Origin of the sequence: Vibrio sp. 10N.261.54.A5 (genome assembly GCF_041471145.1) — a bacterium.
Lineage (GTDB): Bacteria > Pseudomonadota > Gammaproteobacteria > Enterobacterales > Vibrionaceae > Vibrio > Vibrio crassostreae_C.
In genome coordinates this window covers 1-57,671 of the sequence record NZ_JBFRNU010000042.1, presented here as the reverse complement: position 1 = coordinate 57,671, position 57,671 = coordinate 1, and the positions used below count along the sequence as shown (strand labels likewise).

At 45.5% G+C, this 57,671-nt stretch carries 42 protein-coding genes, 1 pseudogene and 1 other annotated feature (1 of these 44 running past the window's edge); of the genes and pseudogenes, 18 read left to right on the top strand and 25 right to left on the bottom strand.

Features of this window, described 5'->3' with window-relative positions; genetic code table 11:
- A protein-coding gene (locus AB4329_RS13000; RefSeq protein WP_017067617.1) for a thioredoxin fold domain-containing protein crosses the window boundary here: on the bottom strand, nt 1-591 show its 5' portion. It extends 189 nt beyond the left edge of the window; only the first 591 of its 780 coding nucleotides appear in the window; its start codon is at nt 589-591; its stop codon lies beyond the left edge, outside the window.
- Nucleotides 592-617: 26 nt separating this feature from the next.
- Nucleotides 618-1,532 (bottom strand): site-specific tyrosine recombinase XerD, encoded by a 915-nt coding sequence (gene xerD / locus AB4329_RS12995; protein WP_017059327.1) that lies wholly within the window; start codon nt 1,530-1,532, stop codon nt 618-620.
- A 150-nt stretch (nt 1,533-1,682) separates the two neighbouring features.
- Between xerD and fldB the strand changes: the two genes are divergently transcribed.
- Entirely contained in the window at nt 1,683-2,204 is a 522-nt protein-coding gene (gene fldB / locus AB4329_RS12990; RefSeq protein WP_017062875.1) for a flavodoxin FldB, read from the top strand.
- A 146-nt stretch (nt 2,205-2,350) separates the two neighbouring features.
- On the opposite strand, the gene brnQ is transcribed toward fldB, so the two are convergent.
- Complete coding sequence (gene brnQ / locus AB4329_RS12985; RefSeq protein ID WP_017059325.1) at nt 2,351-3,664, bottom strand: branched-chain amino acid transport system II carrier protein; 1,314 nt, start codon at nt 3,662-3,664, stop codon at nt 2,351-2,353.
- Between the two features lie 314 nt (nt 3,665-3,978).
- On the opposite strand from brnQ, the gene AB4329_RS12980 reads away from it, so the two are divergent.
- Entirely contained in the window at nt 3,979-4,707 is a 729-nt protein-coding gene (locus AB4329_RS12980; RefSeq protein ID WP_017059324.1) for a tRNA1(Val) (adenine(37)-N6)-methyltransferase, read from the top strand.
- A gap of 107 nt (nt 4,708-4,814) precedes the next feature.
- Nucleotides 4,815-6,080: an ATP-dependent RNA helicase SrmB gene (gene srmB, locus AB4329_RS12975; protein WP_017059323.1), complete on the top strand. Its 1,266-nt coding sequence runs from the start codon at nt 4,815-4,817 to the stop codon at nt 6,078-6,080.
- Between the two features lie 115 nt (nt 6,081-6,195).
- Here the strand turns inward: srmB and yaaA are convergent, their stop codons facing one another.
- Together yaaA and AB4329_RS12965 are read right to left on the bottom strand one after the other, a co-directional pair.
- Nucleotides 6,196-6,972: a peroxide stress protein YaaA gene (gene yaaA, locus AB4329_RS12970; protein WP_017059322.1), complete on the bottom strand. Its 777-nt coding sequence runs from the start codon at nt 6,970-6,972 to the stop codon at nt 6,196-6,198.
- A gap of 208 nt (nt 6,973-7,180) precedes the next feature.
- Nucleotides 7,181-8,608: a sodium:alanine symporter family protein gene (locus AB4329_RS12965; RefSeq protein WP_032545312.1), complete on the bottom strand. Its 1,428-nt coding sequence runs from the start codon at nt 8,606-8,608 to the stop codon at nt 7,181-7,183.
- Nucleotides 8,609-9,317: 709 nt separating this feature from the next.
- Between AB4329_RS12965 and AB4329_RS12960 the strand changes: the two genes are divergently transcribed.
- Nucleotides 9,318-9,506: a DUF3545 family protein gene (locus tag AB4329_RS12960; protein ID WP_017059319.1), complete on the top strand. Its 189-nt coding sequence runs from the start codon at nt 9,318-9,320 to the stop codon at nt 9,504-9,506.
- A gap of 152 nt (nt 9,507-9,658) precedes the next feature.
- On the opposite strand, the gene AB4329_RS12955 is transcribed toward AB4329_RS12960, so the two are convergent.
- The 3 genes from AB4329_RS12955 to nfo all read right to left on the bottom strand — a co-directional run bounded on the left by AB4329_RS12955 (nt 9,659) and on the right by nfo (nt 12,283).
- Nucleotides 9,659-10,210 (bottom strand): hemerythrin domain-containing protein, encoded by a 552-nt coding sequence (locus AB4329_RS12955; RefSeq protein ID WP_372138487.1) that lies wholly within the window; start codon nt 10,208-10,210, stop codon nt 9,659-9,661.
- A gap of 86 nt (nt 10,211-10,296) precedes the next feature.
- Nucleotides 10,297-10,977 carry a uracil-DNA glycosylase gene (gene ung / locus AB4329_RS12950; protein ID WP_017059317.1) on the bottom strand — a complete coding sequence of 227 codons (681 nt, stop codon included), beginning with the start codon at nt 10,975-10,977 and terminating at the stop codon, nt 10,297-10,299.
- A 397-nt stretch (nt 10,978-11,374) separates the two neighbouring features.
- Nucleotides 11,375-12,283: a deoxyribonuclease IV gene (gene nfo / locus AB4329_RS12945; protein ID WP_017062881.1), complete on the bottom strand. Its 909-nt coding sequence runs from the start codon at nt 12,281-12,283 to the stop codon at nt 11,375-11,377.
- 326 nt (nt 12,284-12,609) lie between these two features.
- Between nfo and grcA the strand changes: the two genes are divergently transcribed.
- Nucleotides 12,610-12,987, top strand: a complete 378-nt coding sequence (grcA, locus tag AB4329_RS12940; RefSeq protein ID WP_017059315.1) for an autonomous glycyl radical cofactor GrcA — start codon at nt 12,610-12,612, stop codon at nt 12,985-12,987.
- A 77-nt stretch (nt 12,988-13,064) separates the two neighbouring features.
- Here grcA and thrC read toward each other — a convergent pair whose 3' ends face one another.
- Genes thrC through thrA form a run of 3 tightly spaced genes read right to left on the bottom strand, consistent with a single transcriptional unit; the run spans nt 13,065 to nt 17,778 of the window.
- The gene (thrC, locus tag AB4329_RS12935; RefSeq protein WP_102394353.1) at nt 13,065-14,348 is read right to left on the bottom strand and encodes a threonine synthase; all 1,284 of its coding nucleotides are present in this window, start codon (nt 14,346-14,348) and stop codon (nt 13,065-13,067) included.
- Nucleotides 14,345-15,301, bottom strand: a complete 957-nt coding sequence (gene thrB / locus AB4329_RS12930) for a homoserine kinase (protein ID WP_372138495.1) — start codon at nt 15,299-15,301, stop codon at nt 14,345-14,347. Before thrB ends, thrC begins: the two co-directional genes overlap by 4 nt.
- 17 nt (nt 15,302-15,318) lie before the next feature.
- A complete protein-coding gene (gene thrA, locus AB4329_RS12925; RefSeq protein WP_372138485.1) occupies nt 15,319-17,778 on the bottom strand; it encodes a bifunctional aspartate kinase/homoserine dehydrogenase I in 2,460 nt (819 codons plus the stop codon).
- Between the two features lie 29 nt (nt 17,779-17,807).
- Nucleotides 17,808-17,926, bottom strand: a sequence feature (Thr leader region).
- A 317-nt stretch (nt 17,927-18,243) separates the two neighbouring features.
- Here thrA and AB4329_RS12920 point away from each other — a divergent pair.
- Nucleotides 18,244-18,702 carry a hypothetical protein gene (locus tag AB4329_RS12920; protein ID WP_017070076.1) on the top strand — a complete coding sequence of 153 codons (459 nt, stop codon included), beginning with the start codon at nt 18,244-18,246 and terminating at the stop codon, nt 18,700-18,702.
- A gap of 112 nt (nt 18,703-18,814) precedes the next feature.
- On the opposite strand, the gene AB4329_RS12915 is transcribed toward AB4329_RS12920, so the two are convergent.
- Nucleotides 18,815-19,300 carry a putative 4-hydroxy-4-methyl-2-oxoglutarate aldolase gene (locus tag AB4329_RS12915; protein WP_017059310.1) on the bottom strand — a complete coding sequence of 162 codons (486 nt, stop codon included), beginning with the start codon at nt 19,298-19,300 and terminating at the stop codon, nt 18,815-18,817.
- 47 nt (nt 19,301-19,347) lie between these two features.
- Between AB4329_RS12915 and AB4329_RS12910 the strand changes: the two are divergent.
- Together AB4329_RS12910 and arcA are read left to right on the top strand one after the other, a co-directional pair.
- Nucleotides 19,348-19,449 (top strand): annotated as a pseudogene (locus AB4329_RS12910) (ribonuclease activity regulator protein RraA); the annotation flags it as partial.
- Nucleotides 19,450-19,878: 429 nt separating this feature from the next.
- Nucleotides 19,879-20,595, top strand: a complete 717-nt coding sequence (arcA, locus tag AB4329_RS12905; protein ID WP_004741534.1) for a two-component system response regulator ArcA — start codon at nt 19,879-19,881, stop codon at nt 20,593-20,595.
- Nucleotides 20,596-20,731: 136 nt separating this feature from the next.
- Here arcA and AB4329_RS12900 read toward each other — a convergent pair whose 3' ends face one another.
- The 4 genes from AB4329_RS12900 to AB4329_RS12885 form a co-directional block, all read right to left on the bottom strand.
- Complete coding sequence (locus tag AB4329_RS12900) at nt 20,732-21,175, bottom strand: hypothetical protein (protein ID WP_050644351.1); 444 nt, start codon at nt 21,173-21,175, stop codon at nt 20,732-20,734.
- A 7-nt stretch (nt 21,176-21,182) separates the two neighbouring features.
- Complete coding sequence (gene arcB, locus AB4329_RS12895; protein ID WP_017062885.1) at nt 21,183-23,552, bottom strand: aerobic respiration two-component sensor histidine kinase ArcB; 2,370 nt, start codon at nt 23,550-23,552, stop codon at nt 21,183-21,185.
- A gap of 174 nt (nt 23,553-23,726) precedes the next feature.
- Nucleotides 23,727-25,478: a diguanylate cyclase domain-containing protein gene (locus tag AB4329_RS12890; protein ID WP_017059307.1), complete on the bottom strand. Its 1,752-nt coding sequence runs from the start codon at nt 25,476-25,478 to the stop codon at nt 23,727-23,729.
- 91 nt (nt 25,479-25,569) lie between these two features.
- The gene (locus AB4329_RS12885; RefSeq protein WP_017062887.1) at nt 25,570-26,523 is read right to left on the bottom strand and encodes a TIGR01212 family radical SAM protein; all 954 of its coding nucleotides are present in this window, start codon (nt 26,521-26,523) and stop codon (nt 25,570-25,572) included.
- Nucleotides 26,524-27,052: 529 nt separating this feature from the next.
- On the opposite strand from AB4329_RS12885, the gene gltB (AB4329_RS12880) reads away from it, so the two are divergent.
- The 10 genes from gltB (AB4329_RS12880) to AB4329_RS12835 all read left to right on the top strand — a co-directional run bounded on the left by gltB (AB4329_RS12880) (nt 27,053) and on the right by AB4329_RS12835 (nt 44,398).
- Nucleotides 27,053-31,600: a glutamate synthase large subunit gene (gene gltB / locus AB4329_RS12880; protein ID WP_017059305.1), complete on the top strand. Its 4,548-nt coding sequence runs from the start codon at nt 27,053-27,055 to the stop codon at nt 31,598-31,600.
- Nucleotides 31,600-33,069 (top strand): glutamate synthase subunit beta, encoded by a 1,470-nt coding sequence (locus tag AB4329_RS12875; RefSeq protein WP_017066517.1) that lies wholly within the window; start codon nt 31,600-31,602, stop codon nt 33,067-33,069. Before gltB (AB4329_RS12880) ends, AB4329_RS12875 begins: the two co-directional genes overlap by 1 nt.
- Before the next feature lie 428 nt (nt 33,070-33,497).
- Complete coding sequence (gene gltB / locus AB4329_RS12870) at nt 33,498-37,961, top strand: glutamate synthase large subunit (RefSeq protein WP_372138484.1); 4,464 nt, start codon at nt 33,498-33,500, stop codon at nt 37,959-37,961.
- A gap of 16 nt (nt 37,962-37,977) precedes the next feature.
- Nucleotides 37,978-39,390: an FAD-dependent oxidoreductase gene (locus AB4329_RS12865; protein ID WP_102398270.1), complete on the top strand. Its 1,413-nt coding sequence runs from the start codon at nt 37,978-37,980 to the stop codon at nt 39,388-39,390.
- A gap of 179 nt (nt 39,391-39,569) precedes the next feature.
- Complete coding sequence (locus AB4329_RS12860; protein ID WP_017070085.1) at nt 39,570-39,998, top strand: DUF1499 domain-containing protein; 429 nt, start codon at nt 39,570-39,572, stop codon at nt 39,996-39,998.
- Between the two features lie 127 nt (nt 39,999-40,125).
- The gene (gene mtnN, locus AB4329_RS12855) at nt 40,126-40,821 is read left to right on the top strand and encodes a 5'-methylthioadenosine/S-adenosylhomocysteine nucleosidase (protein ID WP_017059300.1); all 696 of its coding nucleotides are present in this window, start codon (nt 40,126-40,128) and stop codon (nt 40,819-40,821) included.
- Nucleotides 40,822-40,831: 10 nt separating this feature from the next.
- Nucleotides 40,832-41,785: a cobalamin biosynthesis family protein gene (locus AB4329_RS12850; RefSeq protein WP_102332777.1), complete on the top strand. Its 954-nt coding sequence runs from the start codon at nt 40,832-40,834 to the stop codon at nt 41,783-41,785.
- Nucleotide 41,786: 1 nt separating this feature from the next.
- Entirely contained in the window at nt 41,787-42,656 is an 870-nt protein-coding gene (gene btuF / locus AB4329_RS12845; protein ID WP_017066512.1) for a vitamin B12 ABC transporter substrate-binding protein BtuF, read from the top strand.
- A 74-nt stretch (nt 42,657-42,730) separates the two neighbouring features.
- Nucleotides 42,731-43,348, top strand: coding sequence for a TRIC cation channel family protein (locus tag AB4329_RS12840; protein ID WP_017062893.1), 618 nt, complete (start codon nt 42,731-42,733; stop codon nt 43,346-43,348).
- A 204-nt stretch (nt 43,349-43,552) separates the two neighbouring features.
- Entirely contained in the window at nt 43,553-44,398 is an 846-nt protein-coding gene (locus AB4329_RS12835; RefSeq protein ID WP_017059296.1) for a LysR family transcriptional regulator, read from the top strand.
- Here the strand turns inward: AB4329_RS12835 and AB4329_RS12830 are convergent.
- The 9 genes from AB4329_RS12830 to AB4329_RS12790 all read right to left on the bottom strand — a co-directional run.
- Entirely contained in the window at nt 44,349-45,128 is a 780-nt protein-coding gene (locus tag AB4329_RS12830; protein ID WP_017059295.1) for a TSUP family transporter, read from the bottom strand. The two genes, AB4329_RS12835 and AB4329_RS12830, sit on opposite strands and share 50 nt — an antisense overlap.
- A 195-nt stretch (nt 45,129-45,323) precedes the next feature.
- The gene (carB, locus tag AB4329_RS12825) at nt 45,324-48,554 is read right to left on the bottom strand and encodes a carbamoyl-phosphate synthase large subunit (protein WP_017059294.1); all 3,231 of its coding nucleotides are present in this window, start codon (nt 48,552-48,554) and stop codon (nt 45,324-45,326) included.
- A gap of 16 nt (nt 48,555-48,570) precedes the next feature.
- Nucleotides 48,571-49,725 carry a glutamine-hydrolyzing carbamoyl-phosphate synthase small subunit gene (carA, locus tag AB4329_RS12820; protein ID WP_010434758.1) on the bottom strand — a complete coding sequence of 385 codons (1,155 nt, stop codon included), beginning with the start codon at nt 49,723-49,725 and terminating at the stop codon, nt 48,571-48,573.
- Between the two features lie 503 nt (nt 49,726-50,228).
- Entirely contained in the window at nt 50,229-51,053 is an 825-nt protein-coding gene (gene dapB / locus AB4329_RS12815) for a 4-hydroxy-tetrahydrodipicolinate reductase (RefSeq protein WP_020628676.1), read from the bottom strand.
- 92 nt (nt 51,054-51,145) lie between these two features.
- A complete protein-coding gene (gene mutT, locus AB4329_RS12810; protein WP_372138482.1) occupies nt 51,146-51,544 on the bottom strand; it encodes an 8-oxo-dGTP diphosphatase MutT in 399 nt (132 codons plus the stop codon).
- A 348-nt stretch (nt 51,545-51,892) separates the two neighbouring features.
- On the bottom strand, nt 51,893-54,619 hold the full coding sequence (gene secA / locus AB4329_RS12805) for a preprotein translocase subunit SecA (protein ID WP_372138480.1): 2,727 nt from the start codon (nt 54,617-54,619) through the stop codon (nt 51,893-51,895).
- Between the two features lie 390 nt (nt 54,620-55,009).
- Nucleotides 55,010-55,927 (bottom strand): UDP-3-O-acyl-N-acetylglucosamine deacetylase, encoded by a 918-nt coding sequence (lpxC, locus tag AB4329_RS12800; protein WP_010434751.1) that lies wholly within the window; start codon nt 55,925-55,927, stop codon nt 55,010-55,012.
- Nucleotides 55,928-56,023: 96 nt separating this feature from the next.
- Nucleotides 56,024-57,253 (bottom strand): cell division protein FtsZ, encoded by a 1,230-nt coding sequence (gene ftsZ / locus AB4329_RS12795; RefSeq protein WP_017059291.1) that lies wholly within the window; start codon nt 57,251-57,253, stop codon nt 56,024-56,026.
- Nucleotides 57,254-57,284: 31 nt separating this feature from the next.
- The coding region (locus AB4329_RS12790; RefSeq protein WP_372138478.1) for a cell division FtsA domain-containing protein at nt 57,285-57,671 on the bottom strand (387 nt) is incomplete at its 5' end.

Here is a 57,671-nt window from a genome sequence, read left to right as displayed (position 1 = left end):
GTCATGCATCGCTGTTTTTGGATCATCTGAAGCCCAGATTGCTGCCATTTGATCGGCAACTTGCCCTGTCGCACCTTGGCGTGGGTAAGCCATGTAACGAACGGTAATACCCAGATCGTTGTAGCCCTGCATTTGGCTGTGCAGACGAACACAGTAGCCACACGTAATGTCAGTAAATACCGTCACAACATACTTTTCGTTATCGGCTTTGTATTCAATAACCGTATCCGACATCGCCGCGACTTTTTCAGCATTCAGCGGAGCTTGACGCTCAGCCAAAACATCACTGAACTTACCGTTTTCATCTAAAGAGTAAAGTGTACCGGCTAGAAAGTGATCGCCCTCTGGAGAAGAAAATATAATGCCGCTGTTGGTTTGAACTTCTAACAAACCATCGATATCCGAAGGAACAATCTTATCGACCTTAATACCGATTTTTTCAAAACGCTTAGTTAACGCAGCTGTATCAATAGCTTGAGCTGGAGCAGCTTCTACGGCTGTTGATGTTGTTTCTACTTTCGCTTCTGATGCATTACATGCAGTAATCATAAGAGGAAGCGCTAGTAGAGGAAGACGGCGTAATACGCTCATTAAGTTCACCTTAAAAATAAATGGATTTAAGCACGTGGGTGATGCTGCGCATGAATTTGCTTGAGCCTTTCAGTCGCCACGTGAGTATAAATTTGGGTAGTCGATAAGTCACTATGCCCAAGTAACATCTGTACGACCCTGAGATCTGCGCCATAGTTCAGTAAATGCGTCGCAAAAGCGTGTCTCAATACGTGTGGTGACAACAATTCTGTGTCGATACCAGCGACGACCGAGTAGTGCTTAATACGATACCAGAACGTCTGACGGGTCATTTGCTTGGCGCGTTTACTCGGAAAAACCACATCAGAACTGTTTTCGCCAAGTAGATGTGGACGACCCTGTTCAATAAAAGTCTCTATCCAATCCACCGCATTTTCGCCCATTGGTACTAAGCGCTCTTTGCCACCCTTACCAATAACACGCACCACGCCCTGTCTTAGGCTGATGTTTTCCATCGTCAAGCTAACCAGTTCTGTCACACGCAAACCGGTTGCATAGAGTAACTCAAGCATCGCCTTATCGCGAAGCTCAATCGGATCGTTCGGATCTGGCGCATCGAGCAAAGCATCAACCTGTTCTTCGCTCAAATCTTTCGGCAAGCGTTGCGGCAGCTTCGGGCTGATCAACAAGGCACTTGGATCATCGCCTCTGATTTTCTCGCGGTGCAAATATTGGAACAAGCGACGAATCGCCGACAACATACGGGCACGAGAGGTCTGCTTAAAATCGGCGTCGGCTAACCAGCCTTGATAATCCTGTAAACCTGAAAGGCTAATGAAGTCGAGGCGGTAATTGTTCTTTTCCATCCACGCTAATAACTTGGACAAATCGGTACGGTACGAGACAAGCGTATTCTCCGATAATCCTCGCTCCATCCACATAGCATCTAAAAACTGCTCAACGAGACCGTGGTCTGCGCTCTGCCCTTGAGGCGACTGCATAGTGTTACTCACAATATTGGAAACTGTTTTGAGAGTATGCCAGAGCAAATATGAATGCCATAAAAATTACGACTTGAGCGGATAATCGCTGCAATCGAAGTCGATTTATGGTTAGAATTCGCCATCTGAAATTAAAATCGAACGTTTGCTATGAAAATTGGATTATTTTACGGCTCAACCACCTGCTACACAGAAATGGCAGCAGAGAAAATTCGCGGCATTATTGGTGAAGACCTAGTTGATATCCATAACGTGAAAGAAAGCCCTCTTTCATTGATGGCGGACTACGACCTTTTATTGCTGGGCATCTCGACTTGGGACTTCGGTGAAATCCAAGAAGATTGGAATGAACTGTGGGAAGACATCGCAACCACGCCTATGAAAGGCAAGGTTGTGGCTCTGTTTGGTTTGGGTGACCAAGAAGGCTACGGCGAATGGTTCCTAGATGCGATGGGTCTATTGCATGATGAACTGAAAACCGCGGGTGCAGAGTTTGTTGGCTTCTGGCCAAACGATGACAGCTACGAGTTCGAAGCGTCTAAAGCGTTAACCGAAGACAAATCTCAATTCGTTGGTTTGGCGCTTGATGAAGATTCACAATACGAGCTAAGCGACGACCGTATCGCAAGCTGGGTTGAGCAAGTACTGGTTGAGTACAGCGAAAAGCTATAACCAAACAGAAGTACTCCCGGCTAAGTAGCTAACCAAGTAACTAGCTGGATATAAAAAGACCACAGAATACAAAAAGGCCTCATTACTGCGAAGTAATGAGGCCTTTTCTATTTCATCTCGAAGGACAATCTAATCTCAACGGAAGATTAAACAGTCTCTTCAGCCATCTCTTGTTCTGTTGACTTGCCAACAAAGAACATACAGATGATTGCAGCCGTTGTTGGAAGCAACCAACCCATACCGATCTCAAACAGTGGCAGCATCTTAAGTGCAGACACGTCTACACCCGCTACTTTAGCGCCATCAATAAGAGCAAACAGCAGTGACACTAATACCACTACGCGGTAAGCCGCTTTTGGATTAGGGAAACGGCTACGTAAGAATGTCAGAGCAACCAACGCGATAGCGACTGGGTACAGTGCAAACAGTACTGGAACAGACAGAGAAATCAGTTGAGAAAGACCAACGTTCGCAACGGTTGCACAAGCTACACCATTGATGATTACCCAAGTCTTGTAAGACAGAGGCGTTAGCGAGCTGAAGTAATCAGAACATGCTGACACAAGGCCAATCGCCGTAGTTAGACATGCTAATAGTACGATCACAGAAAGCACTAGCTGACCAGAAGGACCAAACAACGATTGAACGTATAGGCTTAAAATAGCACCGCCATTGTCTGCACCAGCTGCGACTGTTGCACTTGTTGCGCCTAGGAAAAATAGAGAGATGTAAACAAACGCCAGACCCGCTGCGGCAATACAACCCGCGCTAATTAGGTACTTAGTCGTCGCTGCACGGTCAGTAATGCCCTTGCTACGAATCGCATCAACAATCAGCATACCAAACATCAAAGAAGCAAAAGTATCCATGGTGTTGTAGCCTTCAAGGAAACCTTTGGTCAGTGGTTGAGTGATGTACTCACCGTGAGCCGCAAGAATATCGCCTTGAGGGTTAACGAATACAGCAATCGCCAGCACAACCAAACCAACGAACAGTGCAGGTGTTAGCACCTTACCAATGACGTCAATAAGCTTACCTTGCGACCATGAGAAGAACATCGCTACTGCAAAAAATGCAATCGAAAAGAGAGTTAGGTGAGCTTGAGAGGCATCGATGAAGAACGGTTTCACCGCCATCTCATAGGCAACAAGGCCAGTACGCGGTGCAGCAAATGCAGGACCGATAATGATAAAGATCAGTACAGCCATGATGGTTGCTGCTTTCTTAGGAAGATCTTTAGTTAAGTGACCCCAAGAGCCACCAGCCACTGCGACCGCGACGATAGTGATTAACGGCAGACCAACGGCAGTCAGCAGAAAACCAGACATCGCTGGAAGGAAGTGATCACCGGCTAATTGGCCAGCTAGAGGTGGGAAGATGATGTTACCCGCACCCAAGAAAAACGCAAAAAGCATAAAGCCCAATGCCATTATATCTGTTAGTTTTAGACTCTGTTTCACAGATAATCCTTAATTATATTTATGAATTTATGTTGTGCTTACATGAATGTTACAGCTCAAAGCTGCCAATCAATCTATAAAATAGTCGCGCATAATGACGAAACAACTGGCTAGCTGCAAGTCACCACACAAAAACACCATATAAATTTGCATATGAGAACAAAAAGCAGTGGATTCCACTAGCTATAGAAAAATAGCCACAATTATAAACTAACCACAATGCACAACAATATTTTTTCAAGCAGAACATTGACTCATACAAGCGGTTAACATTAGAGCTAATCACTTAAAATATCTCGATACTCAGAACATTAATGAAAGACAAAACAGTGCAAACTAAAAGCTTCAATTTTAAGCAATTCTCAATTTACGGCGGGAAAAGCGGTATGCCAGTCAGTACCGATGGCGTATTACTTGGCGCGTGGGTAAGCCTGCCACAAAGATCATGTGTACTCGATATTGGAACCGGGACAGGTCTGCTGGCTTTGATGGCTGCGCAGCGTTTTGAAGATGCTTCAATCTCTGCGATAGATATTGATCAACACGCTATTGATGCTGCCACTGTCAATATTGAGCAGTCGCCTTGGCAAAATCGTATCTCCCTTGATCACGGCAGCGTGTTAACAGCCGACTTTCCACAAAGGTTTGATGCGATCATCTGTAACCCGCCCTACTTCAACTCTGGAGAACAGGCGCAGCAAAGCCAAAGAGCCACCGCCAGGCACACCGACAGCTTGGATCATTTAGCGCTTGCCCAGCGTTGTTTCGAGATAACAACCGACGCCGCGACTGCCAGTTTCATCCTACCGACGCCTGAGGGGGAAGGTTTTATCAAGCTTGCCGAGCAATGTGGTTGGTATCTAGCAAAACGCCTTGATGTAAAAACAACAGATAAAAAGCCAGCTAGCCGAATTTTATTCGAGTTATCTAAAGATCCTGCTTGCGAGCAAGATTTGCAGCGTGAATCGCTTACAATTCACCATCAAGGTGGTTATAGCGAAGCATTTATTGCGCTCACTAAAGATTTTTATCTCAAGATGTAGCAAATACCATGTGATCCTAATCACTAATGCTTCTATAATGTCCGACTACTCTTTTTTATCGTCTGCTTTTTGAGGCAGAAACATTTATTGCTTGTGGAGAAACAACAGTGATCAGAACCTTTGCAGAACTCGATCTAAACCAAGAGCTGCTTAAAGCAATTGACGAAATGGGCTACGAACGTCCAACACAGATACAAGCTGAAGCAATCCCACAAGCGTTAGATGGAAGAGACGTTTTGGCTTCTGCGCCAACAGGTACTGGTAAAACAGCATCATTTGTATTGCCAGCACTGCAATACCTACTGGATTTCCCACGTAAAAAATCTGGCCCTGCACGTATGCTTATCCTGACGCCAACGCGTGAGCTAGCAATGCAGATCACCGAACAAGCACGTGAGCTTGCTAAATACACCAGCCTAAATATCTTCACGATCACGGGCGGTGTGATGTACCAAGAGCACGCAGATATCTTAAGTACCACTCAAGATATCGTAGTAGCAACACCTGGCCGTTTGATGGAATACATTGAAGGCGAGCGTTTTGACTGTCGTGCGATTGAATGGCTGGTTCTAGATGAAGCCGACCGCATGCTAGACATGGGCTTTGGTCCTGTTGTTGACCGTCTGTCTGCAGAGTGTCGCTGGCGTAAACAAACTTTACTGTTCTCAGCAACGCTAGAAGGTAAAGGCATTGAAGGCTTCACTGAAGATCTACTGAAAAACCCAGCGGAGATCGATGCGAAATCATCACTTCGTGAGCGTAAGAAGATCACTCAGTGGTACCACCGTGCAGACACAGCAGAGCACAAGCTGAACATCCTAAAGCACGTCATCACAGAGCAAGCTGAGCGCAGCATCGTATTCTTGAAGACGCGTGATCGTCTAGGTGATCTACGAGCTCAACTTGAAAGCGCGCAGATTCCATGTGCGTGGATCCAAGGTGAAATGCCTCAAGATCGTCGTAACAACGCGATTGCTCGTTTCCGTGACGGCTCTGTAAACGTACTACTAGCGACTGACGTTGCTGCTCGTGGTATCGACCTTCCAGACGTAAGCCACGTAATCAACTACGACATGCCACGTACTGCTGACGTATACCTACACCGTATTGGCCGTACTGCTCGTGCTGGTAAAAAAGGTAACGCGGTTTCTATCATTGAAGCGCACGATCAACTAATGATTGAGCGTGTGGCTCGTTACACAGACGAACCAATCAAAGAACGCTTTATTGAAGGCATGCGCCCTACGCATAAGAAAGCGGCCGTGACTAAGAAGAAGAAGCCGAAGAAAGAAGATAAGAAAGCGGTAGAGAAACAAAAAATCGCGAAGAAGAAAAAAATCGCGAAGAAAAAGAAAGCAGCAAAGAAGAAGTAATCTACCAGCTTCAACGATTCAATAAAAAAGCCCCATGCAGTTCGCTGCATGGGGCTTTTCTCTATCTGGTCTGTTATCAGGCTAAAACCGAGAGCTACTCGTTAGCCAAGGACTACTAGTTTTGCTCTTCGCGCTTAAAGACAAGCTCTTTCGCGTTCGACTCTTCTTCAACGAAGTAGTAGCCCGCCGTATCAAACTGGGTCAGCGCCTCAACCGAGTCGATCTTGTTCTCGATGATGTAGCGAGCCATCATGCCACGCGCTTTCTTCGCGTAGAAACTGATCACCTTGTACTGACCGTTCTTGCAGTCTTTGAATACAGGGGTAATCACTTGGCCATCCAAGTTCTTCGGCTTCACGGCTTTAAAGTATTCGTTAGACGCCAAGTTGATCAACACATTGTCGCCTTGAGCATTCAACGCTTCATTCAGCTTGTCTGTGATGATGTTGCCCCAGAACTGGTACAAGTTAGTACCACGAGCATTGGCTAAGCGTGTACCCATCTCTAGGCGGTATGGCTGCATCAAATCTAATGGCTTAAGCAAGCCATATAACCCAGAAAGCATGCGCAGGTGGTCTTGTGCGTAGTCAAAATCTTCATCCGATAGCGTTTCAGCGTCTAGGCCAGTGTATACATCGCCTTTAAAGGCTAGGATTGCTTGGCGTGCGTTGTCTTGGGTAAAGGTCTCGCTCCACTGCTCAAAGCGCGCTACGTTCAACCCTGCGATTTTATCGCTGACTTTCATCAGTGCAGAAATATCTACTGGCGTCAGTTTGCGGCACTCTTCAATCAGCTCAGCAGAGTGTTCAACAAACTCAGGCTGACTAAAGCGTTCCGTCGCTAATGGTGATTCGTAATCAAGTGTTTTGGCTGGAGAAACGACAACTAACATAACTTTACCCTAATCGGTTATCTAACTGGATGCTGCTAGAGTATAGAAAAAACATCAACTTGTCTTTATGACTCTTCCTATTACTTCGATAGGGAGAATGAGCTTCGATAGACAGAATGAGACAAATGACAGGCAAACAAAAAGGCTAAGGTCGAAACCTTAGCCTTTCTAATCACTTTAGGATGAGCCGTTTATCGCTCCAACAAGATTACTTCTTGTTGTTGTCCCAAATACCGTCTTCCAGCTGAGACTTAAGCTCTGGGAAGTCATTCGAATCGAATGTTGGTACTTTACCCGCGTCTAGTTGGCGGTTGTAGTCTTTCGCTAGCTTAATCACGATACCTGATAGCAGGATAATCGCCACCAAGTTAACAATCGCCATTAGGCCCATCGATACGTCAGCCAGTGCCCATACCGTTGGTAACGTCGCTAGAGAACCGAACATAACCATACCCAGAACAACGATACGGAACAGCACTAGGCCCTTCTTGTTGTTGTGCTCAAGGAAGATAAGGTTCGTTTCAGCGTACGAGTAGTTTGCAATGATTGAAGTGAAAGCGAAGAAGAAAATCGCTACCGCTACAAAAATGCCGCCCCATTCACCCACTTGTGCTGTTAGTGCACGTTGCGTTAGTTCGATACCCGTTACTTCACCGTGTGGTACATACTCACCAGACATCAGGATGATTGCGACTGTTGCTGAACAGATAACAATGGTATCCATGAACACGCCTAGCATTTGCACGTAACCTTGTGATGCTGGGTGCGGTGGGTAAGGCGTAGCAGAAGCTGCTGCGTTTGGCGCAGAACCCATACCCGCTTCGTTCGAGAACAAACCACGTTTGATGCCGTTAATCATCGCTTGTGCGATTGCGTAACCTAGGCCACCCGCTGCTGCTTCTTGCAGACCGAATGCACTCTTGAAGATAAGAGCCAGTACTTCAGGCACTTTCTCGATGTTCGCGAACATCACGTACATAGCGATCGCTAGGTAAGCCAATGCCATGATTGGAACGATGATTTCTGCTGTGCGTGCAATCTTACGGATACCACCGAAGATAACGAACGCAGAGATGATTACGATACCAACACCAACGTAGCTACGCTCAAGGTCGAATGCCGTATTCATTGCGCTTGCAATCGCGTTCGCTTGAACCGCGTTGAATACAAGACCAAATGCAATGATGAGGAAGATAGAGAATAGAACCCCCATCCAACGCATGCCTAGGCCTTTCTCCATGTAGTATGCAGGGCCGCCGCGGTAGTTACCGTCGTTATCACGCGTTTTGTATAGCTGTGCCAGTGTGCTTTCTGCAAACGATGTTGCCATACCTAGCATTGCGATTAGCCACATCCAGAAGATAGCACCAGGGCCACCAGCGGTTAGTGCTACAGCAACACCTGCCATGTTACCCGTACCTACACGAGCAGCGAGACTAGTACAAAGAGCTTGGAAAGAAGAGATACCAGCACTGTCTGCTTTACGGCTGTTTCTAAGAACAGAGAACATGTGGCCGAAATGGCGGAATTGAATGAAGCCTAGTCGTACAGTGAAGTAGATACCCACACCAACCAGTAAGTAAACTAAGATAGATCCCCAAAGGAGATCGTTCATCAAATTGATTAAGTCTGTCACGTGAACCTCGTAATTGAGTTTAAGCACCGATCATGCTTCCTAGCCTTCCTCTTAATCGCCTATGCCTCTGTCAATGTTGTGTCGGCACTCTTGTTATATTCTTGCGGCGATTGAGACTGTAAATGTCGCTTCATGCATCCATTTTACGTATCAGTGTATTTTTTGACGGGCGGATAATGCAGCGAGACGGCCTAAAAATCAATATGCAAATACACTTATATTAAAATGACATTTCACTAATAACACACCTTTTGTTAACACAACTTTCAACAATGCAGCCCAATAAAAGTCACATTATCGGGACATAATATCAACAACAGCCACGGCACTACCCCAACAAGAACACCATCCTATAAAAATGACGTCAGCCTAGGTTTTACAAGGTATAGTGAAGATCTTCGTTTTTTTCTAGGCCAATGAGATCCCTATACCGCACGGTACCATGTGCACTTCAATGCATTGTAGTCAAAACGCTATTCCATTCGCACAATGAATTAACATTCAATAACCCCCAATTTAATCGTTTACTTAGGTTTGTTTGCCTGTTTTTTATACATAATAATTCTCACAATGTGTGAGCATGCATAAGAAAATAGAACAAAAGCTTCATGGATTTGAAACAAATGAGAAACAAATCAAAGTTATTGTGAACCTAAATATGATATTTATTGGTTCGTAAGAACTAGTCCCACGGAAGGAGATATGGCTTATGGATAGCTTTCAATTCGATGAAGTATCAGAACTAGAAATGCCTCGTGTAACTCAAAAATCACGCTCGAAACCACTCAAGCGTAAGTGGCGTGAAATCGAAGCCATCAACGATCGTAGGCAGCTTGAGAAAGAGCTGAGAGAGATGAACCTAGGTCTTGATTTTAGCCTTGACGATATAAAACTTTAATCAGCACGATAAGAAATCAGATAGCAAAAGGCACCTATATAGGTGCCTTTTTTATTTTTTGAGGTAGTTAATCCGCTCAAAGCGCCATTTAGAAACCAACCCTCTAATATAGAGGACACCTAAAAATAGGTGCACCTCAACATTACAACGGGCTAAACACACTCTTGTTCATTTTGTCGAACCCGAGCCGCGAGTTGGCGATATTGATCGGCGATGGTCTCTCCAAAAACAGGGTCATCTTCCGGTTGAAGCCATTGAGACTCCACTTCTTGCCAATCTTTCACCGTGAACGCCTCAACAATCATGGGTAGCACATGCTTCTCTTCATATTCCATGTGCTTTCGCTGAGCCTTAACAAACGCTTCAAGCTGCTCAATAAAGACTTGCTGAGGAACCACCGCATCTTGAAGGATCATATCGACCAAACCTAAAAAGTCCGCCGTTTTCTCAGAAAGCAATTGATGCTCTAACTCCAAGTCTCCAATCGCTTGCTCGCTGCCATATTGCTTAAGATAGTAGCGATAAATGACGTCTTCTTTAGGGTGATGCACTTTGTCTGAATGGTTCATAAGGTAATGAACCACCTCTGCGATCAGGCTATAGTTTATTTCTCGCTCCTGTTTCAGAAACTCTAACTTACTGTTGAGTATCGCGAGTAAACGAGCCATATAGCCATGCTCTCGTCTTATCCTTTCAATCATCATAGTATTGCACTCCATTACACCTACTATTTATAAGTGTATACGAATATGCTGATTTATGATTTGACCCTGCTCAGAAAACCACCAACCTACACTTCTGTTGGTAAACGCCAGTCAATAGGTTGTTGATCCATAGAAGAAAGCAGCTTGTTGGTTGTAGAGAAATGCTGACAACCGAAGAATCCACGGCGTGCCGATAATGGCGATGGGTGAGGTGCAACCAACACATGATGCTTGTCGTCATCAATCGCTTGACCTTTCTTCTGGGCGTGTGCGCCCCACAACAAAAAGATGATCGGTTCAGAGCGCTGATTGAGCTCAGCAATAATGGCATCGGTAAAGGTTTCCCAGCCACACTTAGCATGTGAGTGTGCTTTTGCCTCTTCGACTGTAAGGACTGTGTTCAACATCAACACCCCTTGCGATGCCCAAGAATCGAGATAACCATGACTAGGAATCTCAAAGCCCTCTATATCTTGTGCAAGCTCTTTGTACATATTGCGTAGAGAAGGTGGGATTTTCACACCAGGAAGCACTGAGAATGCTAAGCCGTGAGCTTGGTTAGCACCGTGATAAGGATCTTGCCCTAAGATAACCACTCGCACGGATTCGAAAGGCGTCATATCAAAGGCACTGAACACCTGTTCTTGTGGCGGGTAGACGGTTTTACCACTATTACGTTGCTGTTCAACAAACGCGAGGACACTCTGAAAGTACTCTTTATCACGTTCATCATTAATAATGGATTCCCAAGTCTTTGGTGCGGTCATCGTTTTACTTCCCAATCATCAAGGTTTCTAGCGGCTTTCGCCAGACAAAAAAATAGCTGTATCGGCTAACTGTCCTAAATAAGGCTCTAGTTATACCTCATACAGCTATCAATAAACATGATGTGTAGGGTTCACTTGTTGATGAATCATAATAATCAGTTCAAGTTGTGCTTATCTCGATTAACCACTTTTCTGCTGTGTACGATGGTGGCCGTGGTTATGCACGTGACGGTTTGGTGTAGGTAAACGGCGTGCGACAGCAATAGTTGAAGTTTGGGTGATTGAATACATAAAGGCACCTCCTCTAAGACATCGTGAACTACATATTCACTTTAATACTATGAAAGAAAGGTGCCAATTTTTAGAAATAGACGGAAATAAATTTCCCCCTCTATTATTACGCTTGTTCGCTCGCTAGCGTTGCTGAGCGATGAAACATTCTAAGTTGTTGAATTTCCTCTTTCCAGATCGTCGAATCAATGGTTTCCAAGATAAGAGGGATACCATTAAAGCGAGAATCAGAGGCAATATACTCAAAACAATCCCAGCCAATTTCGCCTTTTCCTAAAGAATGGTGTCGATCGACTCGGCTCGCGAACTCAGCTTTTGAATCATTGATGTGCATTGCTCTTAGATAGTGCATACCCACGATGCGGTCGAACTCAGCAAAAGTATGCTCACACGCCTCTTTTGTACGTAAGTCATAGCCAGCAGTAAACGTATGGCAGGTGTCTAAGCACACACCAACACGTGACTTATCTTCTACCTGTTCGATAATCTCTGCTAGATGTTCAAACTTCCAACCCAGATTAGTGCCCTGCCCAGACGTATTCTCGATCACTGCGATTACGTCAGGTACCGCTTGATGAGCTAGGTTGATCGATTCAGCGATCTTCGCCAAACATTCGCTTTCTGAGATTTTCTTTAAATGACTCCCAGGATGAAAATTCAAAAGCGTTAATCCAAGTTGATTACAACGCTCCATTTCATCAATAAAAGCCGCGCGTGATTTCTCTAGCTTCTCTTCTTCTGGTGCTCCTAGGTTAATAAGGTAGGAGTCATGAGGAAGAATGTGCTCAGCACCGAAGCCCAACATTTTGCAATTAGCTTTAAAGGCACTAATGGTTTTCGCTTCTAGCGGTTTTGCCGCCCACTGTCTCTGGTTCTTGGTAAACAGTGCAAACGCATTGGCACCTATTTCACGTGCACGCATAGGCGCCTGATCAACACCACCAGCAGCCGACACATGAGCGCCAATAAACTTAATATTTGTTTCCGGTTTTGAGGATGAATTATTGTTTGTCATTAAATCACTTTACACTTTCAGAATGCTTAATAAATAAAGGGTCGTATCGGTTGTAGTTCAATAAAAACACAACAAATGTAGTAAACTTACAACAAATATGACTGTTAAATATTTTTTATACTTTAAAATATTTTGTAATTACTTTGTTTTCAAAGGTTTTATTGATTTACCTCAATATAATCACCTTTGTAAAAATATGGTTTTTGGTTGTTTTTTGACTTAAATCAATGTTAACCTTACTAATATTAGGTATACATTACCCAGCTCAATAAAAATCGAAAGTTAACACCATAATCAAACCACATTCAGTGGACTAGGAGATAGTTATGATCCAAGGTATTCAAATTACTAAAGCAGCAAACGATGACCTACTAAACTCAATCTGGCTACTAGATAGCGAGAAGAATGAAGCTCGTTGTGTTGTTGCTACTGCAGGTTTCGAAGCTGACCAAGTTATCTCAGCTGCAGACCTAGGCGAGTACGAAAGCCGTGAAGTTGCAATCGAAGCAGCACCACGCATCGAAGGTGGTCAACACCTAAACGTTAACGTTCTTAAGCGTGAAACGCTAGAAGACGCAGTTGCTCACCCAGAGAACTACCCACAGCTAACTATCCGTGTATCGGGTTACGCTGTACGTTTCAACTCTCTAACAACTGAACAGCAACGTGACGTTATCGCACGTACGTTCACTGAGTCTCTATAATTTTTAGAGCTTAAATTAGAATACAAAAACGGCGCTCATTGAGCGCCGTTTTTATTTGTTCGAAAAACAAATGGACGTTACGGTTGAACTCGACGAAGCACAGCTTTTAGCGCTTCAAAATCGTTATCAAGATCTTCAGACAACAATTCCATCGCCGCGTGTTTTGCTAGCGGGCCAGGCAGTTCGATATCAGAACCTAGGATGTCATCAACCACTTCTTTGAATTTCGCTGGGTGTGCTGTACACAGGAACAAGCCAGTTTCGTTCTCTTGCAGTTGCTCTTCCAGTAGACGGTAAGCAATCGCACCATGTGGTTCACATAGGTAACCTTGTGCTTTTAGGTCGCGAACTGACTCAGCGCTCTGCTCGTCAGATACTTTACCTTTGCCTAGTGTATCTAAGCCCCAACCTTTCAGTTGGCAAAGCTCTTCGATACGAGGCCAGTTGTTTGGTTGGCTTACGTCCATCGCGTTCGATGTTGTCGCAACAGTCGGTTTTGGATCCCATTGACCTGTTTCTAGGTAACGAGGAACAGTGTCATTTTCGTTAGTTGCTGCGATAAAACGCTTAACAGGTAGACCTAGCGCTTTAGCCAATAGACCAGCCGTTAGGTTACCAAAGTTACCACTTGGTACAGAGATAACGAGGTTTTCACGTTGCTCTTTAGTCAGCTGAGAAGCCGCCTCAAAGTAGTAACAGATCTGAGCCATTAAACGGCTGATGTTGATCGAGTTTGCCGAATTAAGACCGATCTCTTTACGCAGTTCAGCGTCATCAAATGAGTCTTTAACTAGAGCCTGACACGCATCAAAGTCACCATCAATCGCCACAGTGTGGATGTTCTTGCCAAGCGTACAGAACAGCTTCTCTTGCAGTGGGCTGATCTTGCCTTTCGGGTAAAGAATCACAACATTGATGTTTTCCATGCCGTAGAAAGCATGCGCAACCGCCGCACCAGTATCACCTGATGTTGCCGTTAAGATAGTGATTTGACCACCATCAGAAACAGCTGCTAAAGATTGAGCCATAAAGCGGCCACCGAAATCTTTAAACGCCAGTGTTGGACCGTGGAAAAGCTCAAGCGCGTAAACGCCGTCTTTTACTTGGTTGATTGGTGCAGGGAATTGGAACGCTGCATCCACCATTTGGTCGATCTGTTCTTTTGGTAATTCATCACCAATCAATGCTGACAGAATCTTTGAGCTACGAGGGACAAAGTCCTCTGCTAGCAGCGCATCGATATCATCAAACTTTGGCAGTTCAGATGGGAAAAATAGACCTTGATTACGGCCTAAGCCTTGACGAACGGCTTGGCCAAAAGAGACTTGTTCATCATTTTCTTTGATGTTGTACAGTTTCATAACTCACTTCCTGTAACGATCGAACCCTGCTTATCTAGGCGACAAACGTGAACGAATCCTTCTTCATTTTGTACGTAATTTTGTTCTAACCAGCGTGCAACACGCTCGGCGACATCTTGTTCTTTGCAAATGCTAAATAGAGTTGGACCACTACCAGAAATACCAGTAGCCAGTGCCCCAGCTGACAGCGCGTATTTACGAGCATCAGCAAACCCTGGAAGCAGTTTCTCACGATATGGTTCAGCGATCACGTCTTTGATCATCTTAGCGGCTAGCTCTGGCTGACCAGAATGACACGCGTGGATGAAACCCGCTAAATGGCGACCATGAGCAATCACATCCTGGCGACGATATTGAGAAGGTAGAATCTCGCGAGCTTCTGCCGTTGAAACCTTAATGCCCGGATACGCCATTACCCAGTACCAGTCATCAAAACATGGTACTTCTTGACTAATGATACCTAGCTCTTCCAGCATTAATTGCACACCACCAAGGTAACAGGGTGCAACGTTATCGTAGTGGATACCGCCTGAAATTTTACCTTCCATTTCGCCCATCAGAGCAAGCAGTTCAGTTTCATTCAGGGGCTGACCATGAAAACGGTTTAAAGCATCCAGTGCCGCGACAATTGAACAGGCACTTGAACCTAAACCAGAACCAATAGGCATGTTCTTTTCTAGTGTCATTTCCAAAGGCTTAACCGCAACGCCTTTTTTATCAAGCTCTCGAGAGAATACCACCCAGCAGTCGTAGACAATGTTTTCTTTGGTTTCAGTTGGCAGCTTAGAAACAAAACTGCCTGCTGTTTTTAGTGAGAATGATTCATCACCTGCTTTAACCATTACTCGGTCACCGAGCAGCGCGCCATCCACTGGAGACACAGCGGCCCCCAGCACATCAAACCCTACACTGACATTGCCGATTGATGCAGGTGCATAAACAACAACATCCATATCACTTGAACTCATTCCTAAACTCCTAATTTCCAACCAAGAGTACGCATCACATCAGAGAATACGCCTGCTGCTGTAACTTCAGTACCCGCACCGTAACCACGCAATACTAGAGGGATCGGTTGGTAGTAACGGCTGTAGAATGCTAATGCGTTCTCGCCATCTTTAATCTTGAACATTGGGTCGTCGCCATCAACAGCTGCGATACGAACTTTACACTTACCATCGGCGATTTCACCAACATAACGAAGTACTTTGCCTTCTTCTGCTGCGATCGCTGACTGTTCTTGGAAGTAAGCATCAGCTTCTGGCAAGCGAGCCATAAACTCTTCAACCGTGCCTGAATCATCAAAACCCGGTGGCAATGCTTGATCAACTTCAACATCTTCAAGCTCAAGTGCCATACCCGCTTCACGAGCAAGAATAAGCAGCTTACGCGCAACGTCCATACCAGACAGATCATCACGAGGATCCGGCTCAGTGAAGCCGTTATCTTTAGCAATATTAGTTGCTTGACTGAGTGTCATACCTTCATCAAGCTTACCGAATATGTAAGACAGTGAACCAGAAAGAATGCCGTTGAACTTCTCAAGCTCATCACCCGCAGAAATTAGGTTCTGTAGGTTTTCGATAACCGGTAGACCTGCGCCTACTGTTGTCTCGTACATCAACTTACGACGTGAGTTACGTGCAACTTCACGAAGTTGATGGTAGTAAGCCATGCTCGCTGTATTTGCTTTCTTATTTGGTGTTACCACGTGGAAACCAGCCGCTAGGAAATCAGCGTATTGCGCCGCAATGCCTTCGCTAGACGTACAGTCAACCAATACTGGATTGATAATGTGGTTACGTTGAACAAGTGCATTTAAGCGCGCTAAGCTAAACTCTTCTGTCGCGCTCGACATGCGATCACGCCACTGCTCTAGCGGTAGACCATCGCTATCTAGCAACAAGCCTTTGCTGTTTGCTAAACCACATACGCGAATCACGATGCCTTTTTCAGCCAGTTTGCCTTGTTGACGTTGGATCTGGTCAACAAGCTCACCACCAACACCACCAACACCAACAACGAATACGTCAAGGAAGTGCTTAGAGTTGAATAGGTTTTCGTGACACGCTTTGATCGCTTCAGAGATTTTGTCTTCAGGGATAACCGCAGAGATCGCACGTTCAGAAGAACCTTGCGCGATAGCAACGATGTTGACGTTCACTTCAGCTAAAGAGGAGAAAAATTGAGACGCCACGCCACGTGAAGTGCGCATACCGTCACCCACTAGCGTAACAATCGCGACATCGTCCATGAACTCAACAGGCTCCAACAGACCATCTTTCAGCTCAAGTTCAAACGCATCTGACAGCACTTGCTTCGCTTTCACCTTATCAGCCGATTCAATACAGAAGCTGATGCTGTACTCAGAAGAAGATTGAGTAATAAGGACAATAGAAACGCCAGCAGAAGACATCGCGCCGAATACACGACTCGCCATACCTACCATGCCCTTCATGCCTGGGCCTGATACGTTAACCATCGTTAGGTCACTTAGCGTCGTAATACCTTTGATTGCTAGGTTATCTTCGCCAGTGTCTTGGCCAATCAAAGTACCTGCGCCTTGTGGGTTGAAGCTGTTTTTGATCAGACAAGGAATGTGGAATTGCGCAATAGGAGCAATGGTTTTCGGGTGTAGAACCGAAGCACCAAAGTAAGAAAGCTCCATCGCCTCTTGGTAGCTAAGAGACTTGAGCAGACGAGCATCATCAACTAAGCGTGGGTCACAGTTGTAAACGCCATCGACATCAGTCCAGATTTCACAGCAATCAGCACGTAGACACGCCGCTAACACAGCCGCTGAGTAGTCAGAACCATTACGACCTAGTGTGACTAGCTCACCTTTTTCATTACCCGCAGTAAAGCCAGGCATGATGTTAACGTGACCTTTAGGAAGTGGAGATTGTTGGAAGTTCTGAGTAGAGACATCCACATCGACCATAGCTTCAAGGTGATCGCCTTTAGCGTATAGGTATTGGACAGGGTCAATCAGGCTTGCTGGTTGGCCTTTCGCTTCCAGTACCGCTTTCATTAACTGGATAGAGATTCGCTCACCTTTACTGATGATGCGAGCATTAACGTGGTTCGGGCACATACCAAGTAGGTTGATGCCATTCACGAACTGCTTTAGCTGAGCAAGAGAGGTATCCACCTGCTCTTGAAACGCGGCACCATCGATAGAAGGCACGACCGCTTTGATCTCTGCAAACAGTGTGTTAAATGAAGATTCGATCTCTGTAATCTGTGCGTCAGCTTCACCATTTTTCAGTGCAGCTTCAATAACAGCGACCAACTTATTGGTTGTTTTTCCTGGAGCCGATAGTACAACGGCTAGCTCTTCTTGCTGGGCATTATTAGCGATGATATCAGCCGCTCGTAAAAAACGATCTGCATCAGCTAATGATGAACCTCCAAACTTTAAAACGCGCATCCCTTTCTCCATAAGTCATAAAAATGGTACAAAAAAAGGCCTGTATCTTGTTGGATACAGGCCTTTTTTTTAAAATCCGTTACTTAGCAGCCTGCCCCAACAATGTTAATGTCGGTAATAATAATGGTTGTGGTCATTACTAGGTGGCTTACGTGCTGCATATCAAATTCTCTGCTTGTGCTTTACTCTACGTGTATCAATTTTTACCACTGGACGTCAATGAAAAGTTGCGTTTTTTTTACATTCGCACCGTTTTTCAGAGCAAACCGTCATTTAAGGGATAAAACACCCTGTATAAACCTTCACTTAAGATACTGGATTTACTCATTGAACAGGCAAGAGTGATCAATTGCATATATAGTCATAACAAAATGCTATATCGATTGTGCAGCGAACGTACAAGTTCTGTGCTTTAATTGAACGATAACGTTCGAAGAACAATAATAATGACATCAGGAGTGGGAAATGAAGAGATTACTTATTCTTTTGGCTTTTGCTATGCCTGTTGTTTGTTCAGCGAATAGCTTGCCTCTACTACCCAGCCAGATCGATAGTTCTTCTCATAAATTCTTTATCTCCACACAAAACGCGTCGAGTGAAAGCTTCGATACTTGGAAGATAGACAGCGGCTACTCTTATAGCTTGTTTTCAGATGTGGATCTTTACGTCGGTACACGTATCAATAGTGCGGCACTGAAACAGGAAAGTGGATTCTTGAGTGGTGTCAGTTATCAGTTCTCAGAAAGAGTCTCTTTTAACAGTTCTCTACACACCTATAAAGACGAGACCGAAGACAATGAGAAATCGGTAGCCGCAGAGGTTTCCAGCCGAGTGCAACTAACAGATAACCTAGATTTGCATGCCACCCTTGATTATGAAGAGTGGCAGCAAGGTGTTGAAGTGGGACTAGGGTTTCGCTTTTAGTCTCTTTAGCTTGTTCTTTATTAACAGATTAGTGCGGATTGAGATCCAAACTTTTAGTACATCACAAACCATTCCCCGTTCTAATCTATCAACGGCATTCAATTTGAGTCAGTTACGATTCAATTAACAGCTCAGATGAAATTAACACGCCATTCCAATCGGCATAAATATAGTCACCAGGCTGAATCAGTTGATTATGTATAGAGAGTGTCACATTCACTTGGCCGACACCGCGTTTCTCTGTTTTGAATGGCGATGCACCTAACGCCTGAACGCCAAGGTCCATTTGCGACATCATGCCTACATCACGCACCGCACCGTTTACAATCACGCCTTCCCAACCGTTTTCTATCGCGAGAATAGCGAGTTGATCGCCAAGCAGCGCCTTCTGGCATGAGCCATTTCCGTCAACGACAAGCACTTTGCCACAGCCGTCGGTCTCTAAAACCTCGCGAACCTTGGAATTATCGTGATAACAACGAACTGTTACAATTTTTCCAAAGAACGCACCACGTTGGCCGAAGTTCTGCAATGGCATGTTCAGTAGGGTGACTTCGCTTTCAAACTCATCACACAAGTCGGGTGTTATATCGTGCATATATCCTCCGTGAGTAAGGCGTTACCAGTTATGTCAGGCTAGCCTCTATGCTTTTATATGTTATTAAAATTAATCCTTTGTTTTCATTGTTCTATGCTCAATTTATTACTCAATAAAGGTTGATTGAGCATATTTATCTACTAGACTCTTAAGACAGCTTTCAGCTTCCTTGGTTCATAATCCGGTCTTTAGCAGGCAAGATGTGCGAAGCATCTCGAATAATCATTCTTGTTTTGGTGCTAAATAGTCACCATAACATTGGTTAAGTTGTAGCCATACTATTAAAGTTTGTTGCGATACGGCAATTGATGTAAATCAACAAAGTGAATGGAATTAACATTCTCGCGTTGTTAGCATGCTGTTAACATTATAGAATCCACTCCAATCACTAAAAGAATGATTGAAAGGCGTACTGGATCTACGTTATTGGGCAATACTTCAAGGAAGGCAGATAGCTGGAAGTAAGTGTTTTTTTGAAAACTTTAAGTTATCATCAAAAATACATTACCTGTATGTTATGTTTTTGCCTAGAATTTATTCTATTAGCACAGTTTCGTCACAAATTTAGGTACCGCCAAATGCAAACCCCGCAGATTCTTATCGTTGAAGATGAGCAAGTAACTCGTAACACTCTAAAGAGTATTTTTGAAGCAGAGGGATATGCTGTTTTTGAGGCTAGCGACGGTGAAGAGATGCACCAAGTGCTATCTGACAACCAAGTTAACCTTGTAATTATGGACATCAACCTTCCAGGTAAGAATGGCCTACTACTTGCACGTGAACTACGTGAGCAAGCAAACGTAGCGCTTATGTTCTTAACTGGTCGCGATAATGAAGTTGATAAGATCCTTGGCCTAGAGATCGGCGCTGATGACTACATCACTAAGCCTTTCAACCCTCGTGAACTGACTATCCGTGCACGCAACCTTCTGAACCGTTCTATGAGCACAAGCTCTGTTCAAGAAGAGAAGCGTAGCGTTGAGAAGTACGAGTTCAACGGTTGGGTACTAGATATCAACAGTCGTTCTCTGGTTAGCCCAGATGGCGAAGGCTACAAGCTACCTCGTTCAGAGTTCCGTGCTCTACTTCACTTCTGTGAGAACCCAGGTAAGATCCAAACACGTGCAGACCTTCTTAAGAAGATGACTGGCCGTGAGCTTAAGCCACACGATCGTACTGTAGACGTAACAATCCGTCGTATTCGTAAGCACTTTGAATCTGTTTCTGGTACGCCAGAAATCATCGCAACGATTCACGGTGAAGGCTACCGCTTTTGTGGTGACCTAGAAGACTAATTCGATTCGCGCTTCTTACCATTTAGCACTACTCACCAGTAAGTGTTATTAACAATAGAAGCGTCATCAATAGTTATTAAAAAGGGAGAATGCCAACGCATTCTCCCTTTTTTATTGTTCTTAATTGGATAAGGTTTTAGTAAACCGTATCCACCTTAACGTCTTTCTCTACTAACCACTTCACGGTTTCGCCATCTTTAAGTTCAACCGCTACATCAACAGGCTTGTCGCTGTCGATCTCTAGCTGCCATACAAACGCGACTTCCCATTGAGTTTCACTATGTGTTCTTAAATCAAGATCGTCAGCCGTTACCAACAAGGTGTCTGCACCCTGTTTAACCGTAACACTCTCAACCGCAAGCGTTGCTGGCAGTTGTGAATCTGACTCTAGGTAGATAGAACCATGCAGGGTCTTATCTTGAGTCTCGCCAATCGTTGGCATCTTGTTGTGCCAAAGGTTGCTTTTCATGGTAACTGTTACTGCAGATACTTCGACTTGATTATCTTGCTGCCATTCTACTTGTGGCGCAGAACAACCCGCTAATGCCACTACACATGCGGCGAATGCTAATTTTTTCATTATTCTTCTACCTTTGATTTAACCAACTCTTTAAAACTTCAATGTCATTCTGGTATTCGTTATTTATCTCATCAACCCAATCTGAAATGTTCTCCCACCACGCAGGCAAATCTGGAGATTGAGCTTTCTGGGCAACTTGTTGGATGCGTTTCAGACCAATAGAACCTGCAGCACCTTTAATCTTATGTGCCTCAGAAACGATACTGGCTTTATCTTTCGCGACCATGTTGGAGTTCAATATTTCCATATACTCCGGCATCATATCTTCGAACATCGCGATGCTATCCAAAACCGGTTTCGGTCCAACAATATCAACATAAGACTCTAGCATATCAATATCAAGCAAAGTGGTATCAATTTCTGAAAGAACAGGCTTACTCGCGTCGACTTTATCAATGCTCTCAACCTTATCGGTGCCCGCTACCTTCTCAATTACCTCTGGTGCATCTTCGATAAGTTCACTGATGACATCTTGGATAGCTCGAACCGACAAAGGTTTACTGATCGCTTCGTCCATGCCTTTCTGGAAGTACTCTTGCTTGTTGTTTAATACGTTCGCAGTTAACGCCACCAAAGGCGGTAGCTGGCTGTATTTCTCGCGGTAGTATTGAGCAATATCGAAACCCGTCATATCTGGCAGTTGGATATCCAACAACACCAAATCATAGTCTTCAGGATTGAAAGCAATTTGCGCCTCTTTACCCGTCATCACGACTGTCACTTCATGGCCAAGGCTTTCAAGTAGAGAGCGAGCCACTGTGATATTGAGTTCAATGTCTTCGACCATAAAGATCTTAAGATTCGACTGTTTTCTTGGCGTTTTGATCAGAGCCTGAGTATCGTGATTCACTGGAACTCGAATCGAAACCGTAAAGGTACTGCCAAAGCCCTCTTCACTGATGACTTCAATGTGGCCATCCATCATATTAATTAGCTGTTGAGAGACAGCGAGACCAATACCCGTGCCGACAGCGTGCAAGTTGTCCGTGCCCGATTTCACCTGATAGTACATCGCGAAGATCTTCTCGATTTCACTTTCAGGGATACCAATACCAGTATCTTCCACTTCCATCGTAATGTTGGCAAAGTCACCATCAATGTCGGCGCTGACTGTCATCACCACTCCACCATCTTTGGTGAACTTCATCGCGTTACTAACAAGGTTCCACAGTACCTGTCTAAGACGAGTACCATCCACCTCAACAGCAGCTGGAAGATCAGACAATCTTTCTAGATCGAACCTTAACCCTTTCTGCTCAGCCATCAACGCAGAGATACTTTCGATCTCGACAACGAAATCTTCAAAGTTAATAGGCGTAGGGAAGAGTTCAAGCTTACGGCGGTCGAACTTATCCATATCAATAATATCGTTGAAGATATTACCCAGTGTCACCGCGCTCACCTTGATGGTTTGCATCTGCTTGCGCTGTTCGGTGGTCAGTTGGCTATCAAGCAGCATGCGGCTCAAGCCAATGATGCCGTTGAGCGGCGTTCTTAACTCGTGGCTAATAGTTGAGATAAAGGTGGTCTTATCGCGGCTGGCTTTTTCTAACGACTCTTGATGCTCTTTACGTTCAGTAATATCGCGGCCAAAACCAACCAAGCCCAAGTGACGACCATCTTTGCTGTAGAAAGGCACTTTACGCAGTTCGAAGTAACTCTTGCGGCCATCTGGGTATTCAAGCCATTGGTCATAAGTCAGTGCTTGGTTGTCAGCAAATACTTTCTTATCGGTTTCAACAACTTGCTGAGCGACCTCTTTACTGTAAACATCCCAAGGAGTTAAACCAACTAGCTCTTTTTCTGTTTTACCAGTGAGCTCTTCAACCGCACGGTTACAACCAGAGAACACACCATCTTCATTACGGTAGTAAATAAGGTCAGGCGAGGCATCGATAAACGAGCGTAACAGTGCAGTACGTTCTGCGAGTTCAAGCTGAGTACGCTCGCGCTGGAACACCTCGTTTTCGAGATCTTGCATTGCTTCTGCGCGCGCTTCTTCCGCTTTTTCACGCTCTTCAATTTCTTGATTAAGCTTCTCGATATTGAGCTGCATTTTATTGTTGAGTTCTTGGTCTCGCTCACGCATGTCGCCAAGTTTAGAGACCAATTTCGCTAACCTTTGACGTGATTCTTCCAACTGGTCCACGACCACTGACAGAAAATAAACCGCCCAAGGCGTGATCACTAAACCGAAGAAAACTGAACGGACAATGTCGATGTCATCAACATTGCCTTTGAGTGCAAGGGTGATACCGACTTGCACAACAACAGCGAGGGCAACAAGCGCTAGGGCGAGTAAGATAGAAAAGCGGACAATCCCCAGTTTTACGAGTAGATCCACGTAATACTGGGCAAGATTTTTCATGGGTTTCATTTAGCGCTCCATGCGATAAGACTAGCAACATTCTACCCTGTTTGAAGATGGGAGGTAAGCTAGCTACATCACACGCAGCAAGTGTTCAGCGGTAATTTCGAAGGTTAATTAACCAATACAAATACTAACTAAGCAAAAATAGCCGGGGATAATCAAATTGCCAATTTTATAGCGTTAGCGAATTGAGTATGGATGCACCATTGAACGGTTGCGACCGTCTGATTTCGCTTGATACAACGCACTATCAGCCAAGGCAACAGCCGATTCCATTTCATCATCAGGTGTAGGAATGTAAGAGATAATACCAATACTCACCGTGATGAATTCAGAGACTGTCGACTTCTCATGCGCAAGTTCCAATTTTAGGACTTCATCATGAATACGCTGCGCCACCAGCTGAGCACCTTCGGTCGTTGTATTTGGCAGAATAAAGCCGAACTCTTCACCACCATAACGAGCCACACAATCAGATGAACGATTCAACACCTGCTTAAATGCCTGAGAAACCTGAATCAAAGCATCATCGCCTTGTTGGTGTCCGTAAAAGTCGTTGTAGCCTTTAAAGAAGTCGATATCACATAGCATGATCGTCAGTGGCAGCTTCTCACGCACATGATAATGCCACAGTGTAGAGAGCTGTTCATCGAAACGACGTCGGTTAGACACTTTAGTCAGGCTATCCATAAAGCTGAGGCGTTCAAGTTCAAGGTTGGCTTCTTCAAGCTTTTGTTCTGCTAGATAACGCTCTGTAATATCACGCGCCATGATCAACACACCATTAGTGCTCGATGCTGGATCTCTAAACGGTGATTTGACTACATCATACCAAGTAAATGTTCCATCACTTGAGACCACTTTGTCGATATAACGCAGTGATTTACTTTGATGAAGCACTTGATGATCGGTTTCTGATATTCGCGTATAGATGCTATGTGGCACCACATCTTGTAAACGTTTACCGATCAAGTCACTGACTTCAGAGATACCCAGCGCAGCCACAAATGGTTTATTACACGCTTGATAAACCATGTTTTCATTAAAGATACCAATCGAGTCTGGGCTGGCCTCCAGGAGGTTTTGCAAGATGGTGTCACGCTGCGCAAGTGCCACTTCGGTATCTTTTCGCTTCTCCATCTCGCCACGCAGTTTCTGCTGCATGTCATGCCAATCGGTCACATCATGACTAATAGAGAGCGTGCCGATGGTTTCTCCATCTTGGGAAAGCAGCACACTTTGGTAGGTTTCAAGCAAGCAGCTTTTTCCATCTTGATCTGTAGTCCAAGAGCGTTCACTTACACGACCTTTTAATACTCCACCAGAAACACTCAGGGTGCCCTCTTCAGCACGACCATGCCAAAACTTTTTAAACGAGCGATTACTCGTCACTAACTGACCTTTCTGATCTTTCACGTAGATCAGCTCAGACAAAGAATCCAAAGCGGTACGAGCAACATTCAGTTCTCGAACTTCTTGGGACAGTTCTTCGTTAGTGTTTTTATAAGGTGAGGCGTGAATCATCCAAGCCTGCTTATTTCTAAAATGGATCTTACGACCGATCAAGTTGATCTTGAACGACTCAAATTCAGAAAGCGCCCACAGGGAGACCTGCTCGAAGGCTCGAGAGTTGATGTGGTTGGTTAAGTAGTGACGAAAGCTGTTCTCGCTTTCCACAGTAGGAAAGCGAAAATTAACACCGATTTGGCGGATACCAAGCAACTGCATGGCTTGGCGATTGGCATAGAGTATTTCGCCACTTCGAACATCAACAAAGTAGAGTGGCGACGGGGTAGCAAGTAGAAGCGTTTCGATATGCGACTGATAACGAGAATAGAGATGCCAGCAGATGAGAGCAATCAGCAATACAACAACGATATAAATACCGTAGCCATACGCCCTGTCCCACAACCAAGTCATTACCAGTTCCATTTACTCTCAATCTATACCATAAAATCTGCTAGGGAAATGTTACCACTATTTATTGGTTTTATCTGCTGTTACCTACAGTCACCCATTTCTATTAATTGGCCGCGTTTAAAACAGGCAACGTGTACTCGAATGCAGAGCCCGTTTTGATGCCTTGAGCACCGGTTTTATCCAACGAACGACCTATTTCAGTCATCGCTAACCAGCGGTTCTCACACCATAAAGGAGAAAGTAAGGTTGGGCGTCTCGCCGCTGAAGAAACACGGTGATAAACCACGTCCGCAGGCGTGCGTTGAATGATCTCACTCGCGATATCGATGTACTCTTCAAGGCTTGGGGCTTCTAGCTTTCCGGCCTTCCACGCCTTAGCCATGGTACTGCCCTCTACTATATGAAGGCCGTGCAGCTTAATACCATCGGTGCCAACGGCTAATACCTTGTCTAAGGTTTCAAGGTTATCCGCTTTGGTTTCTTTTGGTAGGCCAACAATCAGATGAGTACACACCTTGATACCTAAAGCGCGTGCGCGTTGGGTGATCGTTTCATACACTGCAAAATCGTGGCCGCGGTTAATTCGCTTGAGGGTTTTATCATTGGCGGTTTGCAGGCCAAGCTCGAGCCAAATCTCATAGCCTTGTTTAACGTAGCCCGCTAACAGATCCAACACCGCATCAGGCACACAGTCTGGTCGCGTACCAACACAAAGGCCGACGATCTCTGCACCGGGTGCTTTTAGCGCCTCTTCATACATATTCTTGAGCACTTGCACCTCAGCATAAGTGCTGGTGTACGCCTGAAAGTAAGCCAGATACTTCTTAGCACGAGCAATTTCACCCGCACGATCTTTTAGTTGTTCTGCAATACTCTGAACCTGAGTTTGTTCATCGGCAAAGGAAGCCACGTTACAAAACGTGCAACCTCCACGGCCAATTGTCCCGTCTCGGTTTGGGCAGCTGAAACCACCATGAAGCGTCAGCTTGTGAACCTTCTCGCCATAACGGCGTTGAAGGTCTTGGCCGATAGTATTGACCAACTCGTGTAATTGCATATTTTCAAAGCACTCAAGTAAATAAGAATGAATATCAGTCTTTTTTGAAAAAAAATTACATCCCTGCAAAATTCGACCAATTAGTTTACTCAAGGCTTTTTGCGAGCAACCTAACAAATATCAATAAACATGCAAAAAATCGGCTCTATTTGCCTAATGTTGCACATTTGTTAGGCATTAAATTCAAAATAAAACGAAAAAAATGGTCTACATGGGTCAACTTTCATTGCAATTCGCCTAGACAAAATTGTAGGATACTTACACATATTGGCTATTTTTGAGTATTTACTTACAACGAAAACTTGCTAATAAGTCGGTGATATCTAACTCCCACCTATATAAACCACTAGTTTGTGGTTAAAAATAAACAGGTATCACTAAGGATTGTTTTTCTCGCAATACTTTTCCTGCGAGATACGGAAAGGATTCAAACCGCCAGCATAGGCAGGTTTAGACCCATAAATATAAAAGGACAAGGCTGACTTTATACAAATAAGTTGCGCCTAGATTTAACTGGAAGGATGTATCTATGGTAGATCAAGAGCAGAACTCACAGGGTCTGTATACTCCTGAATTGGAGCATGACGCTTGTGGTATCGGTTTTGTTGCGCATCTAAAGAATCGCAAATCTCATGATGTAGTAACTCAAGCACTCGATATGCTTGCACGTATGGAACACCGTGGCGGCCAAGGCTGCGATCCGTGTTCTGGTGATGGTGCAGGTATCCTGCTACAGAAGCCGCACGAATTCTTACTAGAAGAAGCCGTAAAGCTTGGAATTAAGCTGCCATCTTTTGAAAAATATGGTGTTGGTGTTGTACTTTTCCCTAAAGATGAACACAAACGTGCACAGTGTCGTGACATTCTAGAACGCAATGCACAACGCCTTGAGTTAGAAGTTATCGGTTACCGTGAACTTCCAACGGACAATTCAATGATTGGTGCTGACCCACTAAGCACTGAACCTCAATTTGAACACGTATTTATTTCTGGCGGCCCTGGTATCACACCAGAAGAGCTTGAGCGTAAACTGTATGTTCTACGTAACTACACGGTTCGTGTATGCCTAGAAAGCGTTTCAAATATCGGTGATGACTTCTACATCAACTCTATGTCTTACAAGACATTGGTGTACAAAGGTCAGCTAACAACTGAACAAGTTCCTCAGTACTTCCTAGATCTGCAAAACCCAACCATGGTGACAGCTCTAGCACTAGTACACTCTCGCTTCTCTACCAATACATTCCCACGTTGGCGTCTAGCTCAGCCTTTCCGTTACATCGCGCACAATGGCGAAATCAATACGGTTCGCGGCAACCTGAACTGGATGAAAGCACGTGAAGCAATCCTAGAATCGGATCTGTTTACACAAGCTGAAATCGACATGCTGCTTCCTATCTGTCAGGAAGGTAGTTCGGATTCATCAAACTTCGATATGGCGCTTGAGCTACTTGTTCTTTCAGGTCGTACTCTGCCACACGCGTTGATGATGATGATCCCGGAAGCATGGCAAGAAAACAAAAACATGGATCCAACTCGTCGTGCGTTCTACCAGTACCACGCGAACGTAATGGAACCATGGGATGGCCCAGCATCAGTATGTTTCACCGATGGTGTTCAAGTAGGTGCAACACTTGACCGTAACGGTCTGCGTCCTTCTCGCTACACAGTAACTAAAGACGACTTCCTAGTAATGGCGTCTGAGTCTGGTGTTGTTGAGATTGCACCTGAAAACGTTGAGTACCGTGGTCGTCTACAACCAGGTCGTATCTTCGTTGCTGACCTTGAGCAAGGCCGCATCATTTCTGATGAAGAAGTGAAAGACAGCATTGCTAAAGCACAACCTTACGAAAAGTGGGTTGAAGAGAACCTTCTGAGCCTGAAAAAGCTACCGGATGCGAGCAACGAATTTAGCCAACCTTCTCCAGAGAAACTACTACACAAACAACAATCGTTTGGCGTGAGTTCTGAAGAAGTAAACGAAATCATTCTACCTCTTGCGAAAACAGGCTACGAGCCACTTTCTGCAATGGGTGCTGACTGGCCGCTAGCGATTCTTTCTCACCAATCGCAGCACCTTTCAAACTACTTCAAACAGTTGTTTGCACAAGTAACTAACCCGCCGATCGACCCGATTCGTGAGCGCATGGTTATGTCTCTGAACACTTACCTAGGTAAAGACCAGAACTTACTTGCAGAAACACCTGAGCACTGTCAAAAAGTAGAACTTGAGTCTCCAGTACTGTCTAACTCTGAGTTAGAAAAACTGCGTGCAATCGATAACGAGCACCTTCAGGCGAAGACGCTGGATATCGTATTCCAAGCAAATGGCGACCAAGGTAAGTTAGAGCGCGCACTTAAGCGTATCTGCCAATACGCAGAAGACGCAGTGATTGATGGCTACTCTATCATCCTACTGACAGACCGTGCGGTTAACTCTAACCATGCCGCTATTCCAGCAATGCTGGCGGTTGGCGCGGTTCACCACCACCTAATCCGTAAAGGTCTACGTGCTAAGTGTGACATCGTTGTTGAAACGGGCGACGCTCGTGAGACACACCACTTTGCAACGCTTATCGGTTATGGTGCAAACGCAGTTAACCCATACCTAGTTATTGAAACGATTGTTGAACTGCAACGTACTAAGAAGCTAGATCCAAACGTACACCCACGTGAGTTATTCGATAACTACCGTAAAGGTGTTAACGGCGGTCTACTTAAGATCTTCTCTAAGATGGGGATCTCTACGCTGCAGTCTTACCACGGTGCACAAATCTTTGAAGCACTTGGTGTTAGCAAATCAGTGGTTGAAAAATACTTCACAGGTACTGTTTCTCGTATCCAAGGTCTAACGATCGACGATATCGCGCGAGAAGTATTGGTTCGTCACCGTGTTGGTTACCCAGCTCGTGAAATTCCAGCTCAGATCCTTGATGTTGGTGGTGTTTACCAGTGGAAACAACGTGGTGAGAAACACTTATTCAACCCAGAAACGATTTCTCTACTTCAAGAATCGACGCGTAACAAAGATTACGGTCAGTTCAAGAAGTACGCAAAAGCAGTTGATGACCAAGGCGACAACGCAGCAACGCTACGTAGCCAACTGGACTTCATCAAGAACCCTGCAGGCTCTATTCCTCTAGCAGAAGTAGAACCAATCGAGAACATTCTTAAGCGTTTCGCAACCGGCGCAATGAGCTTTGGTTCAATCTCGCATGAGGCTCACTCAACACTGGCTGTTGCGATGAACCGCATTGGCGCGAAATCAAACTCAGGTGAAGGTGGTGAAGATCCAGCACGTTTCGAACGTAAAGAAAACGGCGACTGGGAACGTTCAGCAATCAAACAGGTGGCTTCTGGTCGCTTTGGTGTAACGTCTTACTACCTATCTAACGCTGATGAGCTACAAATCAAGATGGCTCAAGGTGCGAAACCGGGCGAAGGTGGTCAACTACCTGGTGATAAGGTTGATGACTGGATCGGCGCAACGCGTCACTCGACTCCGGGCGTAGGTCTTATCTCGCCACCGCCACACCACGATATCTACTCAATCGAAGATTTGGCTCAGCTGATCTACGATCTGAAAAACGCGAACCGTAACGGTCGTGTCAACGTGAAGCTAGTATCAGAAGCTGGCGTAGGTACGATTGCATCGGGTGTAGCGAAAGCGAAAGCTGACGTGGTACTTATCGCAGGTTTTGATGGTGGTACGGGTGCATCTCCGATGTCTTCTATCCGTCATACCGGTCTGCCTTGGGAGCTGGGTCTAGCGGAAACGCACCAAACACTACTGAAAAACGGCCTACGTAACCGTATCGTTGTTCAATCTGATGGTCAGATGAAAACACCACGTGATCTTGCAGTAGCAACGTTACTTGGCGCTGAAGAATGGGGCGTAGCAACAGCAGCTCTAGTGGTTGAAGGCTGTATCATGATGCGTAAGTGTCACAAGAATACATGTCCTGTTGGTATCGCTACACAGAACAAGACTCTGCGTGAACGTTTCGACGGCCGCGTAGAAGACGTAGTCACTTTCTTCCAATACATGGCTGAAGGTCTGCGTGAAGTAATGGCTGAACTTGGCTTCCGCTCTATCGATGAGATGGTTGGTCAATCGCACAAACTTAAAGTTCGTGATGACATCGGCCACTGGAAGTACAAGAACCTAGATCTAACACCTGTACTGCACATTGAGCAGGCACGTGAAGAAGATGGTATCTACAACCAGACGCAACAAAACCACAACCTAGAAGACGTTCTAGACCGCAAGTTGATTCAAGCTGCGATTCCAGCTCTTGAGAAAGGCGAAGCCGTGAATGCGAGCTTCCCTATCATCAACACGGACCGCTCTGCTGGTACCATGCTGTCGAACGAAATCTCGAAGGTTTACAAAGACCAAGGTTTACCACAACCAATGAACGTTAAGTTCCACGGTAGTGCTGGCCAATCTTTCGGTGCGTTCCTTGCGAAAGGCGTTAAGTTCGAAGTAGAAGGCGACGCGAACGATTACTGGGGTAAAGGTCTGTCTGGCGGTACTTTGGTACTGTACCCAGATGCGAAATCTTCTATCGTTGCTGAAGATAACATCGTGGTTGGTAACGTATGTTTCTACGGTGCGACCTCAGGTGAATCTTTCATTCGCGGTATGGCAGGCGAACGTTTCTGTGTTCGTAACTCAGGTGCGAAGGTTGTTGTTGAGGGCGTTGGTGACCACGGTTGTGAATACATGACTGGTGGTGTTGCCATTATCCTTGGTTCAACAGGTCGTAACTTTGCTGCGGGCATGAGTGGCGGTGTTGCTTATGTTTGGGACAAAGCGGGTGACTTCGAAACCAAGCTCAACCCTGAACTTGTAGACCTAGATCCAATTGAACAAGAAGATAAAGATCTTCTACTAGATATGCTAACGAAGCATGTTGAATTCACAGGAAGTGAAGTTGCTCAGTCTTTCCTAGACAACTTTGAAGCAAGTGTTGCATCGCTAGTTAAAGTAATGCCACGCGACTACAAAGCGGTTCTTGAAAAGCGTAAAGCTGAAGCACAACAGGCACAAACGGAAGAAGTGGAGGCAGTATAATGGGTAAGCCTACTGGATTTTTAGAACACGGTCGTGAGCTTCCAAAGAAGCTCGACCCGTCAGTTCGAATTGAAGACAACAAAGAGTTCGTACTTAACGAAGAGTTTGGTGAAAAGATCAATACTCAAGCCTCTCGTTGTATGGACTGTGGCGTACCTTTCTGTCACAACGGCTGTCCGATTGGTAACATCATCCCAGAATTCAATGATGCGGTTTACCGTGACAGCTGGGAAGAGGCTTGGAATATCCTAAGCTCTACCAACAACTTCCCTGAGTTTACCGGTCGTGTTTGTCCTGCTCCTTGTGAAAGTGCCTGTGTTCTTGGTATCAACCAAGACCCAATCACTATCTGTAATATCGAGAAAACGATTGTCGAAACTGCGTACCGTGAAGGGTACGCAAAACCTAAAACACCACGCTCTCGCACAGGTAAAACTGTCGCAGTTATCGGTTCAGGTCCTGCTGGCTTAGCCGCAGCGGAGCAGCTAAACAGCGCTGGTCACTCGGTAACGGTATTTGAACGTGACGAGAAAGTCGGTGGTCTACTTCGCTTCGGTATCCCAGACTTCAAACTGGGTATGGACGTGATTGATCGTAAGATCAACCTAATGGCTGAAGCGGGCGTTGAGTTTAAAGTTAACCAACACATCGGTGTTGATGTTAACGCTCAGCAGCTACGCCAAGAGTTTGATGTGGTATTGCTAACGGGTGGTTCTACGGTTCCACGTGACTTGCCAATCCCTGGTCGTGAGTTGAAAGGCGTTCACTTTGCCATGGAATTCCTTGGTCAAAACAACCGCCGTGCTAACAACCTAGATCTTAAAACAGAAGAGATTCACGCTAAAGATAAGCACGTTGTGGTTATCGGTGGTGGTGATACTGGTTCTGACTGTGTGGGCACATCAAACCGTCATAAGGCAGCGAGCATTACTCAGGTTGAGATCATGCCGATCCCACCAGAGAAGCGCCCTGCAAACATGCCTTGGCCTCAATACCCAATGATCATGAAAACCACCACTTCTCACGAAGAAGGTTGTGAACGTCACTGGAACATCTTAACCAAAGAGTTCATCGGTAACGAGCAAGGTCAAGTGACGGGTCTACGTATTGCTGACATCGTTTGGCAAGATGCGAAACCAGGTGAGCGTCCAGGCTTTGATGAAGTCGCGAACTCTGAACGTGTTATTCCTTGTGACATGGCATTCCTAGCAATGGGCTTCTTACACCCGGAGCCAACCGGCGTGCTTGCTCAACTAGACATTAAACTGGACGAGCGCGGTAACGTCGCTTCTGAAGGTTTTGCAACGAACCAGAAAGGCGTTTTCGCTGCTGGTGATATGCGTACTGGTCAATCTCTAGTTGTACGTTGTATTAATGAAGGTCGTGAATGTGCAATTGCCATTGATGACTTCTTAATGGGTAACTCAAACTTAGAAGCGAAAGCTGATTCACTCATGCTTTCCGCATAATATTTCTCGGGCTAACGTCAATTACGTTAGCCTAGAGGAAAAGCAATACCCTTCCTAACTTTTATATTTGGCTAGCACTCGATGCTAGCCTTTTTTCTATCTGGCATTTGTCGTTTTCAAAATCATCCTGTTGTACATGTTAAATCTCGTTAACATTCACCTTATATATCTCATTGATATCCATCGACTATTTTAGATTATTAAGTGGCTAATCGCGTTTATGCATGATAATTAACCATGAACTTGACCTTAAACACAATTAGCTATACGTTGTAAAGCTGATGAAAATAAAATCAATCGGTTTTGTTAACACAACCAATAACGTTTTAACTGGCTAAAGCAAACTATCAGTTTATAAAAAACAACAAGTATATGAATAGTTAGTCATTTACTGTCTGGATGACAGAGAAGCAAAAGGGAGAATTGCAATGGCTCTATATGATCCTAGTCTTGAAAAAGACAACTGTGGATTTGGTTTAATAGCGCAAATGGAAGGCCAACCTAGTCATAAGTTGGTAAGAACTGCTATTTCAGCCCTAGATCGCATGACACACCGTGGTGGTATCGCTGCGGATGGTAAAACCGGGGATGGCTGTGGCTTATTACTACAGAAGCCTGACTCTTATCTCAGAATTATTGCTGAAGAGAATAACTTCAAGCTCGGCAAGCAATACGCTGTCGGCATGATTTTCTTCAGCCAAGATCCAATCAAAGCGCAATCCGCGCAAGACATCGTCAATAAAGAGCTCGCTCAAGAGACCTTAACGGTTGCAGGTTGGCGCGTAGTACCGACCAACACCGACGTATTAGGTCCGATTGCCAAAGATTCAGTTCCCAATATTCAGCAAGTGTTTATCTCGGCCCCCGCGGGTTGGCGTGAACGCGATATTGAACGACGCCTTTATATCGCTCGTCGCAGAATTGAAAAACAGATCACCGAAGACAAAGATTTCTATATTTGTAGCCTTTCGACACAAGTCATGGTTTACAAAGGTCTGTGTATGCCGGCCGATCTTCCGCGATTTTACCTCGATCTTGCAGACTTACGCATGGAATCGGCGATATGTCTGTTCCACCAGCGTTTCTCAACCAATACTCAGCCACGTTGGCCACTGGCTCAACCATTCCGCTATTTAGCGCACAATGGTGAGATCAATACCATTGAAGGTAACCGACAATGGGCTAAGGCTCGTGCCTATAAATTCTCTTCGCCGTTGCTGCCAGATTTACAAACCGCCGCACCCTTTGTGAATGAGACAGGCTCAGATTCATCAAGCCTAGATAACATGCTCGACCTGTTCCTTGCCGGTGGTATGGATGTGTTCCGAGCGATGCGCATGCTTGTGCCGCCCGCTTGGCAAAACCACCCAGATATGGACCCAGATCTACGTGCATTCTACGACTTCAACTCCAAGCACATGGAACCGTGGGATGGCCCTGCAGGTATCGTACTTTCAGATGGTCGTTACGCTGCGTGTAACCTAGATAGAAACGGCCTGCGTCCTGCGCGTTATGTGATTACCAAAGACAATCTAATCACGCTCGCATCAGAAGTCGGTATCTGGAACTACGCACCGGATGAAGTCGCAGAGAAAGGGCGTGTCGGCCCAGGTGAATTGCTCGTCATAGATACGCGCCGCGGTAAATTGTGGCAATCTAACGAGATCGACAATGACCTCAAAGGTCGCCATCCTTATAAAGAGTGGATGGAAAAGAACGTTCACAAACTCACACCGTTTTCCGATCTGCCCGATGAGCAAGTCGGTAAGCGCAGCTTTGACGATGACACGCTCAAGACCTACCAAAAACAGTTTGCGATGAGCAACGAAGAGTCCGACCAAGTGCTGCGTGTGCTTGGTGATATGGGGCAAGAAGCAGTAGGCTCAATGGGCGATGATACGCCAATGGCTGTGCTCTCTTCAAAAGAACGCTTGGTCACTGATTACTTCCGTCAAAAGTTTGCACAAGTCACCAACCCACCGATTGATCCATTGCGTGAAAAACACGTGATGTCTTTGGCGACCAGTATTGGGAAAGAGATGAACGTGTTCTGTGAAACAGACGGTCACGCCTATCGTGTCACGTTTGATTCACCAGTACTGCTTTACTCAGACATGCAGCAGCTTCTGCAGTTGAGTCAAAAACATTATCGTCATGTCATTCTCAGCATGCACTACGACCCGAATAACCAAGATCTAGAACAAGCAATCAAAGCAGTATGTGATAGCGCCGAACAAGAAGTCAGCGAAGGTGCGGTTTTAGTTGTGCTGTCGGACAAAGGTTTAGAGAAAGGAAAACTACCGATCCCTGCAGCCATGTTGGTTGGTGCGGTGCAAACAAGGCTTGCTGATACCAACCTGCGTTGTGATGCCAACATCGTTGTTGAGACAGCAACTGCGCGCGACCCACACCAATTTGCTGTGCTGCTTGGCTTCGGTGCAACCGCGGTTTACCCATACCTCGCTTATGAAGCGTTAGGTAAAATGTTGGATGATGGCTCTTTAGATAAAGATTATCGTGCCGCAATGCAAAATTACCAAAACGGCATCAACAAAGGTCTGTACAAGATCATGTCGAAGATGGGAATTTCAACCATTGCCTCTTATCGCTGTTCACAGCTTTTCGAAGCCGTTGGCCTTCATTCCGATGTTGTTGAGCTCTGTTTCCGCGGAGTTACCACTCGAATCCAAGGCGCAAGCTTTAGCGATTTCCAACAAGATATCTATAACTTATCGCGTAAAGCCTGGACTAAGCGTAAGCCAATCGAGCACGGTGGTTTACTCAAATACGTACACGGCGGCGAATATCACGCCTATAACCCTGATGTGGTTGGCACTCTGCAAACTGCAGTAAAAACAGGTGAGACATCGGATTATCTCTCTTTTGCTAAGCAAGTAAATGCTCGTCCAGCTGCGATGTTACGCGACTTAATGAGCCTCAAAAAAGCCGATCAGCCTCTACCACTAGAGCAAGTCGAGCCTAACAGCGATCTGTTTAAACGCTTCGACTCTGCGGCAATGTCGATCGGTGCTTTGAGCCCAGAAGCGCATGAAGCATTAGCAATGGCGATGAACCGCTTGGGTGGTTACTCAAACTCTGGTGAAGGTGGTGAAGACCCTCGACGCTTTGGTACTGACCGTAACTCTCGTATCAAGCAGATAGCTTCCGGTCGTTTTGGTGTGACGCCACATTACTTAACCAATGCGGATGTTTTGCAGATCAAGGTCGCGCAAGGTGCGAAGCCAGGAGAAGGCGGTCAGCTACCTGGTCATAAGGTCACGGCAGAAATCGCTAAGCTGAGATACTCAGTTCAAGGCGTGACTCTGATCTCTCCTCCTCCGCATCACGATATTTATTCTATCGAGGATCTGGCGCAGCTGATTTTCGACCTTAAGCAAGTTAACCCTAAAGCATTGGTTTCAGTGAAATTAGTATCTGAGCCAGGTGTGGGCACCATTGCTACTGGTGTGGCGAAAGCCTATGCCGACCTGATTACGATTTCTGGCTACGACGGTGGTACCGCGGCAAGTCCATTGACCTCGGTAAAATATGCAGGTTGCCCTTGGGAGCTTGGCTTAGCGGAAACTCAACAAGCATTGGTAGCCAATGGCCTACGCCATAAGATCCGCCTGCAAGTCGATGGTGGTTTAAAAACCGGACTCGATGTTATCAAGGGCGCCATTTTAGGTGCAGAGAGTTTTGGTTTCGGTACTGCACCAATGGTCGCGATGGGTTGTAAGTTCTTACGAATTTGTCACCTAAACAACTGTGCAACGGGTGTGGCGACTCAAGATGAAACACTACGCCGTGAATACTTCAAAGGCCTGCCAGACATGGTAGTGAACTACTTTACCGGCCTAGCCGACGAGGTTCGCCAGTACCTTGCAGAACTTGGCGTAGAAAAACTGACAGACCTGATTGGTCGAACTGATTTGCTTGAAGCCGTTCAAGGCCTCACGGCGAAACAGAGTAAACTCGATCTATCTTCAATACTCGAAGCTCCGGTATCTCCAGAAGGTCACCCACTGTTTTGGACCGAGCCAAACGCACCATTTGATAAAGCGCAACTCAACCAACAGATCCTTGATGATGCCATTGATGCGATTGAGAAACGTCAATCCACCAGCCTTTACTACAACGTAATCAACACCGATCGCTCGATTGGCGCTCGTATCTCTGGCGAAATAGCGAAACGCTACGGTAACCAAGGCATGGCGGGCTCACCAATTAAGTTGCACCTCGATGGTACAGCGGGCCAGTCTTTTGCAGTTTGGAACGCGGGTGGCGTCGAGCTATATCTGACAGGCGATGCCAATGACTATGTCGGCAAAGGCATGGCAGGCGGTAAGGTAGTTATCAAACCTCACCAAGGCACTGCATTTGTTTGTAACGAAGCGACCATCATCGGTAACACTTGTTTGTATGGTGCGACCGGAGGCAAGCTATTTGCAGCAGGTACAGCAGGCGAACGATTTGGCGTGCGTAACTCAGGCACCGTTGCCGTAATTGAAGGTGCAGGTGACAATGCCTGTGAATACATGACCGGTGGTATTGTTGCCATTCTTGGCGCAACCGGAGTGAACTTCGGCGCCGGTATGACAGGTGGGTTTGCTTATGTGATGGATAAGAATGAAGACTTCCAAGGCCGTGTAAACAACGAGTCGGTCGAAGCACTTTCTCTGTCTGACTTATTTATCCACCAAGAACATCTGCGTGGCTTAATTGCAGAGCACTTAGAAGAGACTGGCTCAGTACACGCTGAAGCTATTCTGGCGAACTTTGATGAATGGATTCCGAAGTTCTACCTAGTGAAGCCGAAGACGGCGGACCTTAATACCTTGCTCGGTCATCAAAGCCGCAGCTCTGCTGAACTTCGTGTTCAAGCGCAATAATTGGAAGGAGCCAATAATGAGCCAGAATGTATACCAATTTATTGATGTGAATCGCGTAGATCCAGCGAAGAAACCAATCAAAATTCGTAAGATTGAGTTTGTAGAGATCTACGAACCTTTCACTAAACAGCAAGCGAAAGCGCAAGCAGACCGTTGTTTAGACTGTGGTAACCCATACTGTGAATGGAAATGTCCTGTTCACAACTACATCCCTCAGTGGCTTAAGCTTGCCAATGAAGGGCGCATTATCGAAGCCGCTGAACTGTCTCACCAAACCAACAGCCTGCCTGAGGTTTGCGGTCGAGTTTGCCCTCAAGACCGCTTGTGTGAGGGCTCTTGTACCCTCAATGACGATTTCGGTGCCGTAACCATTGGCAATATTGAAAAGTACATTACCGACAAAGCCTTTGAGATGGGTTGGAAGCCTGACATGTCTCACGTTGAGTGGACTGATAAAAAGGTCGCGATCATCGGTGCGGGGCCAGCAGGTCTAGCGGCGGCTGACATCCTAGTTCGAAACGGTGTGAAGGCCGTAGTATTTGACCGCTATCCGGAGATCGGTGGCCTGCTCACGTTTGGTATCCCATCGTTCAAACTAGAGAAAGGCATCATGGAAAACCGTCGCCGTATCTTTAGTGGTATGGGTGTCGAATTTAAGATGAATACCGAAGTCGGTAAAGACGTTCAACTACAACAACTGGTCGATGACTACGATGCTGTCTTCTTAGGTGTCGGTACCTATAAAAACATGCGTGCTGGGTTAGATAACGAAGACGCACCGGGCGTTTATGATGCACTGCCATTCCTTGTTTCCAATACCTACAAGGTCATGGAACTGGATAACCCAACACCATTCATCGACATGAAAGGCAAAAAAGTGGTTGTGCTCGGTGGTGGTGATACCGCGATGGACTGTGTCCGAACTTCGATTCGTCAGCATGCAGCTAATGTTGTTTGTGCTTATCGCCGAGATGAAGCGAATATGCCGGGCTCTCGCCGTGAGGTGAAGAATGCGCGTGAAGAGGGTGTGAAGTTCAAGTTCAACCTCCAACCTATTGGCTTAGAGCTTAACAGCGCTGGTCATGTGGTTGGCGTTAAATTCGTGAAAACCGCTTTGGGTGAACCTGATGAAGCAGGCCGTCGTCGCCCAGAGCCTGTCGAAGGCAGTGAACATGTTCTTGAAGCCGATGCTGTGATCATGGCATTTGGTTTCCAACCTCATGCGATGGAATGGCTAGAACCCTTCGGTGTGGAACTCGATCAGTGGGGTCGTATCAAGGCTCCCGGTAAACAAGAGTTTCAATACCAAACCACCAACAGCAAGATCTTTGCAGGTGGCGATGCGGTTCGAGGATCTGACTTGGTAGTAACCGCTATCGATGAGGGCCGTAAAGCCGCAGAAGGGATCTTGGATTACCTAGAAGTGTGACTAATCTAAAGTTTCCTCTATTAATCAATCCATTACTATAAAAAGAGGATCCGCATATGGATCCTTTTTTAAGTTCGATACGTTTTACCAACGGCATAACAAAGAATACATAAAACAATCGTAAATTAACAAATACCGAGAACTACAATTAAAATTAAAACAACGCCATAGGAAACACTATGAAAAAAGCCGCTCTCCTCTCTCTATCTCTTTTGACTTTAACCGCTTGCAGCCAAGGAATCACGGACATGAAAGACAGAACTTCATCACCTTGTGGAGACAAACCAAACTGCGTATCAACTCAAGATGACCGTGAGCAGCACGCATTGGCCGCGTTTGAGTTGTCAGATTCAGCGAACTTGGATGCGATTGAGCAGGTTGCACTAACCTTACCGGGATCGAAAACCGCGAGTAAAACAGAAGATTATCTGCGTGTTGAATGTACCTCTCGCATCATGCGTTTTGTCGATGACTTAGAGCTTAAGATCACGGATGGCAAACTGATCGTGCGTTCAGAGTCTCGTACTGGCCATTCTGATTTTGGCGTAAACCGAAAACGAGCTGAACAACTTCGTGCTAGCTTGAAAAGCGAAGGCCTAATCAAATAGATAAAAGAATACGCAGATAAATCGCTACTATTCGGATGAGAAGTGCCTCTGGGCAGTCGCTCGACACTTCTTATCCATGCTACAATTTCGCTCTACTGTTTAAATATTATTTATTAAGAGACTACACATGAAAATCGGCATCATTGGCGCAATGGAGCAAGAAGTTGCGATCCTAAAAGCAGCAATTTCAGACATTACTGAAGTTAATAAAGGCGGTTGTACCTTTTTCTCTGGTCAGCTAAATGGTGTTGACGTTGTTTTGCTTCAATCTGGCATTGGTAAAGTAGCAGCGGCTGTTGGTACTTCAATCCTACTAAGCGAATACCAACCAGATGCCGTTCTGAACACAGGCTCTGCTGGCGGTTTTGATTCAACACTGAACCTTGGCGATGTGGTTATCTCAACTGAAGTTCGACACCACGATGCAGACGTTACAGCTTTCGGTTACGAAATCGGCCAAATGGCAGGTCAACCTGCAGCGTTCAAAGCTGACGACAAACTGATGGCTGTTGCTGAACAAGCACTAGCACAAATGGAAGACAAGCATGCCGTTCGCGGTCTTATCTGTACTGGCGACGCATTTGTTTGCACAGCAGAACGCCAAGAGTTCATCCGCAAGCACTTCCCATCTGTTGTTGCTGTAGAGATGGAAGCATCGGCTATCGCTCAAGCTTGTCACCAATTCCAAGTACCATTCGTGGTTGTTCGTGCAATCTCTGATGTTGCAGACAAAGAATCACCAATGAGCTTCGAAGAGTTCCTGCCACTAGCAGCGCAAAGCTCTTCTGAAATGGTTATCAAGATGGTTGCCCTACTAAAGTAAGCGACTAGACATGCAAACACTGTTTGATCAGGTATTTGCAAATGGCGTGCTCCTTGTGATGTGGGGAGCACTGCTTTTTCATTTAATTTTACCTATCCCCCATGCCGCACACCCCACGACCTTATGGCATAAGTTTGCTGAGCTTTTAGCAAGCAAGGTTAATAACAACCACAACTATTCCCAAAGTTTAATCTCAGGTACATTAGCCTGGGGGTTAATGGTACTGCCAACTCTGGTTATTCTATTGGCACTGCAACCATTGGTTTGGCAATCTCAACTGTTTGAATTGGCACTGTTATTACTCGCGATTGATTGGCGCAATAATGAAAAGCTGGCTAACCAACTGATCAAAGTACTTGGCCGAGAAGATAAAGCGGCCGCTCGTCAGTTACTGGCTCCGATTGTCAACCGTCAAACCGAATCACTTTCGTCACTTGGCCTCGGCAAAGCCGCCACAGAAACCATAATCATGGGTTACGCTCGTAACGTAGTTTGTGTGTTGTTCTGGTACGCCATTGGTGGTGGAATCGCTGCGTTAATGTATCGCCTTGTGGTCGAGTTAGCTCGAGCTTGGTCGCCAAGTCGCAAGCAGTTTTCTCCTTTCGGCTCAACGGCAATCAAGATCGTCGCTATCCTAGAACTTATACCAATGCGCTTATTTGCCTTGATGATCGTCTTTGGTGATAAAGCAACGCACACATTTAAGATGATGCTAGTCCAAAGTCGCTCTTGGCCACTACCCGGCCCAGCCTGGTTAATCACGGCTGTTGGCAACAAGCTGGAGTTATCATTAGGTGGCCCTGCGATTTACGACAACACTAAAGCCATTCGCGCGAAATTAGGCGGAAGAATCGCACCGTCAGCTCTGCATCTATCTCAGGTTCAGAAACTACTCTTTGGTCGCATCGCTATCTGGATATTTTTACAAAGCCTAGCCTTACTATTTATTCACCAAGGGATTTAGAGTGAAACCTTCAGCACTTGTTACAAGCCTTACTATTTTGTCTTCCAGCTTATGGCTGCCTTTATCATTTGCAGAAGAAGCACCACGGACTCAAGAACAAGTACAGCCGGCTCAACGCGTAGTCAGCCTTGCTCCTCATGCCACTGAACTCGCGTACAGCGCTGGTTTAGGCAACAACCTTGTTGCCGTAAGTGAACGAAGTGATTACCCACCACAAGCCGATAAGCTTGAAAAAGTGGCAAACTATCAAGGTATCAAGGTTGAGAAGATCATCGCACTTCAGCCTGATTTGATTCTTGCGTGGCCAGCGGGAAACCCGCCCAGAGAGCTCGCGAAACTAGAGCAATTTGGTTTTAATATTTACTACTCCAAGACCAAAAGCCTAGACAGTATCGCAACCAATATTGAACAACTGAGCGAATACGCTAGCGATCCAAGCATTGGCGAAAATAACGCTCAGCAATACAGAGAGCAGCTCAACGCGTTGAGACTAGAATACAAAGATGCCGAGCCAGTAAACTACTTCTACCAGCTCAGTGAAAAGCCGATCATCACTGTTGCTCAAGGACACTGGCCAAGTGAGGTGTTTGAGTTTTGTGGTGGACACAATATTTTTGAAGACAGCGCCTCGCCATATCCGCAAGTTGGTATTGAACAAGTTGTATTAAGAAAACCGCAAGTGATTTTCACTTCTCAGCACGCGATTGAGAATGGAACCATGTGGCAAACATGGGAAGATGAAATCCCAGCAGTCGCTCAAAATCAGATTTGGTCCCTCAATTCAGACTGGATTAATCGCCCGACAACGAGAACTTTGAAAGCGATCCAACAAGTGTGCGATTTCTTCGATAGAGCTAGGCAAAATCACTAACTATTTGCTGCGTTTTTTCGTACAATTCGCCACCGACCTGTCCCTACAATTTTAACTATAAGAGCACCAGTATCATGGACTCCATGCTGCTTTATATTATCGATTTATTTGGCACTGCCATCTTTGCCGTCTCAGGCGTATTTGTCGCTGGCCGTCTTAAGATGGATCCCTTTGGCGTCGCCGTTCTAGGCAGTGTAACCGCGATTGGCGGCGGCACAATTCGTGACATGGCATTGGGTGCAACTCCCGTGTTTTGGATCACCGATACCACCTACCTTTGGGTCATCATCATCACCTGTTTGCTGACCATGATTATTGTAAGACGCCCGAAACGTCTGGCTTGGTGGATATTGCCGGTATGTGATGCGATTGGCCTAGCGGTGTTTGTTGGCATTGGTGTAGAAAAAGCACTTATCTATCAAGATTCAGCACTAGTGGCGATCATCATGGGTGTCATCACCGGCTGCGGTGGCGGTATTATCCGCGACGTGCTTGCCCGTGAAGTGCCAATGATTCTGAGAAGTGAAGTCTACGCGACCGCTTGTATCATTGGTGGTACTTTCCATACCATGGCGATCAGCATGGGGCACGATTCAGAAACTGCATTTCTGGCCGGCGTGTTCTCAACACTATTGATAAGGCTTGGCGCTATTCGTTGGCATTTATCATTGCCGACCTTCGCCATCAAATAAGCTAACGTTACAAAGTGAAAGGCTCCGTAAAGGAGCCTTTCTTAATTTGAGCTCCCCAACACAATTATTATGCTCTCGCGCTACACGTGCGAGCATAGCTAAAAATACCTAACTTGGTTCAAAGCTTTAGTTTCAAGACTAGAGAATGAATGTTGTTTGAGGTAAGTTGAAACAATCATTCCCAAATTTCATGAATATAACCCAATGCTACTCGAAGGAATCGAAACTCTACTGGTATTGAGTAAAGCAAAGACCATGAGCCGCACAGGCAGTTTGCTTTATATCAGCCAATCAGCGGTCAGCAAACGGATTGCGAATTTAGAAAAGAAGCTAGGTAAAAAGCTCATTGAACCGAGTGGCCGACAGATAAAACTCACGCCAGATGCGATAGCATTAATAGAGAGTATTGGCCCGACATTCAATGAACTTCGCGGGCTTATTTATGAACAGCAAGAGTTGGAAGATACTACTCTCATCACCCTAGACAGCTCTAAGTCTCTGATAGCCGGTTATTTAGGTGAGATGATGGGCCAGTTCATCCAGCAAGATAAGTACATCACCATTACCACCAACCACACGCCGAGAATCATAGAGCGAGTGCAATCTGGTAAGGCGACCTTGGGGTTGTGTGCTGGCTTACTGCCACCGCATCATGGGTTGATGACCTTCCATCTATTTGATGAGCCGTTTTACATAGTGAGTAAGTCACCGCTAACGGAGCTTCCTCCAATGGTCATCACTAACGACATGACCAACCCTGCCAATTCTTATCAACTTTCTGTATTAGAGAAGTTTGGTATCAAACCCTTGATGGAGATGGATGCCTACACCGCAGCGGCTCAACTTGCATTGGGCGGGACTGGGCCAGCGTTAATACCGCTCTCTATCGTAAAAACACTCAATATTGAGCCTCAATATCTGTATAGCTTCACCGAATTAGCAGGCTTGATTCGGCCGATTCATATCTGTGTCAGACCAAATAGTTACCAGTCTCCACGAGTTAAAACACTGATAGAATCGATTGTTGATGCTGTTCCCAAAGCAGTTTAGACGCCATTAGCATCGACATCACGATCACAAGGGGGCGAATCCATTTCTGCCCTTTTGTCACCACCACTTTAGCGCCAAGCTGAGCGCCCATAAATCCACCGACCGCCATCACTAATCCCAACTCCCAAATAGGCAAACCAGCCAAAATAAAGAAAATTAAGGCAGCGATATTCGAGGTAAAGTTAAGTACTTTAGTACGCGCCGTAGCATCGACTAACGAGAAGTGACCAATAGCAACAAAGCAGACGGTGAAGATAGAACCTGTTCCTGGGCCAAAAAAGCCATCATAGAAACCCACGCCGCCACCAATACACAGAGCAAACATGGCCTCAGAGATCTTCTGTTTTCCTTCAGACGCTCTAGTTTGGGGTGCCAACAGGAAATAGAGAGAGATAGCGATAAGCAGCAGTGGGATAACACTGGTCAGTAGGCTCGCATCAATGTGCTGGACTAACTCAGCGCCAATTGCAGAGCCAATAAAGGTACAAAAGATAGCAAGGCGCATCTCTTTGATGCTGACGATACCGTTGCGCACGAAATACCAACTCGCGGAGAAGCTGCCAAATGAGCTTTGGAGTTTGTTGGTTGCCAGTGCCTGCGTGGGTGGAACTCCAGCCGCTAGCAATGCAGGTAGAGTCAGTAACCCACCGCCGCCAGCCATTGCATCAATAAAGCCTGCTGCCGTTGCAACAACAAACAAGATAGCCAATATTTCTAGAGTGATTTCCATATACCCAACGCCTTAAAATCCTGTGTAGCGACAAGTTACCACTCACAGCAGACGAGCAATAACGAAACACAAGATTCTAACCTATTCCAAATATTCATCATTAAGCTACCGCGGAATAACAGACATAAAAAAGCCCACTCCGAGGAGTGGGCTTTGAGCATTTATATCCGCATATCAGCGATACACTTTAGGCGATTAAGCTTGAGAAGCTTTAACCTGAGCGTGTAGCTCTTGAACTGAAGTTACTGACGTTTTCGCGTCTGCAGTGTGCGCCATACAAGTCGCGAATGCAGCGTTTAGCGTAGTCGTGTAGTTAACTTTCTCAGCAAGTGCACCACGACGAAGAACTTTAGAATCTTCAATCGCTTGACGGCCAGCTGCAGTGTTCACGATGTACGTGTACTCGTTGTTCTTGATACGGTCAAGAATGTGAGGACGACCTTCGTGTACCTTGTTTACTAGACGTGGGTTGATGCCCGCTTCGCCAAGGATAACCGCAGTACCGTGAGTTGCGTCTAGCTGGTAACCAAGCTTAGATAGCTTAGATGCTAGGTCAACAACACGCTCTTTGTCGCCTTCGCGAACAGAAAGAAGTGCACGACCGCCTTCTGGGTAGATGTTACCACAACCCAATTCAGCTTTAGAGTATGCTTCTGCGAACGTCGCACCAACACCCATAACTTCACCAGTAGAGCGCATTTCTGGGCCTAACAGTGGGTCAACACCAGGGAACTTGTTGAATGGAAGTACAACTTCTTTCACTGAGTAGTAAGGTGGGATGATTTCTTTCGTAAAGCCTTGAGACTCTAGAGATTGACCCGCCATTACACGAGCGGCAATCTTAGCGATTGGCGCACCAGTTGCTTTAGATACGAATGGAACCGTACGTGCTGCACGAGGGTTAACCTCGATTAGGTACACTTCATTGTTCTTAACAGCAAACTGCGTGTTCATCAGACCACGAACACCCAACTCGAACGCTAGCTTTTCAACTTGCTCGCGCATTACGTCTTGGATTTCTTGGCTTAGCGTGTATGCAGGAAGAGAACATGCTGAGTCACCAGAGTGAACACCCGCTTGCTCGATGTGCTCCATAATACCGCCGATTACAACGCGCTCACCGTCACAAATCGCATCTACGTCTACTTCAACAGCGTCATCTAGGAAGCTATCAAGTAGTACTGGAGATTCGTTTGATACGCTAACTGCTTCGTTGAAGTAGCGACGTAGGTCTTGCTCGTCGTATACGATTTCCATCGCACGACCACCAAGTACGTAAGAAGGACGTACAACAAGTGGGAAGCCGATTTCACGAGATTTCTCTACCGCTTGCTCCATTGTTGTTACTGTCGCGTTTTCTGGTTGAAGTAGGCCTAGACGGTCTACAGCAACTTGGAAACGCTCACGGTCTTCTGCACGGTCGATTGCGTCTGGGCTAGTACCGATGATTGGTACGCCAGCAGCTTCAAGAGCACGTGCCAGTTTAAGTGGCGTTTGACCACCGTACTGAACGATAACGCCTTTTGGCTTCTCAACACGAGCGATTGCTAGTACGTCTTCCAGAGTTACTGGTTCGAAGTACAGACGGTCAGACGTATCGTAGTCTGTAGAAACTGTCTCAGGGTTACAGTTAACCATGATAGTTTCGTAGCCATCTTCACGTAGCGCTAGTGATGCGTGTACACAACAGTAGTCAAATTCAATGCCTTGGCCGATACGGTTTGGACCGCCGCCTAGAATCATGATTTTTTCTTTGTCTGTTGGGTTTGCTTCACACTCGTCATCGTAAGATGAGTACATGTAAGCCGTATCTGAAGAGAACTCAGCTGCACACGTATCTACACGCTTGTATACCGGGTGGATATCGTATTGGTCACGTAGACGACGGATTTCGCTTTCCGCTACACCTAGAATCTTAGATAGGCGCGCATCAGCAAAACCTTTACGCTTAAGCTTGTTTAGCTCGTCTTTATTTAGACCAGCAAAGCCTTTCGCTTTAAGTTCTTGCTCTAGCTTAACGATGTCTTCGATTTGAACTAGGAACCAACGGTCGATTTGCGTTAGGTTGAATACACCATCTACCGACATACCAGCACGGAATGCGTCAGCGATGTACCAAATACGCTCTGCGCCAGCTTCTTTAAGTTCGTGACGGATAGTCGTTAGAGCATCTGGTGCGTCTAGGTCTACCATTTCGTCAAAACCAGTCGCGCCAACTTCTAGGCCGCGAAGTGCTTTTTGTAGAGATTCTTGTTGGTTACGGCCGATAGCCATAACTTCACCAACCGACTTCATTTGCGTCGTTAGGCGGTCGTTAGCACCTGCAAACTTCTCGAAGTTAAAACGAGGAATCTTAGTTACTACGTAGTCGATTGTTGGTTCGAATGATGCTGGAGTTGCGCCGCCAGTGATGTCATTCATTAGCTCGTCTAGCGTGAAACCAACAGCCAGTTTCGCTGCAATCTTAGCGATTGGGAAACCTGTTGCTTTAGATGCTAGTGCAGAAGAGCGAGATACACGTGGGTTCATTTCGATGATAACCATACGGCCATCTTTCGGGTTGATACCAAACTGTACGTTTGAACCACCTGTTTCAACACCAATCTCACGCAGTACTGCTAGAGATGCGTTACGCATTAGTTGGTATTCTTTATCTGTCAGCGTTTGAGCTGGAGCCACAGTGATTGAGTCACCTGTGTGAATACCCATTGGGTCGAAGTTTTCAATCGCACATACGATGATGCAGTTGTCGTTTTTGTCACGAACCACTTCCATCTCGTACTCTTTCCAACCGATAAGTGATTCATCGATAAGAAGTTCATTAGTTGGAGATAGATCCAAACCACGACGACAGATTTCTTCAAATTCTTCTTTGTTGTAAGCGATACCGCCACCAGTACCACCCATCGTGAACGATGGACGAATGATACAAGGGAAGCCAACCATGTCTAAAACTTTGTAAGCTTCTTCCATCGTTTTCGCTGTATCAGCAGTTGGACACTCAAGGCCAATTGCTTTCATTGCTTTATCGAAGCGTGAACGGTCTTCTGCTTTATCGATAGCGTCAGCCGTTGCACCAATCATTTCAACACCGAACTCTTCAAGAACGCCGTGCTTTTCTAGGTCTAGAGCACAGTTCAATGCAGTTTGGCCACCCATAGTAGGTAGAACTGCATCAGGCTTCTCTTTAGCGATGATGTTACGCACAACTTCCCATTGGATAGGCTCGATGTAAGTTGCATCTGCCATATCTGGGTCAGTCATGATTGTCGCTGGGTTCGAGTTCACAAGAATAACTCGGTAACCTTCTTCGCGAAGCGCTTTACAAGCTTGAGCACCAGAGTAATCGAACTCACATGCTTGGCCGATAACGATCGGGCCAGCACCTAGAATAAGAATACTTTTAATGTCAGTACGTTTTGGCATTGTCTACTACTCCGAATTACGCTGTGTGCTGTTTGATTAGTTCAATAAAGTGGTCGAATAACGGCGCTGCGTCTTCTGGACCTGGGCTCGCTTCAGGGTGACCTTGGAAGCTGAATGCTGGTTTGTCTGTACGGTGAATACCTTGTAGAGAACCATCAAATAGTGATTTGTGCGTTGCACGTAGTGTCTCTGGAAGGGTTTCTTCGTCAGCAGCAAAGCCGTGGTTTTGCGAAGTAATCATCACAACATCACGATCTAAATCTTTAACCGGGTGGTTTGCACCGTGGTGACCAAACTTCATCTTCACTGTCTTAGCGCCTGACGCAAGAGCAAGAATCTGGTGACCTAGACAGATACCGAAGATTGGTAAGCCTTTTTCTAGGAACACTTTTGTCGCTTCAATTGCGTAAGTACACGGTTCTGGGTCACCAGGGCCGTTTGAAAGGAAAACACCGTCTGGGTTCAGAGCAAGTACTTCTTCAGCTGAAGTCTCAGCAGGAACAACCGTTAGGCGGCAGCCGCGGTCAACAAGCATTCGTAGGATGTTTCGTTTTGCACCGAAGTCATAAGCAACAACGTGGTATGGCAATTCTGAGTCTGCTTTCGCTTCAGGAAGTCCACCCGTAAGCGTCCACGAACCTTGTTTCCATTGATACGCTTCTTTTGTTGTAACTTCTTTCGCAAGGTCCATACCTTTCAGGCCAGGGAATTCTTTTGCTTTAGCAAGAGCTAGAGCTTCGTCTAGGTTTCCATCGTTTACTGAAGAGCCAGCTACGATACAACCGTTCTGTGCGCCTTTTTCACGAAGAATACGCGTCAGCTTACGAGTATCGATATCAGCGATACCAACAACGTTTTGCGACTTAAGGTAATCAGAAAGGGATTGTTCATTACGGAAGTTAGAAGCGATTAGAGGGAGATCGCGAATCACAAGGCCTTGAGCGTGGATTGAAGAAGATTCTTCGTCTTCGGAATTGGTTCCGGTATTGCCAATGTGAGGGTAAGTAAGGGTAACGATTTGTTGAGAATAGGAAGGATCAGTGAGGATTTCTTGGTACCCCGTCATCGAGGTATTAAAAACGACTTCACCAACTGCAGAACCTACAGCGCCAATGGCTTCACCGTGAAATACTGTCCCATCTTCTAGGACGAGTAGTGCTGACTTCTTCAAGACAACCTCCAGAAATAAAAATGCATTAAAATTGATTTAATTTGCAAATCTACCTTCCTGCAACACCAAAAACTGCGTGTTTATGGAAATTAGACAAATTGGCGGTATTTTAGTGATCTGCGTGATACGTGTCAACATTTAACTCAAAAGAAATTAAACATTTGTAAGGACTAATTCAATTTACCCCCTCAAAGCTCCAAAAGTTCAACTTTCATGCGCATTTAGCTCGAATATTACGATTTTCTAATTTTCACTCCTCATTTTAGCCAACCATAGAGTGATAAAAATATCAGCAACAAAACGCAATCGATAAATACCAAGAGAAAACATGACAATTTAAAGATCTAAAACAAAAAACACACTAAAGACCACATAAACAGCATAGAAATGGAGTCAAAAAGGCGATAAGAAGAAAGTAGAAGGAAGATCGGAGAAGTGAGATTACTAAGGAAAATGCACCAAATAAAGAAAGCGCCGGCAATTGCCAGCGCATAAATATCTATTTATAGGTCATTCAAACCAAGCACATCCGTCATGGTATAAAAGCCTGCTGGTTTATCATTTAACCAAACCGCGGCCTTGATTGCGCCATTAGCAAAGGTCATTCGATCAGTAGCTTTATGGGTAATTTCCACTCGTTCACCGATATCAGCAAACATAGCGGTGTGTTCACCAATAATGTCACCGGCACGAATCGTCGCGAAACCAATCTCATCTTTAGTGCGCTCGCCAGTAATACCCTCGCGTGACCATACAGCTACATCGTTCAGCTCATTGCCCATAGCACCCGCAATAGCTTCGCCCATACCAATCGCAGTACCTGACGGTGCATCGACTTTATGACGGTGATGAGCCTCAACGATCTCGACATCACAGTAATCGCCCATCACTTTAGCGGCCTTCTCTAGCAGCTTAAAGACCAGGTTCACACCAACGCTGTAGTTAGGTGCCATTACGATAGCCATCTCTTTTGAAGCAGCATCAATCACCTGCTTCTCTTCTTCAGAGAAGCCCGTTGTACCGATGATCAGTTTTTTACCGTGACGTTTACAAAGTTCAATATTCGCTAATGTGCTAACAGGGGCAGTAAAATCGACAATCACATCAAACTCTTCGATGGCTTTAGACAAATCATCGACTAAAGCAACATCAAAACGACCTTCACCGCATAACTCGCCGACATCTACGCCGACCAAAGATGACTCTGGACGCTCTGAACCAGCTCCAACACTTGCTTCTGAATTATGATGAGCGGCTTTCACCAAGTTGCGGCCCATGCGGCCCGCTGCTCCTGCAATTGCAATTCTTACCACTGCGAATATCTCCATTGTTTTGGTTACCGTTGCCACTTATCTCTTGCAGCAACGTTCAATCGATTAATCTCTTTAAACTAACAACAATCTCAAACTCAGGCTAGCAATTACGAAAACTCTTTTATTACTCGCTCTAAAATTGGCACATTTGCCTCTGGGAAGGCGTATTGATTCAATGATTCTAGGCTTACCCATTCACCTTGCTGACCTTCTTTACCATAAGGCTGCTCTTCAAAATCAGTCACGAGAATGAAATCGAACTTAAGTGACTTATCCGTGTAATCAAATTCAAGATGCTCAAACAGAGACTGCTCGGTCACCTTGATACCGACCTCTTCATCAAGCTCGCGAGTCATCGCTTGCTCAATAGTTTCGCCCTCTTCAACCTTGCCACCTGGAAATTCCCAGAAGCCACCTTTGTGCTTGTCATCTGGACGCTTAGTGATAAAGACCTGTGACTTATCTTGATTGAAGATAATACCCGTTACGATATGGATTCTTTTCATTGATGGTGTTCCTTAATAAAACGCTGAACTCACATAGTCCCTAAATACGTCATCCTCAAGAAAGAGGAACGACTGAGTTGGGGATCTAAAACTACGCGAGCCTAACTAAACAAGATTCCCTACTACGCTCACTCCTCGCTATAGGGAATGACAACTTCCTTGCGTAACAAAGTAAGCCATGAAATTTACATACAAAAAGAGCCGCCTAAGCGACTCTTTATATTCTATTTGTCAGTTTTATGAAGCTAAGTTGTAGTGTATGAGAGCAAGGCGGTGGCACGGAGCTTACGACTGTAAGTGAGTACCACCAACGCAGCTATCATGCGCTACAGCAACGATTCATTAAACTTACGCGATTTTACCGTGACACTGCTTGTACTTCTTACCGCTACCACATGGGCATGGCTCGTTACGGCCAACTTTACGCTCGTCACGCACTACCGTTTGTGGAGATGCCGCTTCAGCGTCATCGTCAGCTAGCTGGTTTTCAGCTGTTGCATGTTGCGCTTGTGCACGACGCGCCGCTTCTTCAGCTTGAGCTTGACGTTGAGCTTCCATCTTTTCAACTTCTTCTTGTTGCTGAACGCGCACTTTAGAAAGGATGGTAACAACGTCTGTTTTCAGTACATCTAGTAGGCCTTCAAACAGTTCAAACGACTCGCGCTTGTACTCTTGTTTCGGGTTCTTCTGAGCATAACCACGTAAGTGGATACCTTGACGAAGGTGATCCATCGCAGCCAAGTGCTCTTTCCAAAGGCCGTCTAGCGTTTGTAGCATCACAGATTTCTCGAAGTTACGCAGTACTTGAGCACCAACCACTTCTTCTTTCTGTTTGTACGAATCAACCGCCATAGCAAGAATACGCTCACGCAATGCTTCTTCATAAAGCTTGTCGTCTTCGTCTAACCAACCTTGAATATCAAAGTCTAGATCGAAGTCATTCTTCAGACGATCTTGCAGACCCGCGATATCCCACATATCTTCAAGAGACTGAGGTGCGATGTATTCATCAATCACTGATGCCAATACATCTTCACGGTTGTGTTCGATCATCTCGCTGATATCGTCAGAGCTCATCAGTTCATCACGAAGCTCATAAACCACTTTACGTTGGTCATTGGCTACATCATCGTACTCAAGAAGCTGCTTACGAATATCGAAGTTACGACCTTCAACTTTACGTTGTGCTTTTTCAATTGAGCGAGAAAGCATCTTAGATTCGATCGCTTCGCCTTCGTCCATACCACTTTGGATAAGACCAGCCATACGATCCGATGTGAAGATACGTAGCAGAGAATCTTCCATTGATAGGTAGAAACGAGAAGAACCCGCATCACCTTGACGACCAGAACGACCACGTAGCTGGTTGTCGATACGGCGAGATTCATGACGCTCAGTACCAATGATGTGCAGACCACCTGACTCAAGCACTTTATCGTGGATTACTCTCCAGTCAGCTTTGATCTTCTCGAACTGCTCTTTGGTTGGATTCTCTAGCTTCTCAACTTGTGCCTGCCAGCTACCACCTAATACGATATCGGTACCACGACCAGCCATGTTAGTTGCGATAGTTACCGCACTCGGCATACCAGCTTGTGCAACGATCTCTGCTTCCATTTCGTGGAATTTAGCATTTAGAACGCTGTGCTTAATTTTTGCTTTTTTCAGTGCGTTAGACAGTAGTTCAGACTTCTCGATAGAAACCGTACCAACCAATGATGGCTGACCAGCAGCTACACGGTCTTTGATGTCTTCAATGATCGCATTGAACTTGTCTTCTTCGGTACGATAAACCACATCTGGCATATCGTTACGAACCATAGGCTTGTTGGTTGGGATAACCACTGTTTCTAGGCCGTAGATAGACTGAAATTCGAAAGCTTCTGTATCGGCTGTACCTGTCATACCTGACAGTTTTTCGTATAGACGGAAGAAGTTCTGGAATGTAATCGATGCTAGCGTCTGGTTTTCATTCTGAATCTTCACACCTTCTTTAGCTTCAACAGCTTGGTGTAAACCTTCAGACCAACGACGACCTGGCATAGTACGACCAGTATGTTCATCAACGATAACCACTTCGCCTTCTTCAGTAACGATGTAGTCGACGTCTTTCTCAAACAGTACGTGTGCACGCAGCGCTGCATTAACATGGTGCAATAGGCTGATATTAGTTGGAGAGTAAAGCGTGTCACCCTCTTCCATCAGGCCGTTTTTGACCATTAGCTCTTCTACAAATTCTTGACCGTTTTCAGTCAGGTGAACCTGTTTCGATTTCTCGTCCAAGGTGTAGTGACCTTCACCACGGTACTCTTCAGAATCTTCTTTATCTTGGCGCTCAAGGTTAGGGATCAACGTGTTAATACGCGTGTAAAGATCTGAACTATCTTCAGCTGGGCCAGAGATAATAAGTGGAGTACGAGCTTCATCGATTAAGATTGAGTCAACCTCATCGACAACAGCAAAGAAGCGCTCACGTTGAACACGATCTTCAGCACGGAAAGCCATGTTGTCACGTAGGTAATCGAAGCCAAACTCGTTGTTTGTTCCGTATAGGATATCCGCTTGGTACGCTTCTTTCTTCTCTGGTGGAGCCATGTTTGGCACGTTTACGCCAACAGTCATACCAAGGAATTCAAATAATGGGCGGTTTGTTTCCGCATCACGCTTCGCTAGGTAGTCGTTCACCGTTACTACGTGAACACCTTTGCTAGGTAGGGCGTTAAGATAAGCTGGTAGGGTTGCTGTAAGAGTCTTACCTTCACCAGTACGCATTTCTGCAATTTGGCCAGCATTTAGAACCATGCCACCAATCATTTGCACGTCAAAGTGACGCATGCCGTAAACACGCTTAGACGCTTCACGTACCGTAGCAAATGCTTCAGGTAGAAGTTGGTCTAGCGATTCACCTTTATCTAAGCGCTCACGAAATTCAACCGTTTTTGCTTTTAGTTCTTCGTCTGAAAGTGCTTCAAACGTTGGTTCGAAGTTATTAATTTCTTTTACAATTTTTCTAAGGCGGCGCAGTGTTCTGTCATTGCGACTGCCAATTACCTTTGTCAGCAGCTTAGTAATCATGTGCTTGGAATCTCTTCGTTCTCAGATCGTCCGCGATCTATTTTAAATGCCGTCAGTGTCTCTACTAGCTATGAACTAGTCTTCAGTTACTAACCAAGGATACTGAGATAAATCTAGTATCTTTGATATTGTACTTGAGAGTAGAGTTTTCAAGGCTTGAGTTAAAATTAATGCCCTTTAGTGTAAGTAATTTTCACACCAACAACCATTTATAACCCCATTTGTTTGATGTGCTTGGAACTTTTCTTTCTAATTGCTGATGGATTAGCCAGACTGCAGCTCATTGGGAGACAACTTTCGTATGTTGACGACACTGTATCTGGAAAATAGATACAAAAAAACCAGGTCAATGACCTGGTTTTCGAAATCTTATATTGCTGTAAACAACAATTACGCTAGAACCATTCCTGGTTCAGCAAATGCAACAGGAGAGCCTACTTCTTCTTCGAATGTTGCCCATTCCCAAGCTTCTGCGTCAGCAAGTACTGCACGTAGTAGTTGGTTGTTTAGGCCGTGACCTGATTTGTATGCACGAAACTCACCAATAATAGCGTGTCCACACATGTACAAGTCACCAATCGCATCTAGTACTTTATGAGTTACGAACTCATTGTCAAAACGTAGACCCTCTTCATTAAGAATTCGGTATTCGTCAAGTACGATAGCATTATCAAAGCTACCACCAAGTACTAGGTTTTGAGATTGTAGATACTCAATGTCGCGCATGAAGCCGAAAGTACGAGCGCGAGAGATTTCTTTCACAAAACCTTGTGAAGAGAAATCAAACAACAAACGTTGCTCATCAGATTCAATTGCTGGGTGGTTAAAGTCGATCTCAAAGTCCATACGGAAGCCGTTAAATGGAACAAACTCTGCCCACTTATCGCCATCTTCAAAACGGATAGGCTTTTTGATACGAATAAAACGCTTCGCTGCATTCAGTGTTTCTACACCCGCTTGCTGTAGCAAGTATACGAATGGGCTTGCGCTACCATCCATAATTGGGATTTCAGGAGCATCTACTTCAACAATAATGTTGTCGATGCCCATACCCGCTAAAGCTGCGTTAAGGTGTTCCACTGTAGAGATACGTACGCCTTCGTCATTAACAAGAGCTGTACATAGCATAGTGTCACGAACTGACGCTGGATCAGCTGGGAAATCTACAGGTGGATTTACATCTGTACGACGATAAACAATACCTGTATTTGCAGCTGCCGGGCGAAGAGTAAGTGTGACTTTACGACCAGAGTGGAGACCCACACCAGTTGTTTTCACAATTTCTTTCAGAGTACGTTGTCTGATCATCTGCTTGCCTCGTTATCAGTGCTACAAATCACGGTCAGTATTTACCGACCGCGAATTTTACCATTAATTCGACGATAGTCAAATTTTGGGTATTTGTTAATCAGCCTGACGTCGTAAGAATGCTGGAATATCTAAGTATCCACTCTCTTTCTCAGCCTTAGGTGCTGCACTTTGGCTAGCGCCTGTACCTGAAGAAACAGGTGACGTTGTTGGTTGCGGCTTAACTTGAGGTTTAACCTCAGTTTTTTCTTGCAATGGTTGTGCCACTTTCTCTTCCACTTTTGGTGCAGTTTGAGCCGCTACCTGTGGTTGAGGAGTTGGTGCAACCTTAGCTTTACCACCAGCAACTAATGTAATGTCTGGTTTTTTCTCTGTGCCGATACCTGTTGCAACAACAGTTACGCGGATTTCATCTGTCATATCAGGGTCTAGAGAAGTACCAATCACAACTGTTGCATTATCAGATGCGAATGCCTTAACTGTATTACCTACTGTTTCGAACTCATCTAGACGCATATCTAGGCCTGCAGTGATGTTCACAAGAACGCCACGCGCGCCAGCTAGGTCGATGTCTTCTAGTAGTGGGCTAGAAATTGCTGTTTCAGCAGCTTCTTCAGCACGGTCTTCACCTTTTGCGATACCGCTACCCATCATTGCATGACCCATCTCAGACATTACGGTGCGAACATCCGCGAAATCGACGTTAATCATACCAGGGCGAGTAATTAGCTCAGCGATACCTTGTACAGCGTTTTTAAGTACATCATTTGCACTTGCGAAAGCTTCTAGCAGAGTTACGCCGCGGCCAAGTACTTTAAGTAGCTTTTCATTTGGAATCGTAATTAATGAATCCACATGTTTAGAAAGCTCTTCAATACCTTGCTCAGCAAACGCTAAACGCTTTTTGCCTTCAAAGCTAAATGGCTTAGTTACAACAGCAACCGTCAGCACACCCAACTCTTTCGCAACTTCAGCAATAACTGGAGCAGCACCTGTACCAGTCCCACCGCCCATACCAGCTGCGATAAATACCATATCGGCGCCAGTTAGAACTTCTTTAATTCTTTCTCGATCTTCTAGAGCTGCATCACGGCCTACTTGTGGGTTTGCACCAGCGCCCAAACCTTTAGTGATATCACCACCAATTTGGATCACGCTGCTCACGCTTGTTTTACGAAGTGCTTGTGCATCAGTGTTAACACTGATGAATTCTACGCCTTCGATTGATTCACGTACCATGTGCTCAACAGCGTTACCGCCACCGCCACCAACTCCAACGACTTTAATTACTGCATCGTCAGACATTTCCATCATCGGTTCAAACATGTGTTATCTCCGTTTTTTCCTGCAACTCAGGTTAAAACTCTTTTTGTATCCAATTACGCAATTTGCCAAATAAACCAGACATAGAAGGTGCTGAACGCTTAGGTTCGCTGTAATCACCTTCATCACTGATCTGACAATCTCTTGCGTAATGAAGTAAACCAACCGCCGTAGAATGATACGGCTCTTTAACATAGTCAGTTAAGCCACTAACTTCTAACGGCTTACCAACTCGAACTTGATTGCGGAAAACACGTTCCGCACACTCTACCAATCCGTCAATTTGTGCCGCTCCACCAGTGAGAACGACGCCAGCTGCAAGGTGGTGTTTAATACCTTCATCTCGTAGCTGTAATTGAACCGTATCAATAGTTTGGTTAACGAGACCCATAAGTTCAGTGTAACGTGGTTCAATCACTTC

Coding starts and splice junctions, on each gene's coding strand:
- AB4329_RS12850 (WP_102332777.1), top strand. CDS start 40,832: ATGCAAACACTGTTTGATCAGGTATTTGCAAATGGCGTGCTCCTTGTG.
- AB4329_RS12920 (WP_017070076.1), top strand. CDS start 18,244: ATGAAGAGATTACTTATTCTTTTGGCTTTTGCTATGCCTGTTGTTTGT.
- AB4329_RS12865 (WP_102398270.1), top strand. CDS start 37,978: ATGAGCCAGAATGTATACCAATTTATTGATGTGAATCGCGTAGATCCA.
- thrA (WP_372138485.1), bottom strand. CDS start 17,778: ATGCGCGTTTTAAAGTTTGGAGGTTCATCATTAGCTGATGCAGATCGT.
- fldB (WP_017062875.1), top strand. CDS start 1,683: ATGAAAATTGGATTATTTTACGGCTCAACCACCTGCTACACAGAAATG.
- gltB (WP_017059305.1), top strand. CDS start 27,053: ATGGTAGATCAAGAGCAGAACTCACAGGGTCTGTATACTCCTGAATTG.
- ftsZ (WP_017059291.1), bottom strand. CDS start 57,253: ATGTTTGAACCGATGATGGAAATGTCTGACGATGCAGTAATTAAAGTC.
- AB4329_RS12835 (WP_017059296.1), top strand. CDS start 43,553: ATGCTACTCGAAGGAATCGAAACTCTACTGGTATTGAGTAAAGCAAAG.
- arcA (WP_004741534.1), top strand. CDS start 19,879: ATGCAAACCCCGCAGATTCTTATCGTTGAAGATGAGCAAGTAACTCGT.
- mtnN (WP_017059300.1), top strand. CDS start 40,126: ATGAAAATCGGCATCATTGGCGCAATGGAGCAAGAAGTTGCGATCCTA.
- ung (WP_017059317.1), bottom strand. CDS start 10,977: ATGACCGCACCAAAGACTTGGGAATCCATTATTAATGATGAACGTGAT.
- AB4329_RS12890 (WP_017059307.1), bottom strand. CDS start 25,478: ATGGAACTGGTAATGACTTGGTTGTGGGACAGGGCGTATGGCTACGGT.
- thrC (WP_102394353.1), bottom strand. CDS start 14,348: ATGAAACTGTACAACATCAAAGAAAATGATGAACAAGTCTCTTTTGGC.
- AB4329_RS12875 (WP_017066517.1), top strand. CDS start 31,600: ATGGGTAAGCCTACTGGATTTTTAGAACACGGTCGTGAGCTTCCAAAG.
- AB4329_RS12980 (WP_017059324.1), top strand. CDS start 3,979: ATGAAAGACAAAACAGTGCAAACTAAAAGCTTCAATTTTAAGCAATTC.
- mutT (WP_372138482.1), bottom strand. CDS start 51,544: ATGAAAAGAATCCATATCGTAACGGGTATTATCTTCAATCAAGATAAG.
- xerD (WP_017059327.1), bottom strand. CDS start 1,532: ATGCAGTCGCCTCAAGGGCAGAGCGCAGACCACGGTCTCGTTGAGCAG.
- nfo (WP_017062881.1), bottom strand. CDS start 12,283: ATGACAAACAATAATTCATCCTCAAAACCGGAAACAAATATTAAGTTT.
- AB4329_RS12915 (WP_017059310.1), bottom strand. CDS start 19,300: ATGCACGATATAACACCCGACTTGTGTGATGAGTTTGAAAGCGAAGTC.
- AB4329_RS12830 (WP_017059295.1), bottom strand. CDS start 45,128: ATGGAAATCACTCTAGAAATATTGGCTATCTTGTTTGTTGTTGCAACG.
- yaaA (WP_017059322.1), bottom strand. CDS start 6,972: ATGTTAGTTGTCGTTTCTCCAGCCAAAACACTTGATTACGAATCACCA.
- gltB (WP_372138484.1), top strand. CDS start 33,498: ATGGCTCTATATGATCCTAGTCTTGAAAAAGACAACTGTGGATTTGGT.
- secA (WP_372138480.1), bottom strand. CDS start 54,619: ATGATTACTAAGCTGCTGACAAAGGTAATTGGCAGTCGCAATGACAGA.
- AB4329_RS12955 (WP_372138487.1), bottom strand. CDS start 10,210: ATGATGATTGAAAGGATAAGACGAGAGCATGGCTATATGGCTCGTTTA.
- AB4329_RS12840 (WP_017062893.1), top strand. CDS start 42,731: ATGGACTCCATGCTGCTTTATATTATCGATTTATTTGGCACTGCCATC.
- arcB (WP_017062885.1), bottom strand. CDS start 23,552: ATGAAACCCATGAAAAATCTTGCCCAGTATTACGTGGATCTACTCGTA.
- AB4329_RS12860 (WP_017070085.1), top strand. CDS start 39,570: ATGAAAAAAGCCGCTCTCCTCTCTCTATCTCTTTTGACTTTAACCGCT.
- AB4329_RS12960 (WP_017059319.1), top strand. CDS start 9,318: ATGGATAGCTTTCAATTCGATGAAGTATCAGAACTAGAAATGCCTCGT.
- carB (WP_017059294.1), bottom strand. CDS start 48,554: ATGCCAAAACGTACTGACATTAAAAGTATTCTTATTCTAGGTGCTGGC.
- thrB (WP_372138495.1), bottom strand. CDS start 15,301: ATGGATGTTGTTGTTTATGCACCTGCATCAATCGGCAATGTCAGTGTA.
- lpxC (WP_010434751.1), bottom strand. CDS start 55,927: ATGATCAGACAACGTACTCTGAAAGAAATTGTGAAAACAACTGGTGTG.
- AB4329_RS12900 (WP_050644351.1), bottom strand. CDS start 21,175: ATGAAAAAATTAGCATTCGCCGCATGTGTAGTGGCATTAGCGGGTTGT.
- dapB (WP_020628676.1), bottom strand. CDS start 51,053: ATGGAGATATTCGCAGTGGTAAGAATTGCAATTGCAGGAGCAGCGGGC.
- AB4329_RS12885 (WP_017062887.1), bottom strand. CDS start 26,523: ATGCAATTACACGAGTTGGTCAATACTATCGGCCAAGACCTTCAACGC.
- grcA (WP_017059315.1), top strand. CDS start 12,610: ATGATCCAAGGTATTCAAATTACTAAAGCAGCAAACGATGACCTACTA.